Origin of the sequence: Vibrio sp. 2-2(8), assembly GCF_963888495.1 — a bacterium.
Lineage (GTDB): Bacteria > Pseudomonadota > Gammaproteobacteria > Enterobacterales > Vibrionaceae > Vibrio > Vibrio anguillarum.
On record NZ_CAWPJM010000004.1, the window covers coordinates 1 to 57,671 of the forward strand.

50 protein-coding genes and 1 tRNA gene are annotated in these 57,671 nt (G+C 47.0%); 26 read left to right on the top strand and 25 right to left on the bottom strand.

The genetic code is table 11. From position 1 onward, the window contains the following. Window positions 1-40 precede the first annotated feature (40 nt). Window positions 41-117 (top strand) — tRNA-Asp (locus AACV12_RS01515). A 198-nt stretch (window positions 118-315) separates the two neighbouring features. On the opposite strand, the gene add is transcribed toward AACV12_RS01515, so the two are convergent. The 6 genes from add to glnA all read right to left on the bottom strand — a co-directional run bounded on the left by add (window position 316) and on the right by glnA (window position 8,830). After that, complete coding sequence (add, locus tag AACV12_RS01520; RefSeq protein ID WP_170901337.1) at window positions 316-1,320, bottom strand: adenosine deaminase; 1,005 nt, start codon at window positions 1,318-1,320, stop codon at window positions 316-318. A 91-nt stretch (window positions 1,321-1,411) separates the two neighbouring features. Continuing rightward, window positions 1,412-3,961 (bottom strand): bifunctional diguanylate cyclase/phosphodiesterase, encoded by a 2,550-nt coding sequence (locus tag AACV12_RS01525; protein ID WP_439144734.1) that lies wholly within the window; start codon window positions 3,959-3,961, stop codon window positions 1,412-1,414. 105 nt (window positions 3,962-4,066) lie between these two features. Beyond that, on the bottom strand, window positions 4,067-5,470 hold the full coding sequence (gene glnG / locus AACV12_RS01530; protein ID WP_013855452.1) for a nitrogen regulation protein NR(I): 1,404 nt from the start codon (window positions 5,468-5,470) through the stop codon (window positions 4,067-4,069). A gap of 39 nt (window positions 5,471-5,509) precedes the next feature. After that, the gene (glnL, locus tag AACV12_RS01535) at window positions 5,510-6,556 is read right to left on the bottom strand and encodes a nitrogen regulation protein NR(II) (protein ID WP_170901339.1); all 1,047 of its coding nucleotides are present in this window, start codon (window positions 6,554-6,556) and stop codon (window positions 5,510-5,512) included. Between the two features lie 134 nt (window positions 6,557-6,690). Next, a complete protein-coding gene (locus tag AACV12_RS01540; RefSeq protein ID WP_170901341.1) occupies window positions 6,691-7,272 on the bottom strand; it encodes a DUF4124 domain-containing protein in 582 nt (193 codons plus the stop codon). A 148-nt stretch (window positions 7,273-7,420) separates the two neighbouring features. Next, complete coding sequence (glnA, locus tag AACV12_RS01545; protein WP_017043509.1) at window positions 7,421-8,830, bottom strand: glutamate--ammonia ligase; 1,410 nt, start codon at window positions 8,828-8,830, stop codon at window positions 7,421-7,423. 500 nt (window positions 8,831-9,330) lie between these two features. Between glnA and typA the strand changes: the two genes are divergently transcribed. From typA to AACV12_RS01565, 4 genes are all read left to right on the top strand, one after another. Beyond that, on the top strand, window positions 9,331-11,154 hold the full coding sequence (gene typA, locus AACV12_RS01550; protein WP_010319743.1) for a translational GTPase TypA: 1,824 nt from the start codon (window positions 9,331-9,333) through the stop codon (window positions 11,152-11,154). 133 nt (window positions 11,155-11,287) lie between these two features. Beyond that, a complete protein-coding gene (locus AACV12_RS01555) occupies window positions 11,288-12,202 on the top strand; it encodes a virulence factor BrkB family protein (RefSeq protein WP_170901343.1) in 915 nt (304 codons plus the stop codon). After that, window positions 12,174-12,608: a D-aminoacyl-tRNA deacylase gene (gene dtd, locus AACV12_RS01560; protein WP_013855445.1), complete on the top strand. Its 435-nt coding sequence runs from the start codon at window positions 12,174-12,176 to the stop codon at window positions 12,606-12,608. Before AACV12_RS01555 ends, dtd begins: the two co-directional genes overlap by 29 nt. Window positions 12,609-12,680: 72 nt before the next feature. After that, window positions 12,681-13,613 (top strand): bifunctional GNAT family N-acetyltransferase/hotdog fold thioesterase, encoded by a 933-nt coding sequence (locus AACV12_RS01565; RefSeq protein WP_017043511.1) that lies wholly within the window; start codon window positions 12,681-12,683, stop codon window positions 13,611-13,613. On the opposite strand, the gene AACV12_RS01570 is transcribed toward AACV12_RS01565, so the two are convergent. The 4 genes from AACV12_RS01570 to hslR form a co-directional block, all read right to left on the bottom strand. Beyond that, window positions 13,574-15,508 carry an AsmA family protein gene (locus AACV12_RS01570; RefSeq protein ID WP_170901345.1) on the bottom strand — a complete coding sequence of 645 codons (1,935 nt, stop codon included), beginning with the start codon at window positions 15,506-15,508 and terminating at the stop codon, window positions 13,574-13,576. The two genes, AACV12_RS01565 and AACV12_RS01570, sit on opposite strands and share 40 nt — an antisense overlap. 107 nt (window positions 15,509-15,615) lie before the next feature. After that, on the bottom strand, window positions 15,616-17,244 hold the full coding sequence (gene pckA, locus AACV12_RS01575; RefSeq protein WP_013855443.1) for a phosphoenolpyruvate carboxykinase (ATP): 1,629 nt from the start codon (window positions 17,242-17,244) through the stop codon (window positions 15,616-15,618). A 337-nt stretch (window positions 17,245-17,581) separates the two neighbouring features. Then, window positions 17,582-18,457, bottom strand: coding sequence for an Hsp33 family molecular chaperone HslO (gene hslO / locus AACV12_RS01580; RefSeq protein ID WP_013855441.1), 876 nt, complete (start codon window positions 18,455-18,457; stop codon window positions 17,582-17,584). 31 nt (window positions 18,458-18,488) lie between these two features. Continuing rightward, a complete protein-coding gene (gene hslR / locus AACV12_RS01585; RefSeq protein ID WP_026028320.1) occupies window positions 18,489-18,875 on the bottom strand; it encodes a ribosome-associated heat shock protein Hsp15 in 387 nt (128 codons plus the stop codon). A 337-nt stretch (window positions 18,876-19,212) separates the two neighbouring features. On the opposite strand from hslR, the gene gspC reads away from it, so the two are divergent. Genes gspC through AACV12_RS01645 form a run of 12 tightly spaced genes read left to right on the top strand, consistent with a single transcriptional unit; the run spans window position 19,213 to window position 30,439 of the window. Next, the gene (gene gspC / locus AACV12_RS01590) at window positions 19,213-20,109 is read left to right on the top strand and encodes a type II secretion system protein GspC (protein WP_231140402.1); all 897 of its coding nucleotides are present in this window, start codon (window positions 19,213-19,215) and stop codon (window positions 20,107-20,109) included. A gap of 38 nt (window positions 20,110-20,147) precedes the next feature. Further along, on the top strand, window positions 20,148-22,181 hold the full coding sequence (gene gspD, locus AACV12_RS01595) for a type II secretion system secretin GspD (RefSeq protein ID WP_170901347.1): 2,034 nt from the start codon (window positions 20,148-20,150) through the stop codon (window positions 22,179-22,181). After that, entirely contained in the window at window positions 22,178-23,677 is a 1,500-nt protein-coding gene (gspE, locus tag AACV12_RS01600) for a type II secretion system ATPase GspE (protein ID WP_019282846.1), read from the top strand. Before gspD ends, gspE begins: the two co-directional genes overlap by 4 nt. Continuing rightward, entirely contained in the window at window positions 23,677-24,897 is a 1,221-nt protein-coding gene (gene gspF, locus AACV12_RS01605; RefSeq protein ID WP_017045694.1) for a type II secretion system inner membrane protein GspF, read from the top strand. Before gspE ends, gspF begins: the two co-directional genes overlap by 1 nt. A 50-nt stretch (window positions 24,898-24,947) precedes the next feature. After that, window positions 24,948-25,391 carry a type II secretion system major pseudopilin GspG gene (gspG, locus tag AACV12_RS01610; protein WP_010319321.1) on the top strand — a complete coding sequence of 148 codons (444 nt, stop codon included), beginning with the start codon at window positions 24,948-24,950 and terminating at the stop codon, window positions 25,389-25,391. A gap of 34 nt (window positions 25,392-25,425) precedes the next feature. Beyond that, window positions 25,426-26,004 (top strand): type II secretion system minor pseudopilin GspH, encoded by a 579-nt coding sequence (gene gspH / locus AACV12_RS01615; protein ID WP_013855434.1) that lies wholly within the window; start codon window positions 25,426-25,428, stop codon window positions 26,002-26,004. Further along, the gene (gene gspI, locus AACV12_RS01620) at window positions 25,988-26,350 is read left to right on the top strand and encodes a type II secretion system minor pseudopilin GspI (RefSeq protein WP_013855433.1); all 363 of its coding nucleotides are present in this window, start codon (window positions 25,988-25,990) and stop codon (window positions 26,348-26,350) included. Before gspH ends, gspI begins: the two co-directional genes overlap by 17 nt. Next, the gene (gspJ, locus tag AACV12_RS01625; RefSeq protein ID WP_017043520.1) at window positions 26,337-26,990 is read left to right on the top strand and encodes a type II secretion system minor pseudopilin GspJ; all 654 of its coding nucleotides are present in this window, start codon (window positions 26,337-26,339) and stop codon (window positions 26,988-26,990) included. The genes gspI and gspJ overlap by 14 nt, the downstream gene beginning before the upstream one ends. After that, window positions 26,977-27,996, top strand: coding sequence for a type II secretion system minor pseudopilin GspK (gene gspK / locus AACV12_RS01630; protein ID WP_017048718.1), 1,020 nt, complete (start codon window positions 26,977-26,979; stop codon window positions 27,994-27,996). Before gspJ ends, gspK begins: the two co-directional genes overlap by 14 nt. Then, entirely contained in the window at window positions 27,965-29,176 is a 1,212-nt protein-coding gene (gene gspL / locus AACV12_RS01635) for a type II secretion system protein GspL (RefSeq protein ID WP_170901349.1), read from the top strand. Before gspK ends, gspL begins: the two co-directional genes overlap by 32 nt. A 10-nt stretch (window positions 29,177-29,186) precedes the next feature. Continuing rightward, window positions 29,187-29,684: a type II secretion system protein M gene (locus tag AACV12_RS01640; protein WP_013855429.1), complete on the top strand. Its 498-nt coding sequence runs from the start codon at window positions 29,187-29,189 to the stop codon at window positions 29,682-29,684. Then, window positions 29,681-30,439, top strand: a complete 759-nt coding sequence (locus AACV12_RS01645) for a type II secretion system protein N (protein WP_017043523.1) — start codon at window positions 29,681-29,683, stop codon at window positions 30,437-30,439. Before AACV12_RS01640 ends, AACV12_RS01645 begins: the two co-directional genes overlap by 4 nt. An 80-nt stretch (window positions 30,440-30,519) precedes the next feature. Here the strand turns inward: AACV12_RS01645 and cysQ are convergent, their stop codons facing one another. The 4 genes from cysQ to AACV12_RS01665 form a co-directional block, all read right to left on the bottom strand. Next, window positions 30,520-31,347, bottom strand: coding sequence for a 3'(2'),5'-bisphosphate nucleotidase CysQ (cysQ, locus tag AACV12_RS01650; protein WP_010319313.1), 828 nt, complete (start codon window positions 31,345-31,347; stop codon window positions 30,520-30,522). Between the two features lie 24 nt (window positions 31,348-31,371). Continuing rightward, on the bottom strand, window positions 31,372-31,917 hold the full coding sequence (nudE, locus tag AACV12_RS01655) for an ADP compounds hydrolase NudE (RefSeq protein WP_013855426.1): 546 nt from the start codon (window positions 31,915-31,917) through the stop codon (window positions 31,372-31,374). A gap of 155 nt (window positions 31,918-32,072) precedes the next feature. Continuing rightward, window positions 32,073-32,660 (bottom strand): Fe-S biogenesis protein NfuA, encoded by a 588-nt coding sequence (gene nfuA, locus AACV12_RS01660; RefSeq protein WP_013855425.1) that lies wholly within the window; start codon window positions 32,658-32,660, stop codon window positions 32,073-32,075. Window positions 32,661-32,759: 99 nt separating this feature from the next. Continuing rightward, on the bottom strand, window positions 32,760-33,461 hold the full coding sequence (locus AACV12_RS01665; RefSeq protein WP_088731488.1) for a phosphoribosyltransferase family protein: 702 nt from the start codon (window positions 33,459-33,461) through the stop codon (window positions 32,760-32,762). Window positions 33,462-33,607: 146 nt separating this feature from the next. Here AACV12_RS01665 and bioH point away from each other — a divergent pair, with 146 nt between their 5' ends. Further along, on the top strand, window positions 33,608-34,372 hold the full coding sequence (gene bioH / locus AACV12_RS01670) for a pimeloyl-ACP methyl ester esterase BioH (RefSeq protein WP_038148688.1): 765 nt from the start codon (window positions 33,608-33,610) through the stop codon (window positions 34,370-34,372). A gap of 265 nt (window positions 34,373-34,637) precedes the next feature. Next, window positions 34,638-35,108, top strand: a complete 471-nt coding sequence (locus AACV12_RS01675; RefSeq protein WP_026027513.1) for a hypothetical protein — start codon at window positions 34,638-34,640, stop codon at window positions 35,106-35,108. A 149-nt stretch (window positions 35,109-35,257) separates the two neighbouring features. Here AACV12_RS01675 and AACV12_RS01680 read toward each other — a convergent pair whose 3' ends face one another. Beyond that, window positions 35,258-37,588 carry a Tex family protein gene (locus AACV12_RS01680; protein ID WP_170901351.1) on the bottom strand — a complete coding sequence of 777 codons (2,331 nt, stop codon included), beginning with the start codon at window positions 37,586-37,588 and terminating at the stop codon, window positions 35,258-35,260. Between the two features lie 343 nt (window positions 37,589-37,931). On the opposite strand from AACV12_RS01680, the gene greB reads away from it, so the two are divergent. Further along, window positions 37,932-38,414 (top strand): transcription elongation factor GreB, encoded by a 483-nt coding sequence (greB, locus tag AACV12_RS01685; RefSeq protein ID WP_010319306.1) that lies wholly within the window; start codon window positions 37,932-37,934, stop codon window positions 38,412-38,414. A gap of 51 nt (window positions 38,415-38,465) precedes the next feature. Here the strand turns inward: greB and AACV12_RS01690 are convergent, their stop codons facing one another. From AACV12_RS01690 to AACV12_RS01695, 3 genes are read right to left on the bottom strand one after another with little or no spacing between them, the layout of a single operon-like run. Next, window positions 38,466-39,506, bottom strand: a complete 1,041-nt coding sequence (locus AACV12_RS01690; protein ID WP_170901353.1) for an AbrB family transcriptional regulator — start codon at window positions 39,504-39,506, stop codon at window positions 38,466-38,468. Window positions 39,507-39,517: 11 nt separating this feature from the next. Further along, window positions 39,518-39,637: an NUDIX domain-containing protein gene (locus AACV12_RS18080; protein ID WP_160117746.1), complete on the bottom strand. Its 120-nt coding sequence runs from the start codon at window positions 39,635-39,637 to the stop codon at window positions 39,518-39,520. Then, on the bottom strand, window positions 39,624-39,974 hold the full coding sequence (locus AACV12_RS01695; RefSeq protein ID WP_017048724.1) for a GlpM family protein: 351 nt from the start codon (window positions 39,972-39,974) through the stop codon (window positions 39,624-39,626). The genes AACV12_RS18080 and AACV12_RS01695 overlap by 14 nt, the downstream gene beginning before the upstream one ends. Before the next feature lie 181 nt (window positions 39,975-40,155). Between AACV12_RS01695 and AACV12_RS01700 the strand changes: the two genes are divergently transcribed. Continuing rightward, window positions 40,156-40,920, top strand: coding sequence for a tRNA (adenine(22)-N(1))-methyltransferase (locus AACV12_RS01700; RefSeq protein ID WP_170889730.1), 765 nt, complete (start codon window positions 40,156-40,158; stop codon window positions 40,918-40,920). Next, a complete protein-coding gene (locus AACV12_RS01705) occupies window positions 40,904-41,836 on the top strand; it encodes a LysR family transcriptional regulator (RefSeq protein ID WP_013855415.1) in 933 nt (310 codons plus the stop codon). The genes AACV12_RS01700 and AACV12_RS01705 overlap by 17 nt, the downstream gene beginning before the upstream one ends. Before the next feature lie 7 nt (window positions 41,837-41,843). Here the strand turns inward: AACV12_RS01705 and AACV12_RS01710 are convergent, their stop codons facing one another. Beyond that, window positions 41,844-42,134, bottom strand: a complete 291-nt coding sequence (locus AACV12_RS01710) for a putative quinol monooxygenase (RefSeq protein WP_013855414.1) — start codon at window positions 42,132-42,134, stop codon at window positions 41,844-41,846. Between the two features lie 3 nt (window positions 42,135-42,137). Next, on the bottom strand, window positions 42,138-42,791 hold the full coding sequence (nfsB, locus tag AACV12_RS01715) for an oxygen-insensitive NAD(P)H nitroreductase (RefSeq protein WP_088731492.1): 654 nt from the start codon (window positions 42,789-42,791) through the stop codon (window positions 42,138-42,140). Between the two features lie 282 nt (window positions 42,792-43,073). On the opposite strand from nfsB, the gene AACV12_RS01720 reads away from it, so the two are divergent. The 4 genes from AACV12_RS01720 (at window position 43,074) to envZ (ending at window position 50,398) form a co-directional block, all read left to right on the top strand. Then, window positions 43,074-44,060 (top strand): DUF3187 family protein, encoded by a 987-nt coding sequence (locus AACV12_RS01720; RefSeq protein ID WP_170901355.1) that lies wholly within the window; start codon window positions 43,074-43,076, stop codon window positions 44,058-44,060. 526 nt (window positions 44,061-44,586) lie between these two features. Next, window positions 44,587-47,919 (top strand): cellulose-binding domain-containing protein, encoded by a 3,333-nt coding sequence (locus AACV12_RS01725; RefSeq protein ID WP_170901358.1) that lies wholly within the window; start codon window positions 44,587-44,589, stop codon window positions 47,917-47,919. Between the two features lie 374 nt (window positions 47,920-48,293). Continuing rightward, window positions 48,294-49,013 carry an osmolarity response regulator transcription factor OmpR gene (gene ompR, locus AACV12_RS01730; RefSeq protein ID WP_010319303.1) on the top strand — a complete coding sequence of 240 codons (720 nt, stop codon included), beginning with the start codon at window positions 48,294-48,296 and terminating at the stop codon, window positions 49,011-49,013. Between the two features lie 80 nt (window positions 49,014-49,093). Continuing rightward, complete coding sequence (gene envZ / locus AACV12_RS01735) at window positions 49,094-50,398, top strand: two-component system sensor histidine kinase EnvZ (RefSeq protein WP_013855410.1); 1,305 nt, start codon at window positions 49,094-49,096, stop codon at window positions 50,396-50,398. Window positions 50,399-50,500: 102 nt separating this feature from the next. Here envZ and AACV12_RS01740 read toward each other — a convergent pair whose 3' ends face one another. The 5 genes from AACV12_RS01740 to gmk all read right to left on the bottom strand — a co-directional run bounded on the left by AACV12_RS01740 (window position 50,501) and on the right by gmk (window position 57,559). Continuing rightward, window positions 50,501-51,895 (bottom strand): uracil-xanthine permease family protein, encoded by a 1,395-nt coding sequence (locus AACV12_RS01740; RefSeq protein ID WP_047688004.1) that lies wholly within the window; start codon window positions 51,893-51,895, stop codon window positions 50,501-50,503. A gap of 218 nt (window positions 51,896-52,113) precedes the next feature. After that, entirely contained in the window at window positions 52,114-54,192 is a 2,079-nt protein-coding gene (recG, locus tag AACV12_RS01745; protein ID WP_170901360.1) for an ATP-dependent DNA helicase RecG, read from the bottom strand. Between the two features lie 207 nt (window positions 54,193-54,399). Continuing rightward, on the bottom strand, window positions 54,400-56,520 hold the full coding sequence (gene spoT / locus AACV12_RS01750; protein ID WP_017045712.1) for a bifunctional GTP diphosphokinase/guanosine-3',5'-bis pyrophosphate 3'-pyrophosphohydrolase: 2,121 nt from the start codon (window positions 56,518-56,520) through the stop codon (window positions 54,400-54,402). Window positions 56,521-56,559: 39 nt separating this feature from the next. Then, on the bottom strand, window positions 56,560-56,832 hold the full coding sequence (gene rpoZ / locus AACV12_RS01755; protein ID WP_013855406.1) for a DNA-directed RNA polymerase subunit omega: 273 nt from the start codon (window positions 56,830-56,832) through the stop codon (window positions 56,560-56,562). Between the two features lie 103 nt (window positions 56,833-56,935). Continuing rightward, window positions 56,936-57,559, bottom strand: a complete 624-nt coding sequence (gene gmk, locus AACV12_RS01760) for a guanylate kinase (RefSeq protein WP_017044367.1) — start codon at window positions 57,557-57,559, stop codon at window positions 56,936-56,938. Window positions 57,560-57,671 lie beyond the last annotated feature (112 nt).

Genomic DNA, 57,671 nt, shown 5'->3' on the forward strand with positions numbered 1-57,671 from the left:
CATCGCCAGGCTTTGAATATTGTCTAACCAGACACGCTGCGGAGCGGTAGTTCAGTTGGTTAGAATACCGGCCTGTCACGCCGGGGGTCGCGGGTTCGAGTCCCGTCCGCTCCGCCACTTATTAAGAAGCCCTGCTAGTAATAGCAGGGCTTTTTTCATTTGAGCAAAATAGCATTTTATTTTTTATCACTCTCAGGACAGTCGTGTGGTAGCTACACTTTGTTCAATCTATTCTTATTCTTTTCGGTCTCTATGTCTTAGGTATAAAAAAGCCGATGTATTAAACATCGGCTAGAGAGACATGGTTCAGGAGATTTAGCTACGCAAAGCGGCTTTGGCTGACAGTGCTTTTTTATCTGAGTCTGAAAGAAAGGCTAATTCTAATCCGTTAATTTGCGCTTGTCTGATCTGCTCTTGAGAAAGGCCTGCTTGAAGTGCTGCAACTTCATATTCATGTGGAAGTTCAATACCTTCAACCGCTGGGTCATCAGTATTTAAACAAGCAAGTATCCCATGCTCTAAAAACTGTTTTATAGGATGATGAGCAAGAGAGTTTACTGTGCTCGTTTGGAAGTTTGACGTTAGGCAAGACTCAATGCCAATACGATGTTTGGCAAGATAATCCATTAGCTTAGGGTCATGGACGGCTTTTACTCCGTGTCCAATGCGTTCTGCACCTAGCTCTTTAATTGCCTGCCACATACTTTCTGACCCCGCCGCCTCTCCAGCATGTACTGTAACTCTTAGTCCTGCATCTCGTACTTGTTTAAAGTGAGAAATAAATCGCTCGCCCGGCTGCCCAAGTTCATCGCCCGCTAAGTCGACTGCAACAATGTGCTGCTTTTGAGTCAAAATAGCGTCTAGCTCCTGCTGACAAGCATCGGTGCCAAAAGTGCGGCTCATAATTCCTATTAGGTTAGCCTGAATACCGAAGTCTCGAACGCCCGCTTGTACCCCATCAACTACAGCCTCAACAACGCCAGCGATAGGCAGTTGATGTTTCATAGCCATATAGTAAGGAGAGAACCTCAGCTCGGCATAATCAATTTGAGCATTTAAGGCATCTTCGACATTTTCGTAGGCGACTCTTCGGCAAGCATCGAGATCACCCAATACGGCAACTCCCCAATCAAGTTTTGATAGAAAGGCGACCAATGATGGTTCTGCTTCGACGATTTGTACATGAGGTGTGAGCTCTTCTATGTTGCCAGCTGGCAGCGTCACACCAAATCGTTGCCCTAGTTCTAAGATAGTTTTGGTTCGAATGTTGCCGTCAAGATGGCGATGCAAATCAGTAAGCGGTAGATTTTTAGTTATCATTATGTTTTTCCGAAAGTGTGTATGGCATCAAGTATAAAAATCAATGTGGCCAGTGTCAGCTAGCAAAGAGTATTAAATCATCCAATTCTGTTTATTTGGCTTTTATGTTTACCATATCTGTTGACCATTCGTTAAAAGGGATGGCTTTACTAAACAGAAAGCCTTGTCCCTGAGTGCAGTTAAGCATGGTTAGGAGATGGACTTGCTCTTTGGTTTCAATACCTTCTGCCACAATTTCGACATTAAACCCACGAGTCATGTTGATGATTGCCGCAACGACTGAGCTACTGAGATTTGTCTGTTCGAGCTGCGATACAAACGCCCTGTCTATTTTTAAACAATCGAATGGAAGTTGATGCAAATAAGAAAGGGAGCTGTATCCGGTACCAAAATCATCTATCGCGATATGGATGCCCAGCTCTTTGAGTTTGTTCATGTTTGCTAAAATAACTGGGTCGTTATCAACAATTCTTGATTCTGTGATCTCTAAAGCGAGATTATTGGGTTCAAGCCCCGTTCTTTCCAAAGTCGCTTTGAGTTCATGAACAAACTGAGGTTGAGATAGCTGGTTCACTGAGAGGTTGACGTGCATTTTAAACGTCGATCCCCATTTACCCATCTTGATGCCTTGCATCGTGTCAAAACACGCTTGATACAAGATTTGCTCACCAATCAGGCCAATAAAGCCGCTTTCTTCAGCGATAGGAATGAATTCCAAGGGGGGAATGATATCACCGCTTGGTGTCACCCAGCGTGCCAAGGCTTCAGCTCCGATGATATCTCCCGTTGATAAGTTTACAATTGGTTGATAATACGGAATATATTCTTTGTTCTCTATGGCAAGCTTAATTTGAGTGAGCATTTGCGTACGTTTACGAGAAACATCGTCCATCTCTGGAGAGTAATAGCAGATCCTTGAGCGCTCTTGCTTGGCGTGGCTGAGTGCGATGCTACCATTACGTAACCATAGCGCCATAGTATGGAGTGTGTCATTAGGAAGCACGATGCCAATGGAGGCATTGACGACCACTTTTTCATTATGCATTGAGAATGGGACAGCAAACATTTGTAATATGCTGTTAGCCGCGGATTGGGCTTCATTCTTTTGTTGTAAAGAGGGGATGTAAATAGCGAATTCATCACCACCTGTACGAGCAATACATGAGGTGCTTGCAAATAGTGTGCGTAATTTTTCAGCAATAATTTGTAATAGTAAGTCACCTTGCTGATGTCCCAAGCTGTCATTAATATCTCTGAATTTATCGATGCCGATAAGCAATAGGCTGCCATTAATTTGATTTAATTGACTAAAGTTATCAATTAAACCTTCACGGCTATAGAGCTTGGTTAGGGAATCGTAGATCAATTGGGAATGCAATGCCTTAAATGAGGCTTTTAGGTTGTTGGCCATTTCATTGAATGAATAAACAAGCAAACTCGTTTCATAAATATTGCCAGCTTTCGGCATGTTACTTTCCCAATCCCCTTTTGCTAGATGCTGAGCAGCAGCCGCGGTAGCGGTAATTGGAGTGGTGATTCGATTAAAGGCAATGAGCCCTATACCAATGCCGATAAGGCTGACAATGCCGCCAATAATCCAACTGTTTTGTTGGTTTTCTGGCAATCGACCAAGTAGATCGGTTTCTGAAATCGAGACACCAATAAACCATTCGATGCCATGTTTATCTTTAAAGGGAGTGAGATGATTAAAATAGCGGGTGCCATCAACTACCGTTTCGAATTTGTTGAGTGTTGCTGACAGCATTTTGTCATGGTTATCAATATAATGTGCACTGGCTTGGATCACTGGGTTGGCATTTTCGATAGCCAGTAGTCGCTCTCCTTTTGCCGACAGTTCGGTCCCCCAAGAGACAACGGTGCTGGTATTGGAGTGAGCTACCAATCTTTTTTCTGGATCAATAATATACACGTTGGCATGAGTTTTCTGTTGCAGTGAGGCCAGAAACGCATTGAACGTATCGATTTTCACATCAGTCACCAAAACACCGATGAACTTGTTCATAGAGAAAACGGGTGCTAAAGCAGAGAGCGTGATCTCTTGGCGTTCATCAACATTAGTGTAGATTGGCGACCAACTTGGGCTTAAACTTTGTGCAACTGGAGTATACCAGGGGCGAGTTCTTGGATCATAATCGGCAATGGTGGAGCGAATATCTTGATTGATGGTTTTTCCTGAGTAGATTACCAAGTTTTGCTGAGTTCGATTATCTTTCACCATCAAGGTAAAACTATCACCAATCTCTTTGCGAAAGCCCACGTACTCCGCCTGTTCGCCACCAAATCCGATCACATCAATTTGTTCTAGCGGTCGATAAAGCGTTTCAAAACTGGCAAGCAGATATCCTTCTACTTTACTGACATCGTCCGCAGAATAGAACTGACTAAAGCCGATCGTGTGGCTTAAAGCGAGGCTGGCTTGAAAAGGTTCATCGAGAAAACTGATCAGCCGCTGCTCTACATTGGCATTTAATGATGAAAGCTGTTTGCTGCTAATGTCATCAACCATCTCTTCATAACTGTATTTTTGTACACCCACAATCACTCCAATCGTTATGAGGAAAATCATAACAAATGGTAGAACAACGGCTGTTTTCAACGTTATTTGATTCGTAAATGACATGTCGTGTCTTCTGCATCCATACAAATTATCGGTAAAACACGCAAGGTGGTGGGTGATTGCATTGTGCCAGAAAGTGAATCACTGCACCTGATCATTAAAAAATTATCAGTAAAGTTCTTTTAACTTCCTTGTCAACGTATTGCGCCCCCACCCAAGCACCTTAGCTGCGTCTTGTTTGTGACCATTGGTGTGATGAAGTGCTGCTTCCAAAAGTATACGTTCAAATTCAGGAAGTGCATAAGAAAGCAGCTCTGTTTCTCCTGAAGCTAATGAAGATTTAGCCCAACTTGCGAGTTGTTGTTGCCAACTTATAGCACTATCAAAGTCACTATTTTTCTTTTCCGACAATAATTCGGAAGGAAGATCACTGGGTAGCACCTCGCTGCCACTGGCCATTACAGTTAACCAGCGACACATATTTTCAAGTTGTCGTACGTTTCCCGGCCATTCAAGACGATTCAAAATTTCAATGCTCTTAGGATGCAGCGTTTTCATTTCTACGCCTAATTCTTTTGCTGCAGAGGCGAGAAAGTGCTTGGTCAGTTTTTCTATATCTTGGCTTCGTTCACGCAGTGCTGGGATATGAATACGAATGACATTGAGACGGTGAAAAAGGTCGTCACGAAACTTTCCTTGATGAACGAGTTTTTCTAAGTTTTGGTGAGTGGCGGCGACAATGCGTACATCAACTTTGATTGCTGAATGCCCTCCTACACGGTAAAACTGACCATCGGCTAAAACACGCAGTAGCCGAGTTTGAATGTCGAGCGGCATATCGCCAATTTCATCTAAGAACAGAGTGCCCCCATTGGCCTGCTCAAAACGCCCTTGGCGGACACTGTTTGCACCAGTGAATGCTCCTTTCTCATGACCAAACAGTTCTGACTCGATGAGATCTTTTGGAATTGCGGCCATATTGAGGGCAATAAACGGTTTTTGGGCGCGTGGGCTATGGCGATGAAGCGCGTGAGCGACTAACTCTTTCCCGGTTCCTGATTCACCATTGATCAAGACTGAGATTGAGGAACGTGATAAACGGCCAATCGCCCGAAATACCTCTTGCATTGAAGGGGCTTCTCCAATGATTTCCGGTGTACTATCAACGCCAATCTGTTGATTGGATTGTTCTTTGCGCTGCTCCTGACTATGCGCAATGGCACGTTCAACCAAGGTGAGGGTTTCATCGACATCAAAAGGTTTAGGCAGGTACTCAAAGGCACCTTTTTGATAGGCATTCACCGCGGCATCAAGATCTGAGTGGGCAGTCATGATGATGACGGGCAACTCAGGAGATCGTGAATGAACTTGGTTTAGCAGCTCAATACCATTCATGCCCGGCATGCGAATATCGGAAACGAGCACATCGGGCGTTTCTCTTTCTAGCGCCAGTAACACACTTTCGGCATCGGAAAACGTTTCGCATTTTATGTTGGCTGATGAGAGCGTTTTTTCCATCACCCAGCGGATCGAACTATCATCGTCCACCACCCAAACGTATCCTTTACTCATAATGTTCATTCCTTAGCAGCAAACCCAATCTGACAGCGGTCAAATGGGTAAATAAATAGTAAATGTGGTTCGACCTGGCCAGCTTTCAACATCGATTTTTCCATTGTGCTGATCGATCAGGTTTTGTGAGATAGAAAGACCCAGCCCCGTTCCACCTTCACGGCCGCTGACCATGGGGTAAAACAGTGTGTCTTGTAATTCGGTAGGAATGCCTGGGCCGTTATCGCTGATTTCTATGCGTGCCACTAACTTATGGCGCTGTCCGTGAATATTGGCTTGGTGCACTGTTCTGGTGCGAAGTGTGATTTTACCATGCGGATCATGAGATAAAATCTGTGCCGCATTGCTGACGATATTCAGTAATGCCTGCTCGATTTGATCGGTATCCATCAAAATATCGGGCAAGCTGGGGTCATAATCTCGTTCAACCACCAAGTGTGTGCTGGCTTCTAGCTCAACCAATTGGCGGACTTTTTCCAAAATTACATGGAGATTTTCAGAGCACTTCTTGCCCGGTTTTTGTGGGCCGAGCAAACGATCAACGAGCGCGCGCAGTCGATCGGCTTGTTCAATAATAATTTGGGTGTACTCAGTGAGACTGTGGTCCGGCAACATCTTTTCTAGCAGTTGCGCCGCTCCGCGTAGCCCACCCAATGGGTTTTTAATTTCATGCGCCAGCCCGCGAACTAAGAGTTTTGCCGCTTGCTGTTGGGCGTGCTGATTGAGCTCTTGTGTTAACCGTCGTTGTTGACCAATTTTGCGCATTTCGACCAAAAGCATCAGCTCGCGTTGCCAAGATATAGGGCTCACGGTCACTTCCAGCATCAGTGGCTTACCATCGACCACAAACGTAACATCGCTATCAGTAATACTTTGGCCACTTTGCAACGGCTGAGAAAGCAGCGCTAAGTCTAGAGAAGCGTGCTGGATGAGTTTTGACAGTGGTTGGTTAATAATTCGCTTAGCACTTTGGGAGAAGAGTTGTTCAGCCGCTGGATTGGCATAACGGATACAAAGAGACTCATCGAGCATCAAGGTGGCGGTAACGATATTATTTAAAATCGTTTGGCTTAGCTCACAATTCACGTTTTCATCCTTGTCCGTGTTCCCAAATGATGCAATGCACAACTTTGGTGCATTGCATGACTAAGTATGGCGCATCGGTGTCAGAAGAAAAAGTGAAACCTGTTGTTATATCGAGCTTATTGGCGAAGAGTTCATCACTTGATGCTGGCTCGATGTAAATGCACCGTCACAGGGTTAGACGATGCAATAATCTTGCCGTTTACAACTACTTGAATTAAAAAGCGATGCGTTCCTCTATCTAGATTTTTCAGCGTCCAAGTAGGTTGAGTGGTGGGAGCGCCATAGGCCTTGTCATTCATGACTAATTGCAACTGTTCACTGACGGTTAAGTTGCGATTGAGTTCGGCGTTGATTGAAATAACGCCCGCATTGCTGCGTAAGGTTTCATCGTCAGCCGGAGAGCGAATTGCAATGGTCAGCGGTTCTATTTTGTTGACATGGGTTGCGGATTTTTCCTGTGGCAGATTTTTGGTGAGGTCAGTGATGGGGTGAGAGGTTTCAAAGGTTGGCTCAGGCGCATCGGCCTGAAAATCAGGAATCGAAATTTGCTTTGCTCCCTTATCTTGTGGGACATCGCTAAGATGCAACACGCCGTTCGCATCCACCCACGTATAGACGTTTTGTGCAATTGAAGTCGCGGAATAAAGCATGATGAGTGTTAGGAGTAAAGTTCGGATCAAATTCACAGTCATCCCCCTATATAGAGATGTTTTCACGTCAAGGGTATCGGCTTTTGAGTGCCGTTATTGTTGTAACGCTAATGTTACGACGTCCGGAATTAACCCCAAATATGAAAAAGGCTCACCTGCGAGGCGAGCCTAATAAATCCGTAACCTAAGTTACATTTTGTACTAAAGCTAAGAATTATACCGAGTAGTACAATTCAAATTCTAGTGGGTGAACGGCCATGTTGACGCGTTCTACATCTTTTGCTTTTAGCGTGATGTATGAGTTGATGAAATCATCAGAGAATACGCCGCCAGCGGTCAGGAATTCGCGATCTTCATCCAGTGCTTTCAGTGCCACTTCAAGTGACTCGGCTACTTTTGGAATCTCAGCGGCTTCTTCTGCTGGTAAGTCGTACAAATCTTTATCCATCGCCTCTCCTGGATGGATTTTGTTCTTGATACCATCAAGACCAGCCATAAGAAGAGCGGCAAACGCTAGGTATGGGTTCGCTGCTGGATCTGGGAAACGAGCTTCGATACGACGTGCTTTCGGGCTTGGTACCACTGGAATACGGATAGACGCAGAACGGTTACGAGCCGAGTAAGCTAGCATTACCGGTGCTTCAAACCCAGGGACAAGGCGCTTGTACGAGTTTGTTGATGGGTTAGCAAATGCGTTGATGGCACGCGCGTGCTTGATGATACCGCCAATGTAGTAAAGCGCTAAGTCAGATAGACCGCCGTACTTGTCACCAGCAAATAGGTTTACACCATCTTTTGCAAGAGATTGGTGAACGTGCATACCTGAACCGTTGTCGCCAACCAGAGGCTTAGGCATGAAGGTCGCTGTTTTACCAAAGGCGTGCGCAACGTTGTGCACCACGTATTTGTAGATTTGGATCTCATCGGCTTTCGTGGTTAGCGTATTAAAGCGAGTGGCGATTTCGTTTTGACCTGCGGTCGCTACTTCATGGTGGTGAGCTTCAACGACGAGGCCCATCTCTTCCATGATCAAACACATGGCTGAACGGATGTCTTGTGATGAGTCAACCGGTGCAACAGGGAAATAACCACCTTTCACACCAGGGCGGTGACCTTTGTTACCACCTTCAATTTCAGCGCCAGTGTTCCAAGCCGCTTCGATATCATCAATTTTGAATGAGGCACCAGACATATTGTTGGTGTATTTCACGTCATCAAAAAGGAAGAACTCTGGCTCTGGACCGACAAGAACTGTGTCGGCGATACCTGTTGAACGCATGTAATCTTCTGCGCGTTTAGCGATAGAGCGTGGGTCACGATCGTAGCCTTGCATCGTTGCAGGCTCTAGAATGTCACAACGAATGTTAAGTGTTGCGTCTTCTGTGAACGGGTCAAGAACTGCACTTGATGCATCAGGCATCATCACCATGTCAGACTCATTGATTCCTTTCCAGCCAGCAACGGATGAACCATCGAACATCTTACCTTCTTCGAAGAAGTCTGCGTCGACTTGATGAGCAGGAATAGAGATATGTTGCTCTTTGCCTTTCGTGTCGGTAAAGCGCAGGTCAACAAACTTAACTTCGTTTTCTTGGATCAGCGATAGAACGTTTTCTACTGACATCTTGGATAACCTCCAGTGTTATTAAAGCGGTAATGGCCCGAATCGAATTGAAACTAGCATTGATTAATTTCATTCTAAACTTATTAATCGATGCTGTTTCTAACAAAGCTAAATTCGTGCCAATTAAATTAATCCTTTAATTTCAAGTGCTTTGGTTGTTCTTTGTCGAATTTAAATGCTTCTCTGCACCAAAAAGATCCTTATTTGCACTATTTTGGTGCCTTGAGTTTTATGTTGCACCATTAACTACCAAAGCGCACACTATTCAGCCTAGGTTTACTAGGCTTGTCAATGCTGATTTAGTTCATTTTGATGCAATTTGTTTTAAAGCAAGTAGCGGACTAAGCTTGTGGTGAGCGAAAATCAGCGCGATAGATCACATATTTCTAGGTTTTTCGCCAAAATCTGGTACATTATTGACCGTTTTTTTAATCAAGTTCTATGCTCGTTGCGGCCTCATGCCGAAGCGAGTTACTCCCTTAATAAGTGAAGCAAAATCCATGGCTACTCCACAGATTGATAAATTAAGAAATATCGCGATCATCGCACACGTTGACCACGGTAAAACAACGTTGGTTGATAAACTGCTGCAACAGTCAGGTACGTTAGAGTCTCGCGGTAATACGGAAGAGCGGGTCATGGACTCGAACGATATCGAGAAAGAGCGCGGTATCACTATCCTTGCAAAAAATACAGCCATTAACTGGAATGATTTCCGTATCAACATCGTAGATACTCCAGGACACGCCGACTTCGGTGGTGAAGTTGAGCGTATCATGTCAATGGTTGACTCTGTTTTGCTGATTGTTGATGCGGTTGATGGCCCAATGCCACAAACTCGCTTCGTAACACAAAAAGCCTTTGCTCACGGTTTGAAACCAATCGTTGTTATTAACAAAATTGACCGTCCTGGTGCTCGCCCTGATTGGGTTATGGATCAAGTGTTCGACCTGTTCGATAACCTTGGTGCAACGGATGAGCAGCTTGACTTTAAAGTGGTTTATGCCTCTGCACTGAACGGTTGGGCGACACTTAACGAAGGTGAAGTTGGCGAAAATATGGAACCTTTGTTCCAAGCGATCGTTGACAATGTAGAGTCACCACAAGTTGACCTTGATGGCCCACTACAAATGCAAGTTTCTCAACTTGATTACAGCTCTTACGTTGGTGTTATCGGTGTTTGTCGTGTGACTCGTGGTAGCGTAAAAGCGAACCAACAAGTAACAGTTGTCGGCGCTGATGGTAAGAAACGTAACGGTAAAGTTGGTACAGTTCTGGGCTATCTTGGCCTTGAGCGTAACGAAGTTGAACAAGCTAACGCTGGCGACATCATTGCGGTAACAGGTTTAGGTGAACTGAAAATTTCAGACACCATTTGTGACCAAAACTGTGTTGAAGCTATGGTGCCGCTATCCGTTGATGAACCGACAGTGACCATGACTTTCCAAGTCAATACTTCACCGTTTGCAGGTAAAGAAGGTAAATACGTGACTTCACGTAATATCCTTGAGCGTCTGCAAAAAGAGCTTGTTCATAACGTAGCATTGCGTGTTGAAGAAACCGACAACCCAGATCGCTTCCGCGTTTCAGGTCGTGGTGAACTTCACTTATCAATCCTGATTGAGAACATGCGTCGTGAAGGCTTTGAGCTTGCAGTTTCTCGTCCTGAAGTTATTTTGAAGGAAGAAGACGGCCAGAAAATGGAACCGTTCGAAACCGTAACAATCGATGTGATGGAAGAGAGCCAAGGCGGCGTGATGGAGAAAATCGGCCTACGTAAAGGTGAGCTGACGAATATGACTCCAGACGGCAAAGGCCGTGTACGTCTTGATTTCATGATGCCTTCTCGCGGTTTGATTGGTTTCCAAACAGAATTCATGACCTTAACCTCAGGTTCAGGTTTGCTTTATCATACGTTTGATCATTACGGCCTACACAAAGGCGGTAACATTGGTCAACGTAACAACGGCGTGTTGATTTCTAACGCGACAGGTAAAGCGTTGACTTACGCTCTGTTCAACCTACAAGAGCGCGGTCGCCTATTTACTGAGCACGCAGATGAAGTGTACGAAGGCCAAGTGATCGGTATCCACAACCGTTCTAACGACCTAACAGTGAACTGCTTGAAAGGCAAGCAGCTGACAAACGTTCGTGCTTCTGGTACTGATGAAGCGCAAGTATTGTCACCTGCAATCAAGTTTACACTTGAGCAAGCACTTGAGTTTATTGACGACGATGAACTAGTGGAAGTGACCCCACAGAGCATTCGTATCCGTAAACGTCATTTGACTGAAAATGATCGTAAACGTGCAAGCCGTGGCTAATACCGTCATGGTATAAGTTAACGAGTTAATCTAAGGGCGAGGAGTGTACTTCTCGCCTTTTGCTTATCTGCAATATAGTCAGTTTTAGGTATAGAATGGTGATTGATGATAAAAATAAGCAGGGAGAAGGCATTTGAAAATCAAAAAGCTTGGCAAACAATGTTTACTGTTTACGCGTTATTTACTCAGCCGGATGGATCATGACCGCGTCAATGTTAATGCGGGCTATTTGGCTTATATCACGTTGTTGTCGATCGTACCTATGCTTACCGTGCTGTTATCAATTCTCTCCTCATTTTCTATTTTTGCCAATGTCGGTATGGTTATTCAAGATTTTGTGATCACCCATTTTGTGCCTGCCGCAGGCGATGTAGTGCGAGAGGCGTTGCTCGAATTTATCGCGAATACAGGTAAGATGACGGCCGTGGGCGGGGCATTTTTATTCGTTGCAGCTTTAATGCTGATTTCCAATATTGACAAGAATTTGAACTACATTTGGCGAGTTAAAAATAAACGGCGCATGGTGCTCTCTTTTTCAATGTATTGGATGGTTCTTACGCTCGGGCCAATTTTAGTCGGCGCAAGTATTGCGGCAACCTCGTATATTACCTCACTCAAGATTATTGACAGCGAAGCACTCTCTGGTGCTTATAATTTGTTGCTGCGCTGGCTACCTTTTATTTTGTCATTCTCTGCTTTTGTCGGTTTGTACCTGCTGGTGCCGAATAAAAAAGTGCATCTTTCACACGCCTTGGTCGGGGCAATGGTGGCGGCTATTTTATTTGAGTTCAGTAAAAAAGGGTTTGCTGCTTATATTACTCAGTTTCCCTCCTATCAACTGATTTACGGCGCACTGGCGGCGATCCCTATTCTGTTTGTGTGGGTCTACTTATGCTGGATGATTGTGCTTGTTGGGGCGGAGGTGACGGCGACTTTGGGTGAAAAAGAGCACTGGAGCAATGAGCAAGAAATGCTAAACTCATTGCCTATCTCCGAGCAAATGATAAAGGGAAATCAGAGTGATAGCGTTGATCCAGAGAGTGAGTGAAGCGGCGGTACGTGTTGATGGGGAAGTTGTTGGCGAAATCAATCAAGGCTTACTGGTGCTACTTGGGGTCGAAAGAGATGACGATGAGGCAAAGGCCAAACGTCTAGTCGAACGTGTGACTCAGTACCGCGTGTTTGAAGATGAAGAGGGAAAAATGAACTTGAACGTGCAACAAGTGAACGGTCAGGTTTTAGTGGTGTCTCAATTTACATTGCCAGCCGATACCAAAAAGGGGACGCGTGCCGGATTTTCAAAAGGTGCACACCCTGCTGATGCTGAGCGTCTGTATGATTACTTTTCGGATTTGTGTGAGCACATTTTGCCAACTCAGCGTGGCCGCTTTGCACAAGATATGAAAGTCTCGCTGATTAATGATGGCCCAGTGACATTCTGGCTTCAGGTTTAATAAAGAAATGGATAGAGCCTCCTTCGTTGGGATCATGCGGAGTATGAGAGGCTGTGATTTAGGGATAACCAAATGTTTAAACTGATTACGCCAAGTACCGACAACCAACTGAATAAATACTACCATTTTCGCTGGCAAATGCTGCGTGAGCCATGGCATCTACCGATCGGCTCGGAGCGTGATGAGTATGATGGCATGAGCCACCACAGGATGATTGTCGATGGTCGTAACCGACCGATTGCTATTGGTCGCTTGTACATTACGCCAGATTGCGAAGGGCAAATTCGCTATATGGCGGTTAAAAGTAGCCGTCGCAATAAAGGTATGGGCTCTTTGGTGCTGGTGGCGCTAGAGTCGCTGGCTCGTCAAGAAGGTGCAAAGCGCCTAGTCTGTAGCGCCCGTGAAGATGCGATTGCATTTTATGAAAAAAATGGCTTTGAACGCAGGGGCTCGCTCAATGATGAACGCGGTCCGGTTCGACATCAACAAATGGTCAAACCGCTTGATCCCATGGCCAATGTGATTCGCAAACCTGAATGGTGTACTGAACTGCAAGAACGCTGGGCCACGCACATTCCTATCAGCGAAAAAATGGGCATTAAGGTGACTCAATATACGGGCTACCAATTTGAGTGCAGCGCTCAGCTCAATCCGAATTTGAACCCACACAACACCTTATTTGCAGGCTCGGCATTTACCCTTGCCACCTTGACCGGATGGGGAATGGCATGGTTGCTGATGCGTGAGCGAAGCCTGAATGGCGATATTGTTTTGGTTGATAGCCGCATCCGCTATCGTCACCCTGTGGTGCATAACCCTTTAGCCTTCACTTCATTGGATGGCATCAGTGGCGATTTAGATCGTTTAGCCAGTGGACGTAAAGCGCGTATCGTCGTCAATGTCACTATCACCAGTGGCGGTAAACCCGCCGTTGAATTTACGGGAACCTATATGTTGATCCCCAATTACAAGGCATTGTTAGCCGCCGCATCATCGGCTGAGTAAGTGTCGGTTTCTGGATCACACGAATAGATGGTGTGCTGTGTGTTGTGGAGCAGTTCGAAGTGCATCTCACGGCACATCTGTTGGAGGTTAAGGTTAAGTTGTCCTTTCTCCAACTTGACCAAATCCACGTAACCATCAAGGTTTGCCTTGAGCGTCTTTCCAACCAGCGGCGTTGTATTAATCATCATCCGCCCTCTGTCTGAGTGAATGACTAAACCTTCGAGCGTAAACGGCTCATGGCTGAGGTTTTGCTCAGGATCGCTTAGCGTTAATATGCCCTGTCGAATATTGAGCGTTGCTTCACCTGTGAGGGTGTGGGCGAAGGTGGCGTAGTCTCCGGCGAGGCCGTTGACCTGCGCTTCCAATTCACTGAGACCCTCTATGGTAAAGGGAAGCTGGGTGACTTTATTGAGCACCGCTAGCGGTAGCCCATCGGCATGAATGTTGGCTTGCCAAGGCTGACTTAACGTTTGGAAATTCCAACGCGCAGTGGCATCGATATAGCCGTTTTCTAACGGCATGAATAAACGATCTAGGTACCATTGGCCTTGCTCGCTGCGCATCTCAACGATGCTTTGCGTGCTCAATAGTGAATCGTAGCTGGCGCTGTTTGCGCTGATATTGAGCGTGCCTTGCCACAATCCCAAGCGTTTCTCTTTTACGAGAGTTAACTGCTTTCCTTTGGCATGGACACCAGACAATTGCCAATAAGGTGGCGCAAACAATTGAATGAGTTGGCTATTGGCGATGGTGAGTTGCTCGATGGTGAGGTTATCAACCCCCGGCCAATGCTGGCTCAGCGACGTAAAATCATCTTTGCTTTCGCTCACCCATTTTACACCGCGAATAGTGAGTTGTTGCAGCGATGCTGAGGTTGGGGTGATAACACCCGCCCATTGAATATCACCTTGCTTAAATTCACTACTAAAATCCTCAATAATCAGTTTACCCGGCTCGGTGCGCAGGCTAAAGGTCGGCTCCACCCACTGCTGACCTAGCCAAGTTGTATCGTCGGCTCGCAGCGATAATTTACCTTGTTGCTGCTGCCAAATATTGCTGTGTGGATAAATGTTCTCCAGCGAAATATCGACGTTACGCAAGCTGATATCCGCAAGCTCGATCTGACTGTTTAAAATATCTAAGCTATTGATATGGTCTATTTTGTCAAAGAGCTGAAACCAACCCGATTGGCGTAAGGAATGACTCATATCTCGGCTAAGATTGAGTTTTTCCAGTGTCACATTGATCAGCGACCAACCTTGAGGATACTGCTCGGCTTGACCTGAAATAGCCGTGCCGCGCCATGACAACGAGAGCCCATAGACGGTGCTGTTGGCAGGTTTGTAATCCATATCGAGCAGTAGGTTATTCAGCGCTTCTCCTTGCCAATAAAATTGTTCAGCTGAGAGTTGTATCTCGCCGAAAGGCAGAGCTGTTGGAGCATCCGGCCAATGTGGATTTTTAATCTGTAGGTTAACACCGCGCGCTAGCCAGCCTTGTTGGGCGATGTCGGCGTGATTGAGCGCGATTTGGCTCACCGAAATGGGCCATGATCGCAAATCGGTAGGAAGGCCATTTTGTAGACTGATACCACTAAGTAGCACGCTATCAACGGCGATTTTTTGGTCGCGAATGAGCTGTGGGCTGAGCCAAATATCGGCTTGCTCTATCGGGATGTACTGCTTATTTTGCCGCAGTGTTAATTGGTTGAACTGAAAATGCAAAGGATACTGGTATTGAAGAGATTGAAACGTCACGTTGCCTTTCAAAAGTCGTTCAACGAGAGTTTGAGCAACGGGAGTAGCATAAGAGGTATGTAGCAGTGCAAACATACCCAGCATGAAAGTGAGAAATAGCGCGATGATCGCAATCAGCAATGCCAAAGCCTTGTTCATGGTGTCCTTACTCGTAAATCGTTACCTGCGACAGAGTGAAACAAATTACCTCACGCAGCAACAAAAAAAGCCCCTTATTAAAGGGGCTTGCTACTGACTTATCAGTTTTAGTCGAGTTGTGGGCCTGCGGCCACTAATGCTTTACCTTCTGCGTTATCAGTATACTTGGCAAAGTTATTGATAAAGCGCGAGGCGAGATCTTCAGCTTTGCTTGTCCATTGTAGAGGATCCACGTAAGTATCGCGTGGGTCGAGAATGGTTGGGTTTACACCAGGTAGTGAGGTTGGCACTTCAAGATTGAAGATTGGAATATGCTTGGTTGCTGCCTTCTCAATCGAACCATCTAAGATAGCGTCAATGATGGCGCGGGTATCTTGAATCGAGATGCGTTTACCGCTGCCGTTCCAACCAGTGTTGACTAGATAAGCTTCAGCACCAGCTGCTTCCATACGTTTTACCAGCACTTCGGCATATTGTGTTGGGTGGAGCGTTAAAAACGCTGCGCCAAAACAGGCTGAGAAGGTTGGTGTTGGTTCGGTGATGCCACGTTCAGTACCCGCTAGTTTTGCCGTAAAGCCAGACAAGAAGTGATACTTGGTTTGTTCTGGAGTCAATTTAGAGACTGGTGGAAGCACACCAAATGCATCTGCGGATAGGAAGATCACTTTATTGGCGTGACCACCTTTCGATACAGGCTTAACGATGTTTTCGATGTGGTAGATAGGATAAGAAACACGAGTATTCTCGGTTTTAGAACCATCATCAAAGTCAATCGAACCATCGCTACGTACTGTGACGTTTTCCAGTAGCGCATCACGGCGGATCGCGTTGTAGATGTCAGGCTCGGCTTCTTTGGAGAGCTTGATGGTTTTCGCGTAGCAACCTCCTTCAAAGTTAAACACGCCATCATCATCCCAGCCGTGCTCGTCATCGCCGATTAACGCGCGTTTTGGATCGGTAGAGAGTGTGGTTTTTCCTGTGCCAGATAGGCCAAAGAAAATCGCCACATCGCCATCTTTAGCCATGTTGGCTGAGCAGTGCATTGAAGCAATACCTTGCAGTGGAAGGAAGTAGTTCATCATTGCGAACATCCCTTTCTTCATTTCACCGCCGTACCAAGTACCGCCGATCAACTGCATTTTTTCTGTTAAGTTAAACACAGTGAAGTTTTCTGAGTTCAGGCCTTGCTCTTGCCATTTGTCATTGGTGCATTTGGCACCATTCATGACCACAAAATCAGGTTCGAAGTTAGCTAGCTCTTCTTCTGTTGGGCGAATGAACATGTTTTTGACGAAGTGCGCTTGCCACGCCACTTCAGTAATGAAGCGCACGCAAAGGCGCGTATCTGCGTTGGCACCACAGTAACCGTCAAGAACGAATAGACGTTTAGCGGATAGTTGACGACCCACTAGTGCTTTTAGATCATTCCATACTTCTTGGTTAATCGGCTTGTTATCGTTTTTCGCTTGTTCAGATGTCCACCATAGGGTATCGCGTGTGGTGTCATCTTTGACAATGAATTTATCTTTTGGTGAGCGGCCTGTAAAAATGCCAGTATCAACGGCAACAGCGCCAAGTTCAGTGACGACGCCTTTTTCGTAGCCTTCAAGGTCTGGGCGAGTTTCCTCGGCAAATAACAGTTCATAGCTTGGGTTGCGAACCACTTCGACTACGTTGGTTATTCCGTATTTGGTCAGGTCTAGTTGTGCAGCCTTTGTATGTTCCATAACGGTCATAGGTGCTCCTTGTAAGAGATTTTGTAGGGATTTTGTAATAATGTTTGTAATTGTTATCTGCTCACCATGCTAGCAACGGGTGGGGGATAAAACAGGGACACAGTTCAAAAATTGCCCATGACACTCCTGTGGTTTTAGGTGTCCCGTCACATATTGGCGCAACTATTTTATCGCGTACGCAAACCTTTGCGCTAGATCAATAAGATTAATACTTTTAAAAAAATAAGTACGCCATTCTGTTTGTTTAAGGCTTGATTTTGCTGGGTTTTGATCACAAAAAAAGCCAGCATAAAGCTGGCTCTGATACGTTTTCTTCGTGCTTGTTAATTCATGCAAATTAATGAATTGTGTCGCTTCCTGAGGAGGCTTGTGCGTAGAGTGTTGCGATCTCAGCCTCTTCAAATGAGTAGTTGGTGCCACAGTAATCACAATGTAAAGAAACGGATCCTTCAGACGATAAAATGTCGTAAATTTCCTCTTTGCCTATTGTGATGATGGCCGCCCCACTGCGTTCACGTGAACAACCACAATGGAATTCCACGGGTTGTGGGGTGAACAACTGAACTTTCTCTTGGTTATACAGGCGATACAACAGATCAGTGGCTTCTAAGGTGAACAGCTCTTCGTTTTTTACGGTGTTAGTTAACTGCTCTAAGTGCTCAAAATCATCGGGCGTACCCGTTCCGTCCGGAATGGTTTGTAGCAACATGCCAGCGGCACAGGCTTTTCCATCTTGCGTACCAATGCGTATCCAAAGGCGTGTTTTCAACTGTTCAGAGCGGATGAAGTAACCTTCCAGCACTTCCACTAAGTTATCACCCTCTAAACCGACCACACCTTGGTAGCGCTCGCCTTTCTTGGGTTCGATAGTGATAACTAAATGACCTTTACCCATCAAAGTGTGTAGGTCGGCATCATCGGCAATATCGCCTTTCCAGCGTGCGACACCACGCACTTTCTGTTCATTATCACCATTGATAACGACTAAGGAAACTGGGCCATTGCCTTGCAATTGCATGGTAATTGAGCCTTCAAACTTCAGCGTTGCGGTTAGCAAGGTCGTTGCGACGAGCAGTTCGCCCAAAAGTTTTTGTACTGGGGCTGGATATTCCTGGCTCGAAAGGATGTGTTGATACGCGTCGTCTAATTGTACCAACTCGCCACGTACGGATAGATCTTCAAATAAGTAGCGATTTAAAATGTTATTTGCCATTTAGCTATTTCCTCGGAACATGGTCCAGCTTTTATTGATGTTTAAATTTAATGATGTCACGACGCTCTTTTTTGTCTGGTCTGCGTTCGGGGCTTGGGTTGTGTGCGTTGAGCTTACGTTGCTCGGCATGATGGGCACGTTTGGCTATGCTTGCTGCGGTTTCCGAATACAGGGTTTGTGCTTCTGGCGCGCTGCGCCTTTGCCCTAACAGATTGATCACAGTGACGATTTTCTCTTCTTGGCCTTGGCGCAAGGTAATCGTTGCCCCAAGCTCGACAATTTTACTTGGCTTGGTGCGTTGGCCATTATAATGGACTTTACCACCATCGACCATACTGCGTGCGATCGACCGCGTTTTATAAAATCGTGCTGCCCATAGCCATTTATCCAATCTTATTTGCTCTGTCGCAGAACTCATACTACAAATGTGCCTCAAAGGGAGTTAGTCTTGTACGTTTTATGGCCTTTACAATGGTGTTTTGGTTCCAGATTTTCAAGCTACCCGACAAAATAATGTCAGTAAAAATGACGAGAATGTCTCCTATGATATATTAATGTGTTTTTGTAGCGCGATCTTCGCGGTCTTATGTATCTGTTCCATTTAAATGGAAGCATAGTTTAAATGAAATGGAAGTATAGTTTGAGGCCAATCCGCCGGTTTTCGTCTGGCTAACGGCTCATGAATGTGAAATATCATGGTTGAAGTAAGAAAATATCAGTAAGGACATCTTTTGAGGCGAATCGATTTTAGCAGTATGACCTCATCTCGCTTATGGCAAGCAGGTTTGCTACAAAAAATACCGCAATGGCAGAAACAAATCAGCCAATTTCTTACCTTAGTATTGCTGGTCACGTCGGCTTGGATTCTAGGAAAAATGGTGTGGCTGATTCAGCAAAACGCGGTTGATATAACGCCTTGGTCTCCAAGAGCAATCGCATCAACGCCGAATGCGGCGCGTTCGCTTGATCTCTCTTCTTTACAACAAGGAAGTTTATTTGGTCGCTATAGCGAGCAGAAGGTCGAAGCCGCACAGCCTGTGGTCAAAGATGCACCTAAAACCAGCCTTAGCTTATTATTGGTTGGAGTGGTGGCGAGCAATGAACCGAGTAAGAGTCTAGCGGTAATCGCAAATCGCGGTAGCCAAGCGACCTATGGTGTTAACGAAGTCATTGAAGGAACCCGTGTCAAATTGAAAGCGGTGTTCAATGATCGCGTCATTATTGACAACTCAGGGCGCGATGAAACCTTGATGTTGGATGGAATTGACTATCATAAACCGAGTGTAGCAACGCCTGAGCGCGTTGTTGCGTCGAATGTGCGTGGTAATAACCCAGCGTCTGCAGAAGAAAAGTTGGATGACATTCGCGCCGCTATTGCCAGCAATCCGCAAGAAATCTTTAAATATGTACGCCTGTCGCAAGTGAAACGTGATGACAAAGTGCTTGGATACCGAGTGAGCCCTGGGCAATCTCCTGAGTTGTTTGAGTCGGTAGGGCTACAAGATGGCGATGTCGCAATCGCGTTAAACGGTCAGGATTTAACGGACCCGGACGCCATGAATAAGATTTTTCAGTCAGTCTCTGAGTTAACCGAAATGAACTTAACAGTCGAAAGAGACGGGCAATCCCATGACATTTATATCCAATTTTAGACAGACTGATGCATGAGCATGAGTTTAGGGAGTAAGACGTGAAGCATTGGTTAAACAAAACGACGTGGTTATTGATGGGTGGCTTGTTGTCATCGCCGTTAGCCATGGCAAACGATTTTAGTGCCAGCTTTAAAGGCACCGATATTCAAGAATTCATCAATATCGTGGGCCGTAATCTTGAAAAAACAATCATTGTTGATCCTTCAGTTCGGGGGAAAGTCGATGTCCGCAGCTATGACACGCTTAATGAAGAGCAATACTACAGCTTCTTTTTGAATGTATTGGAAGTGTATGGTTTTGCCGTGGTGGAGATGGACAACGGCGTGCTCAAAGTGATCAAGTCGAAAGATGCCAAAACGTCTGCGATTCCTGTCGTTGGCGATGAAGGAAAAGAGAACGGTGATAGCGTGATCACGCGCGTTGTTGCGGTGCGGAATGTTTCGGTACGAGAGCTTTCACCTTTGCTGCGCCAGTTGATCGATAACGCAGGAGCGGGCAACGTAGTGCATTATGATCCGGCGAACATCATTTTGATTACAGGTCGTGCTGCGGTCGTCAACCGTTTAGCCGATATCATCAAACGAGTTGACCAAGCCGGTGACAAAGACATCGAAGTGGTGGAACTAAGTAATGCATCTGCCGCTGAAATGGTGCGTATTGTGGAGGCATTAAACAAAACTACGGATGCTAAAAATACCCCAGAGTTTTTGCAGCCTAAGCTGGTGGCCGATGATCGTACCAATTCGATTTTGATCTCAGGTGATCCTAAAGTCCGTGAACGCCTAAAGCGATTGATCACTCAGCTTGATGTCGAGATGGCGACCAGAGGCAATAACCGCGTCATTTATCTTAAGAATGCGAAAGCGGAAGATTTGGTTGATGTGCTGAAAGGGGTGTCTGACAACTTGCAGGCTGAAAAACAGTCTGGGCAAAAAACAGGGCAAAGTTCACAACGCACCGAAGTGATGATTTCAGCACATGCACCGACCAATTCCTTAATTGTTACCGCTCCACAAGACATCATGAAAGAACTAGAAGATGTGGTTGCGCAGTTGGATATTCGTCGCGCTCAGGTATTGATTGAAGCGCTGATTGTTGAAATGGCCGAAGGGGATGGCATCAACTTAGGCGTGCAATGGGGCTCACTCGATAACGGCTCTGTGATTCAGTATGGCAACGCGGGCGCGCCAATCGGTAAAGTAATGATTGGTTTAGAAGAAGCCAAAGATAGCGTTGAGAAAAAACCGATTCGAGATAGCTCAACAGGCGAAATAAAATACTACGAAGAAACAACGAAGAAAGGGGATTACTCTACTTTGGCGTCAGCGCTCGGTGCGGTCAATGGTGCAGCCATGAGTTTAGTGATGGGCGACTGGACCGCGCTGATCAGCGCCGTGTCGAGTGACTCCAACTCGAACATCTTGTCATCACCGAGTATTACGGTGATGGATAATGAAGAAGCCTCCTTCATCGTGGGCGAAGAGGTACCTGTTTTGACAGGTTCGAGCGCGGGCGCAAATAACGATAATCCTTTCCAAACCGTAGAACGCAAAGAGGTCGGTATCAAGCTGAAAGTGGTACCACAAATCAACGAAGGCGACTCAGTTCAACTGAAAATTGAACAGGAGGTCTCCAACGTATTAGGAGCGAATGGTGCCGTCGATGTGCGTTTTGCAAAGCGTCAATTAAATACATCGGTCATCATTCAAGACGGGCAAATGTTAGTTCTGGGGGGGTTGATTGATGAGCGCGCGGTCGAAAGTGAATCCAAAGTCCCACTATTAGGCGATATACCGGTTTTAGGCTATTTGTTCAAATCGACCAGTACCCAAGTTGAGAAGAAAAACCTGATGGTCTTTATTAAGCCGACCATCATTCGTGATGGCATGACGGCCGATGGCATCACTCAGCGTAAGTACAACTACATTCGTGCAGAGCAGCTCTATAACGCTGATCGCGGTTTGAAGTTGATGGCGAACGACAATATTCCTGTGCTGCCTAAGTTTGGTGATGACCGTACTCATTCTGCGGAAGTACAAGCCTTTATCGAACAAATGGAAAAACAGCAATGACCGAAGTTTTGTCGCAACCTCACTACCGTCGTTTACCGTTTAGCTTTGCCAATCGTTTTAAATTGGTATTAGAGCTGGTAGAAGACAACGAGCTGCCGACGTTATTTTATGTCGCACCGCTGGCTATCGAATCATTAGTCGAAGTGAAACGAGTCGTGAAACAGCCGCTCAACTTGGTTGAAATTTCACTGGCCGAGTTTGAAAGTAAGTTAACCCAAGCTTACCAACGAGACTCGTCAGAAGCGCGACAATTAATGGAAGATATCGGTGCTGACAGTGATGATTTCTTCTCATTAGCCGAAGAGCTGCCGCAAAATGAAGATTTGTTAGAGTCAGAAAACGATGCGCCCATCATCAAATTGATCAACGCCATGCTTGGCGAAGCGATCAAAGAGGGCGCGTCGGATATTCACATTGAGACCTTTGAGAAAATCTTGTCGATTCGTTTTCGTGTCGATGGGGTACTGCGTGAAGTGTTAGCGCCGAGTCGTAAATTAGCGCCGTTGCTGGTTTCACGCGTCAAAGTAATGGCTAAGCTTGATATCGCTGAAAAACGTGTACCACAAGATGGACGCATTTCATTGCGCATTGGCGGCCGAGCGGTCGATGTTCGCGTGTCAACCATGCCTTCATCTCACGGTGAGCGTGTGGTGATGCGTTTGCTAGATAAAAACGCTACGCGCTTAGATCTGCACAGTCTAGGAATGACGGCCGCTAACCACGAAAGCTTCCGTCAATTAATCAAACGACCGCATGGCATTATTTTGGTGACGGGCCCAACCGGTTCAGGAAAATCCACCACCTTGTACGCTGGCCTGCAAGAGCTCAACAGCAACGAGCGTAATATTTTAACCGTTGAAGACCCGATTGAGTTCGATATTGATGGTATCGGTCAAACTCAAGTCAATCCTAAAGTGGACATGACTTTTGCACGAGGATTACGTGCTATTTTGCGTCAAGACCCGGATGTGGTCATGGTTGGGGAAATTCGTGATTTAGAAACCGCGCAGATTGCGGTGCAAGCGTCTTTAACCGGACACTTGGTGATGTCGACGTTGCACACCAATACCGCCATCGGTGCGATAACACGTTTGCGCGATATGGGAATTGAACCCTTTTTGATCTCATCATCGCTGCTTGGCGTATTGGCACAACGCTTAGTGCGTACCTTATGTCCAGATTGCAAAGAGGCCTACCAAGCAGACAATGAGCAGAAAAAACTGTTCAATTGTAAGAAAAAAGAGTCGCTGACACTGTATCGTCCGAAGGGCTGTGACAAATGCAATCACAAAGGGTATCGAGGCCGAACGGGTATACATGAATTGTTGCTGATTGATGATGAGGTACAAGCCTTAATTCATAGCGAAGCCGGAGAGCAAGCGATTGAAAAAGCGGTGCGGGCGAAAACACCGAGCATTCGTGATGACGGGCTTGATAAAGTGCTGAAAGGCATTACCTCACTTGAAGAAGTGATGCGAGTGACGAAGGAAGCATAATGGCGGCATTTGAATATAAAGCGCTCGACGCCAAAGGCAAACAAAAAAAAGGTGTTATTGAGGGGGACCATGCTCGGCAGGTTCGCCAGCGCTTAAAAGAGCAAGGGCTTATACCGATTGAACTCATTGAGACGCAAGCGAAAGCGGCTCAGCGTGAGCAATCGCCTTTGAGTTTTAAGCGAGGTATCAGTACACCGGATTTAGCGCTCATTACTCGCCAGTTATCCACTTTAGTGCAGTCAGGCATGCCACTGGAAGAGTGTTTGAAAGCGGTATCTGAACAATCGGAAAAGCCGCGTATTCGCACCATGTTGGCCGCTGTTCGTTCCAAAGTGACTGAGGGGTATACCTTGTCAGACAGCTTAGGTGATTACCCACATATCTTTGATGACCTGTTTCGTTCGATGGTTGAAGCGGGCGAAAAATCTGGTCATTTGGATTCGGTGCTTGAGCGTTTAGCGGACTATGCTGAGAATCGCCAAAAAATGCGTTCCAAGTTACAACAAGCGATGATTTATCCAGTGGTGTTGGTGGTGTTCGCGGTGTGTATTGTGGCTTTTTTGCTGGCGGCTGTGGTGCCTAAAATCGTCGGACAATTTGTCCAAATGGGGCAAGAATTACCGAAGTCGACTCAATTTTTACTCTCCTCAAGTGATTTTATCCAGCATTGGGGTGTCCAATTGCTGGTGCTATTGGTGATCTTGATTTATCTCGTCCGATGGTTGCTAAGCAAGCCGAACTTGCGGTTGAAGTGGGATAAAAAAATCATCGGCATGCCGTTGATTGGCAAAATCACTCGCGGTCTCAATACTGCGCGTTTTGCGCGAACTTTGTCTATTTGTACCTCCAGTGCGATTCCTATTTTGGATGGGATGCGTGTGGCGGTGGATGTGATGTCCAATAAATACGTCAAGCAACAAGTGTTGTTGGCGGCTGACAATGTTCGCGAAGGGTCGAGCTTGCGTAAAGCGCTTGAGCAAACCAAGTTATTTCCACCGATGATGCTGCATATGATCGCCAGTGGTGAACAAAGTGGTGAGCTCGAAAGTATGCTGACGCGCTCGGCCGATAACCAAGACGCGAGTTTTGAATCGACGGTCAACATCGCATTAGGTATTTTTACCCCGGCATTGATTGCATTGATGGCTGGGTTGGTACTGTTTATCGTGATGGCGACCTTGATGCCGATTTTAGAAATGAATAATTTAATGAGTCGTTGATCATGACTGAATTCTGCAATGATAACGACCAAACTATGTTGGAGGTTGGAATGAGAACAAAAACAAATAAACAGTCGGGCTTTACTTTGCTTGAAGTGATGGTGGTTGTGGTTATTTTGGGTATTTTGGCGAGTTTTGTGGTGCCTAATTTGCTCGGTAATAAAGAAAAAGCTGACCAACAAAAAGCGATTACCGATATTGTCGCACTCGAAAATGCGTTGGATATGTATAAATTAGACAACAGCGTGTACCCAACGACAGATCAAGGCTTAGAAGCGCTAGTGACCAAGCCGTCGAATCCTGAGCCACGCAACTACCGCGATAACGGTTATATTCGCCGTTTGCCAAATGACCCTTGGGGCAACCCTTATCAATACTTAAGCCCTGGTGATAACGGTACGATTGATATCTTCACGCTAGGTGCTGATGGTCAAGAAGGTGGCGAAGGCGCCAGTGCCGACATAGGCAACTGGAACATGCAAGATTTCCAATAAGAGAGAGGGCGGCCTTAGCCGCCCCATTTATCTGATGCTATCTCAACGCGGTTTTACCCTACTCGAAATACTGCTGGTGCTCGTGCTGCTCTCGCTCAGTGCTGTGGCCGTTATATCGACGCTACCTAGCACGAACAACGATGATGCGAAACAGTACGCGATGAGCCTTTATCAGCGTCTACAACTGAGTAATGAAGAAGCCATTCTCAGTGGCAAAGATTTTGGTTTGCGGGTCGATGAAAAAAAATCGCATCTGGTTTTCCTATCGATGGAGGACAAGGGATGGCAGCCGCTAGAGAGCAAGAAAATGGCTTCACAGCTCCAACTGCCTGAGGGGTTATCTCTCCAGTTTGAGCTGGGAGGAAGTGCATGGAAAAACGACGATCGACTCTTCAAACCGGGCAGTCTGTTTGATGACGATAAGTTTGCTGATGAAAACGAACAGAAAAAGCAGCTACCACCACAAGTGTTTATTTTATCGAGTGGTGAGCTGACCCCTTTTGTCCTGAGCATCCATCTTAATCAGCAAGATGCAGAGCAAGGCTGGCGAGTGGTAGTGAAAGAAAACGGGGAAATCACGCTGTTCGCTCCGGGAGATGCGATCGATGGGTAAACAAAAAGCGATGACGCTGTTAGAAGTCTTGGTGGCGCTGGCTATTTTTGCCACCGCTTCCATCAGTGTGATCCGTTCGGTCAGCCAACACATCAATACCGTGAGTTATTTGGAAGAAAAAGCGTTTGCCGCCATGGTGGTCGATAACCAGATGGCGCAAGTGATGCTTACTCCTAAAAACGTACAAGCGAAAAATGGCAGTGAAGTATTGGCGGGTCGAACCTGGTATTGGAAAGTCACTTTAGTACCCACTGCGGATAATTTATTGAAAGCTTTTGATGTTAGCGTGGCTAGTGAAAAAGAAGGATCACCTTTGGTGACAGTGAGAAGTTATGTCGCCAAATAAACAAAGCAAAGGCTTTACCCTGATTGAAGTGCTGGTGGCGATTGCGATTTTCGCTAGTTTGAGCGTTGGTGCTTACCAAGTATTGAACCAAGTCCAGCGCAGTAATGAGATTTCAGCCCAACGTAGCCAACGTTTGAACGAATTGCAGCGCGCCATGGTGTTAATGGATGGCGATTTTCGGCAGATGGCAACGCGTCAATTTCGCACCAATGGTGAAGAGCCAAGTCAACAGATGCTGATTTGGAAAGAGTACTTGCTCGACTCCGATCAAAAAGGAGTGCTGTTTGCACGATTAGGTTGGCATAACCCACAGCAGCAATTTCCACGCGGGGAAGTCACTAAGGTCGGCTACCGAATTAAAGAGGGCGTGTTAGAGCGTATATGGTGGCGTTATCCTGATACTCCTGCAGGGCAAGAAGGGATCATCACGCCGTTGTTACATGATGTTGAGTCACTATCGCTGCGCTTTTATAACCAAGATAAATGGAGTGAAGAGTGGAGTGATGCCTTGAAAATCCCACAGGCGGTGGCCGTGAAATTGGCGCTGAAAGATTATGGCGAGATTGAGCGTATCTACCTTACTGCTGGTGGTGGCATCAATTCGACCAATAAAGAGGCTGATAATAATGGCGCACCCTAATCGAGCCCAACGCGGTGTAGCGTTAATCGTTATCTTGCTGTTGTTGGCGATTATGGTGTCGATTGCCGCAACCATGTCCGAGCGTTTATTCACACAGTTTCAAAGAGCGAATAATCAAATTAGTTACCAGCAAGCCTATTGGTATAGTGTGGGTAGTGAAGCTTTAGCCAAAGTCGCTATCGAGCAGAGCTACAAAGACAATGAAACGATTAACTTAAGTCAACCTTGGGCGATGAAAGAGCAAACGTATCCATTGGATTACGGCACTCTGAAAGGACGCATCCTTGATAAACAGGCTTGTTTTAACCTGAATGTACTCTCGAGAGCCAGACCTGCGGCAGGGAGTGTCGAAAAACCCTATTTAGTGCAAGTGTTGCAACGGTTATTGGAAGAGCTTGAGGTCGACAGCTATCAAGCCGAAGTGATTGCCGATTCGGCTTGGGAGTATATTGATGGCGATTCAGATGTGCAGTCCTCTTATGGCGTAGAAGACAGCCAGTATGAATCAATGTCTCCTGCTTATCTGGCGGCGAATAGTTTACTTGCGGATAACAGTGAGTTGCGCGCGGTTCAGCAGGTGAGCGGTGATGTAATGAATAAAATAGCGCCTTATATCTGTACTCTCCCCACTGATGATTGGCGTTTGAATATCAATACCTTGGAACCCGATCATGCCAAGTTATTGGTGGCGATGTTCAGCCCGCACTTAAGTGAAGGGGATGCAAAAAACTTACTCGAGAGCCGACCATTTGATGGTTGGGCTTCGGTAGACAATTTTCTCGCAGAGGCCGCATTGGCTGCTGTGGAGAGCAAAGTGAAAGAAGAAGCGAAACAGTACCTAGCTGTCGATAGTGCTTATTTTGAACTGGATGCTCAAATCTTGGTTGATGACTCGCGAGTTCGTATTCGCAGTTTATTGTTTAGTGATAATAGAGAAACCGCAACGGTCATACGCCGTCGCTTTGGAGGGATCAGTGAGCGAGTTTCTGACCGTTCGGCTGAGTAGTCAACAAGACGCTGAAATACCTTGGCTGGTGTGGTCAACACAGCAGCAAGAAGTGATTGCCAGCGGTGAAATATCCGGATGGGAGCAGCTATCTCAGCTCTCTAGCTATGCGGCTGAACGCGCCACGATTGTGCTGCTCGCTGCCAGTGATTTAGTTCTGACTGAGGTCGCGATTCCATCAGGGGTGGCTCGTCGCTTAGAGTCAATGTTGCCTTATCTAATCGAAGATGAGATCGCACAAGATGTGGATGAGCTGCATTTTTCAATTTTGCATAAAACCGCTTCCACTGCTTACGTTGTCGGGGTGGATCGTGCTTGGTTGCGTACCCGCTTAGATGAGCTCAAAGCCGCGGGTTTTGACGTGAAAAAGGTATTACCGGATGTGTTGGCTATCCCTGCATCAGAGGGGTTGTCGGCACTGCAGATCGGCCAAGAATGGTTAATCCGTAAAGGTGAGTATTTAGGGGTGAGCATTGAACCGCAGTGGTTAACGCTGTTTAGTGCTTCAGAATGGGTCAAGCAAGAGGGGCACTATTTACCGCTAGAGGCGTATACCCCGCTCCCTGAGCTGACATTGGCTGAAGGGCAACATTGGCAACAGGCCGAGCCTCATTTAGTCATGGCGTTGCTGACTCAGCAAGCGATAGCGAGCAAAGTGACTTTACTGACGGGAAGTTTTAAAACCAAGTCCTCGTTTTTGAAGCATTGGCAAGTATGGCAAAAATGCGCATTAGCGGCCGCGGTGTTGATTGTAATTTCAACCAGCCACCATCTTTTGCAAGCTGGGCACTACGAAGCGCAAGCCGATGCTTATCGAGCGGAGAGTGAACGTGTTTTTCGCGCGGTTTTCCCTGATAAACAGAAAATACCCACCATCAGTTACCTGAAAAGACTGATGAATGATGAAGCGGCTCGGCTCTCTGGCGGCGAAGCCAATGGTTCGATGTTGGAGTGGTTGTCGAAGTTGCCCAGCAGTGTCGGCAGCGTACCGAACATGCAGTTGCAAAGTGTTAAATATGATGGCAATCGGGGTGAAATTCGCCTTGAAGTTCAAAGTAATGATTTTGAAAGCTTTGAACAAGCGCGCCTTAAATTGGAAAAACAGTTTGTGGTTGAGCAAGGGCAGTTAAACCGCTCGGGTTCTGTAGTCAATGGTACCTTCATACTGAAAAGCCAGTGAGGTGAGTGACATGAAAAATAGCCTGAGTGCACTTCAACAACGATGGGCGGCCTTTTCCCCTCGTGAACAGAAATTACTGTTAGGTGGTGTATCGTTGTGTGTGGTTGCGATCATTTATTGGGGCATTTTAGCGCCACTTAATCAGAAAACCGAGCTTGCGCAAGCCCGGATTATCAGTGAAAGACAATTGCTTAATTGGGTGACGGATAAGGCCGATGCCATTACTCAATTGCGCGCACAAGGTGGTGGGGTGGCAACGACGCAACCGCTCAATCAAGTCATCTCATCAAGTGTGCAGCGTTTTCAAATTGAGCTTATTCGTATTCAACCGCGTGATGAAATGATGCAGGTTTGGATACAACCACTTCCTTTCTCTAAATTGGTGGATTGGCTTGCCTTTCTAAAAGAGCAGCAAGGTGTCGATGTCGAGTTTATGGACATCAACCGTGCTCAGCAAAGTGGCGTTGTCGAAGTAAAACGCTTACAACTGAAGCGAGGTGGTGAGTGAAAAAGAAATTGCTCTATAGCGGGTTCCTTGTAATGGTTTTTCTCATCAGTGTGGTCGCGCATATTCCGGCTTCCTTGGTGATGAATCAACTCTCCTCTTCCGAAGTCATGCGTGTCACTGGTGTTGACGGTACGGTGTGGTCTGGTAGTGCTCAGCAACTCTTTTGGCAAGGGCAAAATGTCGGCGATCTCAACTGGGACATCCAAGTATCACAACTGCTGATGGCCAAGTTTGAAGTGGCGGTACGCTTTGGACGCGGTAGTGATATGGGAGTTCGTGGCAAAGGCAATCTTGGTCTGGGGTTTTCTGGCCCTTATGCGGACAAGGTTGTGGTTTCTGTCGCGGCTAATAAATTAGCGACGCTGTTTCCGCTGCCTGTACCAGTGACTTTTCAGGGGCAAGTCGAGTTGTCCCTGAACCATTACCGCTATGATAGCCCGTGGTGTGAATCTGCCGAAGGCTCACTTGCGTGGACTCATGGCCGAGTTGACTCACCTTTAGGAGAGCTCTCGCTTGGTCCGGTAGTGGCAGATCTGCAATGTCAAAGCAATCAGATGACATTGAACGGTCAGCAAAACAGTGAGCAAATGAGCAGTGAATTTGCCCTGCAGCTGCAACCAGATATGAGTTACAGTGCGAAAGCGTGGTTTAAACCTGAAGCGCAATTCCCACCCGAAATGGCGGAGCAATTACAGTGGATTGGAGCGCCAGACAACCAAGGTAAATATCAGTTTAATTATCAAGGCCAGCTTTGATTGGTTTTTTAACCGTAATCATTTCATACCCCAATAAAAATGCTGAGTCTATTGATCGGCATTTTTATTGGTAATGGCCGTTATGGTTTGACTTGTAAAATGGTATTCCAAGGCAAATCGGCATCCCCTAACACAATAAAGTTGGGGTTTTCTAACGTTTCACGCTCATTGTAGGACAGCGGTTGCAGTTGCGTGTTAAGGATGCGTCCGCCCGCCTCTTCTACGATGCATTGCGTGGCTGCGGTATCCCATTCACCCGTTGGGCCGAGGCGCAAATAGCAGTCGACAGCACCTTCTGCGACTAAACACGCTTTCAGCGCTGCCGAGCCCAGCGGCACTAACTCATAATTCCATGCGCTGCTCATGCAACTTGTAATACGGTTAATATCTTGGCGGCGACTGATCGCAATCGCGATGGATTGCCCAACGGTTTCGTGCTTGTGTGTTTCAATACGCAAGCTTTCAGACATGTCGGGGATCTTCCATGCGCCTTTGCCTGCGTAGGCGTAGTAAGTCACGCCAGAAACGGGCCCATAGACGACGCCCATCACTGGTTGGTTTTCTTCGATCAGTGCGATAATGGTGGCAAAGTCACCACTGCGCGCAATAAACTCTTGCGTACCATCAAGCGGGTCAACCAACCAGTATCGCTGCCATTGGCTGCGTTTTTCTAGGCTAATGTCCGCCGCCTCTTCCGACAAAACAGGAATATCTGGCGTGAGTTCACTCAGTCGTTCGCAGATCAGTTTATGCGCAGCAAGGTCGGCACTGGTGACAGGGGTGTGGTCACTTTTGGTGAACGCTTCGTAGTTTTTCTTTTCGTAGATATCGAGAATCAATTGCCCGGCAGAGCGAGCGATTTCAATTACGTCAGGCAGTAAGTAAGATAAATTATTGGCTGTTGGCATCATCAATCCTATAGCTCTACTTTGTTATTTTAGGCTGCGCAGAGCAAGCAGTAGTGCGGTAATGCTTCGGGCTTCACAGAAATCGAGGTGAGTCAGTAGCTCTTCTGCTTGGGCCAGAGGCCAGCGAATGACCTCTAAAGGTTCGGGTTCATCGCCTTCCATTACTTCTGAGTATAGATCTTGTGCTAAGAAGAGTGTCATTTTGCTCGAAAAGTAAGAGGGGGCAAGTACCACTTCTTTTAAGGGGGTTAAGGTGCTTGCGCCAAAACCAATTTCTTCTTTGAGTTCACGATTTGCTGCTTGTTGCGGGCTTTCTCCTTGGTCAATCAAACCCTTAGGGAATCCGAGCTCATAGCGTTCAGTGCCAGCGGCATACTCTCGAACCAGCAGTAAATCTCCTTGTGCCGTTACTGGCACCATCATAACTGCATGCCGGCCGCTCGGTTTCATTCGTTCATAGGTGCGCTGTTCGCCGTTAGAAAAGCGTAAATCTAATGATTCGATGGTAAACAGGGTCGATTGAGCTGCCGTTCTTTGGGCTAAAATTTCGGGCAGTTTTCTGGTTGGCATACACTAATTCCCGTAAGGCAAATGACTTTTCTAACTATATGAGAAAATGACCTTAATTGAAAAGGACTTGAGCGCGGCAAATGATTTTAAGTATAAAAAAGCCGAGAATCTCATCTCGGCTTCGTTTTTCTGTAATCCATGTATTTAGCGAGTCACTAGTAGTAAGAGTGCTCACCACGATCGTGTTCAGTAGCATCGCGCACCGCGGTTAATTCGCCTTCAAATTGTTGAAGCAGTTCTTTTTCAATGCCTTCTTTGAGGGTGACATCGACCATTGAACAACCGTTACAGCCGCCACCAAAGGCGACAATCGCAATACCATCTTCGGTGATTTCAACCAAGCTGACATGGCCACCATGGCCAGCTAACTGCGGGTTGACTTGAGTTTGAATCGCATATTCCACACGTTCAATCAGGCTTGCGTCATCAGACACTTTACGCATCTTCGCATTCGGAGCTTTAAGTGTCAGTTGTGAACCCATTTTATCAGTGACGAAATCGATCTCTGCGTCTTCTAAAAACGGCAAGCTCAGTTCATCGACATACGCAGAAAAACCTTCAAAGGCAATTTCAGTATCAGTCGCTTCCACTGCCTCGGGTGGGCAGTAAGAGACGCCACACTCTGCATTTTGAGTGCCTGGATTGACTACAAAAACTCGGATGTTAGTACCATCAGGCTGTTGCCCAAGCAACTTGCCGAAATGGGTTTGGGCTGTTTCGGTAATAATAATAGAATTTGACACGACGAATACCTGAGTAAATTTATAGGTTATTACTTGCCATTCTACTCCTGAAACACGGCGGATCCAGTCCTTTTTACGCGCTAAATAAAACCGTGTTGGTTAATCTTTAGGTTCAGGAGTGCGGCATATGCAGTAAATATCAATCCTTTCGACACCGACTTCAAGCAGTAATTGACAGATTTGCTGCACGGTGCTGCCCGTGGTCACTACATCGTCAACAAGTGCAATGTGCTTGTGCGTGGGACGGTGCCGTAGTGTGAATGCATGTTTGAGATTTTGTTTGCGCTGTAATTTAGAAAGCCCTTGCTGCTGGGGCGTTGCGCGATTGCGTTTGATCAACTGGTTATCGCAGCTAGCCCCCAGTTGTTGACTTAATTGAGAGGCAAGTAGTGCACTTTGATTGAATCCGCGTTTTAAGCGCCGTTGCCAGTGCAACGGAACGCTAGTGATGAGCGGGGCGGGAGTGTCGATACGTGGCGTCAGTAAGGCACTCAAATGGCGAGATTGCCAAAATTGACCTTCATATTTGAGTTGATGAATGGTGTGACTGAGCGGAAAAATATAGTCGCCGACACAGTATAGGCGTTGCCAAGGCGGAGGATTCGCTAAACATTGCCCGCATTGAGGCACGGTAATAAGCGTTGGCAGGCCGCACTGTTGGCAGCGAGGTTGCGGTGAAAAATAGGTTAGGCAGGTCTTACACCAAGCCCCAGTTTGGTGAGTTTCAATCGGTAAACGACACAGTAGACACTGACGGCTTACCAAGCGCGTGATGGTTTTTTGAACCCAATGCGATAACATAACTCAACCAAAGCTGTGAAACGAAGTATGGTTATACTCTTGCAACTTGAATCAGTCTTTGTGTTGACCGTGATTTCAAGTCAGTGAGTGTATGATCGGTATTTTTTCAGCGAAGAAGTGTGAATTTAGTGGGAGAATTTGTGAGCATGGCCACAGCGTTATATTGGCAAGCCTCAGGCGAGGGCGATGATCTTGTCTTGGTGCACGGTTGGGGGATGAATGGTGCAGTATGGCAGCAAGCGGTCGATGTGCTTAAAGGACATTTTCGTGTGCACGTGGTTGATTTGCCTGGTTATGGTCACAGCGCCGCTAGCCACGCCGCTGATCTAGAAGAGATCGCGCAAGCGCTAATCATGCAAGCGCCTAAACAAGCCATTTGGGTCGGTTGGTCTTTGGGTGGGTTAGTGGCGACTCATATGGCACTGCATCACCCAAGTTATGTGAGCAAATTGGTCACTGTGGCGAGTTCTCCCAAATTTGCGGCACAGAAACCGTGGCGTGGCATTCTCCCTCAAGTGCTCAGTGCCTTTACTGAACAGTTAATGGACGATTTTCAGGCTACTGTTGAGCGCTTTATGGCGTTGCAAGCGATGGGCAGCCCTCAGGCAAAGCAAGATGTCAAATACCTAAAACAAGCGGTGTTATCACGGCCAGCGCCGAACCCACAATCATTGTTAGCGGGTTTGGTCATGTTGGCGGAGGTGGATTTGCGCCAGCCTTTGACAGCACTCTCGATTCCCATGCTTCGTCTATATGGTCGGCTTGATGGTTTGGTGCCGGTTAAGGTGGCGCAAGAGTTGCAAAAAACCTTGCCCAATAGCGAGCAGTACATTTTTGGCAATTCCTCCCACGCACCGTTCATCACTGAACTGGACGATTTTTGCCAGCAGCTCATCGCCTTTGCACGTTAAGGCATTGATACCCATGCAATGTCTTTCTACTTAAAGCTACAGCTGTGTTGGCTCACCTCAATCACATCGTTGCTCTCTCATGGGGATTCGCCCGTTTGCTGTCTTTATCTGTAGCGTCCTGAAACGTCAAGCCGTTGGGTGCAAATGTTAAATTAAAAATAAATTTGCTAAAAGTTTGAGCAATCTGGTCGATATAAAGTCTAACCCAGTAGTGCTGAGCGAAAGCAGGTCTATCGGGGCGGGCGATACTGAGGAGGTTTCGGCTATGATGGTGTCACCAACGAACGTAAGTGTGCCACTTATCGCCCCATCGGTTAATGTGCAAACGGAACAGGCCGCGCGTGACAATCGGATCCGCGCCCCTGTGATGCCAACCGTCGAACTGGCTAAAACCAACGCTGAGCGTAAGGTAAAGGCGGATGATAAAAGACGAAAACAGTCGTCATGGGACCCTTCAGAGCATCCAAGCTATGAGGTTGGCACCGAATACGAAACATCGACTTCTTATCAAGAGGAGCAGAAAAGCGAGCTCGAAAGGCTGTTTGACTTGCTCGCTCTCGCCACCTACAGCAAGGATCAAGGTAAAAGCTATACGATGCGGTTTAGGTTACCTAAACACATTATTGATGCTGCGATAACCGAAGGCAAAATGGCGCGCCGGCGAACTGTAATTAAGTACTATTATGGTCACGCGGTTGCACCCAATACGCCTTCTGAAGTGATTGCGGTGTTGTAGGTCGATGAATGCGACTTATCGCGATAAATAAAATCCCCACTTAGGCGTTGGCCGCAGTGGGGATTTGTGTTTTTTGCGGCTCTGATATGAGCGACGCGGTTAGGTGCTTTTCACTGTGATTCGTTTATCCAGTAAGTTACGCATCGCCGCTATTTTTTCGCTTTAGCAAAGGCGGCGGCGAAAGCTCCACCCATTGCCGCGTTTTGTTGTGGCTCTTCACGACGGCGTTGCGGTTGGCCACTGTTTTGATACGAACGCGTGTTGCCACTTGTTGCGCCAGAGCGTTGGCTGCGGTTATCTTGACCCGGCTCATCGTTTAAGCGCATCGAGAGTGCAATGCGTTTTCGCTGCACATCGACTTCCATCACTTTGACTTTGACGATGTCGCCTGCTTTCACCACTTCACGCGGGTCGGCAATGAAACGATCAGTCAGCGCAGAGATATGCACTAAGCCATCTTGGTGAACGCCAATATCAACAAAAGCACCAAAGTTGGCCACGTTCGATACCACGCCTTCCAAAATCATCCCAATTTCCAGATCTTTCATTTCAGTCACGCCATCAGCAAAGGTCGCGGTCTTAAATTCGGGGCGTGGATCGCGGCCCGGTTTATCGAGCTCTTTGATGATGTCAGTGACAGTCGGTAGGCCAAAATGCTCGTCGGTATAATCGACGGCGTGTAAATTGCGCAAAAACTCACTATTGCCGATCAATGCTTTGATCTCTTTGCTATTTTTTTCGGCGATGGCTTTCACCACTGGATACGCTTCTGGGTGAACCGAAGAGGCATCGAGTGGATTTTTACCATCCATAATGCGTAAGAAGCCCGCACATTGCTCAAATGCTTTTGGCCCTAAGCGCGCGACTTTTTTCAGTGTGGCGCGTGAGGCGAAGCGTCCATTTTCATCCCGATAATCAACGATGTTTTGCGCCAGTGCGTTAGACAAGCCAGCCACGCGTGTTAACAGCGCGGCAGAGGCAGTATTCACATCCACGCCCACTGCGTTGACGCAGTCTTCAACAATCGCATCTAAGCGTTTGGCGAGCATCGACTGGCTGACATCGTGTTGGTATTGGCCCACACCGATCGATTTCGGATCGATTTTCACCAGCTCGGCAAGTGGATCTTGCAGGCGGCGAGCAATCGACACCGCGCCGCGTAGCGACACATCCATATTGGGGAATTCTTTGGCTGCCAGTTCAGAGGCTGAATAGACCGATGCCCCCGCTTCGCTGACAATGATTTTCTGCACTTTCAGGTTGCCGCGCTTAATGACATCGGCGACAAAAGTATCGGTTTCGCGCGATGCGGTACCGTTGCCAATCGCAATCAAATCGACGTTAAATTGGCGTACCAACTGCTCAACAATTTTCGCTGATTTGTCATGTTGGTTATGCGGTTGATGCGGATAAATCGTCTCGGTCGCCAGTACTTTACCCGTGGCGTCCACTACCGCAATTTTCGAACCCGTTCGCAAACCAGGATCCAAGCCGAGAGTGGCGCGTGGGCCAGCCGGTGCGGCCATCAACAAATCTTTTAAGTTGGTGGCAAACACTTCAATCGCTTCGATTTCGGCACGCTCTTTCATTGCGCCCATCAGTTCGGTTTCCATGTGCATTGACACTTTAATGCGCCACGCCCAACTGATCACTTGTTTGCGCCACCCATCGGCAGGGGCGCTGCTTAAGTGAATGCCATAGTGTTGTGCAATCAGCGTTTCGCAATACGATTGGCGCACGCCCTCTTCTTGCTCTGGGTCGGCATTCATGCTCAAACTTAAAAAGCCTTCATTGCGGCCGCGAAGCATGGCCAATGCTCGGTGTGAAGGCACTTTACTGAGCGTTTCATTATGCGCGAAGTAATCTTTAAATTTCTCCCCTGCTTGCTCTTTGCCTTCGACCACGCGAGAGACCAATTCGGCACTGCGCGTCAAATGGCGGCGCACTTTGTCCAGCAGGTTGGCATCTTCAGCAATGCGTTCCATGATAATGGCGCGTGCACCGTCCAGTGCTGCTTTGATATCACTGATCCCTTTCTCGGTGTTCACATAGTGTGCGGCCTCGGTTTCAGGGTCGGTTTGCGCTTCATTCCACAGCTTGTCTGCCAGGGGTTCAAGCCCTGCTTCAATCGCAATTTGTCCTTTAGTGCGACGCTTAGGTTTGTAGGGTAAATAGAGATCTTCAAGGCGAGTTTTACTATCCGCTTGGTTGATCTCTTGTGCTAGCTCGGCGGTGAGCTTGCCTTGTTCTTGAATCGATTTCAGAATGGTTTGGCGGCGATCATCGAGCTCGCGCAGATAGGATAAACGGCTGTCTAAGGTACGCAGTTGGGTGTCGTCTAGCCCACCCGTGACCTCTTTACGGTAACGGGCGATAAAAGGAACGGTGTTTCCGTCATCAATAAGTGTGACAGTCGCTGTCACTTGCTCAAGACGCACATTTAGCTCTTGTGCGATCAATTTGCAGATAGCTTGGCTCATCCGTGGTTTCTCTTTTGTAGTTCAGTAGCACCACCACTCAGGGTGGTTTGAATAGGGTAACTATTGGGGCACGTTAGACTTATTTCTAGTCTAACGGCGCGCTGTTATGAGATTAGTGAGATAACCTTCTACCCGATTGTGCCGAAGAGGTCACGTAACACGTGTGATTTTGATGTCATTTTTCAGCGTTGGCAGCGCTAAAACTGAAGATGAGTTTGGTGGCTAAAGATAAGTTCAGTCAGTTGGTGCCGAGCGAAAATGACAGTATAGTAGCAAGCCATCGTGATGAATGTATAACCCGCGGCTACCTTGAATGTGCGGCGGTGTGTAATGGGAAAAGATCTTGAAGACCAAACTGATTACCCGTGAGGGCTACAATAAATTAAAGGCAGAGCATGACCATCTTTGGCATGAAAAACGGCCAGAAATTACCAAAATAGTCACTTGGGCTGCTGGCCTCGGGGATCGCTCTGAAAACGCAGACTACACCTTTAATAAGCGTTTACTGCGCCAAATTGATCGCCGAATTCGTTTTTTGAGAAAATTTTTACCGGAAGTGACGATAGTTGATTATTCGCCTCAACAAGAGGGGAAAGTGTTTTTCGGTGCTTGGGTGGAAATTGAAAATGAAGCGGGTGATGTAAAGCGCTTTCGCATTGTGGGCCCAGAAGAGATTTACGGTGACGCGAAAGATTACATCTCCATCGATTCACCGATGGCGCGTGCTCTGCTGAAAAAAGAGGTTGATGACGAGGTGCAAGTGCCCACACCCACCGGTATCAAAGAGTGGTTTATTAACTCGATTGAGTATGAAAAAGGGCAGTGAACGGAGTATTCGGTTATCCAAAATATTCCTCGGTCGCTCATTTTTCTCATCTCACTTGCTTCGCAACGCCTCTAACGGCTTTTTCAACACGGCGGGTAGCGAGTAGAGCAGCAGTAGCCGTAGGGCGTGGTTGATCATCACAAACGCGGGTTCCATGCCCAGAAGTAGGGCGACGGCGGTCATCGCTTCTACGCTGCCGGGGACCCAAGCTAAAAGTAATACCACCCAAGATTTATCCAGCAGTAACGCAAACAAACCAGACACGGCGACGGCGACCAGCAGACCAATCAGTGTAACCATCACACCTGCGCGCGAATAAGCCATGGCTTCGCGCAATGTGGTATCGGCAAGGCGTGCGCCAATCAAAATACCCAGCAGTGCGGTGGCGAATACCACCATCCATGTTGGAAGTTGTAGCGCAATGCCTGTCGAAAAACTATTGAAACTGGCCGTGACCAGCAGTGCCGCCAACATATAGGGCGCGGGAATGCCGAGCAAGGTCGAGCCTTTGCCCAGCAGTAGACTAAGCAGCGCAAGCGCAAAGAAAATCAACCACGCGTAAATCGTTAAACTGCTCTCAACGGGGGCAGCGTCGGGCGTGCTATTGGAGATAAAAAGAGCCAGTAAAGTGAGGATCATCAAGCGCACCGAGTGCGAATAAACCACTTTGGTTGAAGGAGTCTGGCTTGATTCGCTGATCACCAAAATCGCTGCCATCGCGCCCGGTACCGCACCGAGTAGAGATTCAAACGGTGACCAACCTTCTCTTTTGCGGAGCCAAAGAAAGCTGCTGGCGATCTGCAAGCTTAAGCAGCAAACCAAACCGATAATCACCGGTAGGGTTAAGGTTTCGCCCAATTGACTTAAACTGATGGTCGCCCCAACGCTGATGCCGAGCACAATTTGCACCGTCAACAATAACCCGTTAGGAACGCGAATGGATAAGAGGCGTTTTTTATGCAGCACAATGACTAAAGCTGCGGCAATAAACATTTCAGAAAGCGGAATGGCGAGCAGGCTTCCCACACTCGCCGCAACAGCTGCGATCACCACAATGTGAATAAACAGAGTAAAAGAAGCTCTTCCGAACATTATGTCTTTCCTTAATAAATTGTGCAGCGTAAATGCCATCGTTCCTCTAGCACTTCACGTTGTAGTGCTTGCGTTTGGCTTTCTCCCGTATCGATATGACCGTCGGGGGATGATGATTTAGGCCATCGCAGGGTTTAAACGTGTCCAGCTTACTAACAATAATGCAGCGAATGCCAACCACACCAAAGTGGCACATACCAGTGTGCTGGTGAGAGGTAGCCAATAACTGAAGTAGTATACTGCCAACAGATATGCCGCATACGGGATAAGCGAGTAAAGGCCAAACAACGCGGTGGTGCGCAGGTCTTCCATCGTGCGTTCGGTGCCTACAATGTAATGCGCAATCAGAGCGAAGGTAGGAAACAGCGGTACAAGACCAGCAATAAAAAAGCTTTTGCTTTTGGAGAGCAGGGCGATGATCAACACGGCAAGCGCACCAAGCAGGCACTTGAAAAACAGAGCTGCCATGACATTTCCTTTTGTCAGAATAGATTAAGTGTTGCTCACTATAAATCACTGACAGGTTAACTAGAAATGTTCATTGATGGGTTTGTTATTTTCTATGCAACATTTCTTCAAATCCAAGTAAAATGGCCGCCACTCTTTTTATTCGGCGGCGTGTTGTATCATGCGGCTTGGTTGGGCAAAGATGAAATTAGGAAAACGGCTCACGCAGTTAGTACAGCAGATCAACCGCCACTACGATCATATTTGGGATTGCTGCTGCGATCACGGTTTGCTTGGCGCGGCATTACTGAAGCGCTGTCCAAATAGTGTGGTGCATTTTGTTGATATTGTGCCAGCGTTGATTGAAAAGGTGACGCTCGATTTAACGCGCTATTTCCCTGCAACGGCGGCGTTACCGCGCTGGCGTACACATTGCCTGGATGTGCGCGATTTGCCGCTTGATAGCCATTCTGGCTCGCATCTACTGATCATCGCTGGGGTTGGCGGTGATTTAATGAGTGAATTCATTGCCGCGCTGGTTGAGCGTTATCCGCATCGCTCGTTCGATTTTCTACTTTGTCCTGTGCATCACGGCTACACCTTACGTGAACAGTTGATGACACTGGGCGCGAGATTACAACAGGAACAACTGGTGGAAGAGAATCGGCGTATCTACGAGCTGCTGAACGTGCAGATTAATCCGCTTGCAGTACGAGGCAAAGAACCAAAATTACCCCCCCTTAGTTTGGTCGGTGAATCGATCTGGCAAGTGGCCAATGATGAGCAAAAAATGATTGCCCAGCGTTATCTGACGCAATTGCAACAGCATTATCAGCGTAAAGCGCAAGGCGGTGATGTTAGCGCGCAAAAGTGTTGGCAAGCCTATCAGCCGATTAATATCACTTGTCGTGGAAATTTTAGCGATGGAAATAGCCCAATAGGCGGAGAATATGAAAGCACTCAATGATCTGAACTTGTTTGTCGAAACCGCACGCCAAGGCAGTTTTTCTAAGGCGGCCAACAGCGTATCGCTGACCACGGCCGCGGTCAGTGCCGCCATTCGCCGCTTAGAAGAGCAGGTGCAGTTTCCGCTCTTTGTCCGCTCGACACGTCATATGCGCTTAACCCAAGAGGGGGAGATTTTCCTCGCCAAAACTCAGACAGCCCTTGCCACGTTACAAGAAGGGCTCGATCAGATAGCATGCGCGCGCGGTCAACTGGCGGGGAAGCTGCACCTCAGTGCCCCTTCGGATTTGGGGCGCAATTTACTGCTGGATTGGATCGATGAATTTATTGCCTTGCACCCGAACGTCATTGTTAAACTGGATCTCTCCGATCGCTTAGCGGATATGTATGCTCACCCGATGGATATTGCGATTCGTTATGGCCATCCTGCTGATTCCAATTTGGTTGCAATGCCGCTGTGTGAATCAAACGAGCGCGTGTTGTGCGCCTCGCCAGAATATTTGGCAACGCATCCACCTATCCTCCATCCTGACGATCTGCAACATCACAATTGTCTTTGTTATATGCTGGCCGACACGCTGCATAACAAGTGGGTTTTGAGCCGAGAGGGCGAAACGCAGAGTGTGGTAGTGCAAGGAAACCCCGCATGCAACGATGGTGACGTGGTACATCGATTGGCTGTTAAAGGCAAAGGCATTGCCAATAAGTCATTAATGGATATCAGTCAGGATATTATTGATGGGCGCTTAGTACGCATTTTACCGCAATGGGAAAGTGGGCCAGTGCCAATTTATATCGTGTGCGCAGATCGACGTTTGATCACTCCAACCATTCGCGCTTTTCAGGAATTTATTCGTGGAAAAGGCTGCCAGCAACGACAAGCGGTACTGACAGCCATCAAACAGCGTGAGAGTTAATCCCGCATTAGCCAACAAACGTTAGCGGGCGGATTTGTAGGTATTCCAATGCCTCTTGCTCGCTAAGCTGTTGTTGAAAGTGCTGAAAATGTGCACTCTGTTGGTGTTGTTGCAAGCTCTCCTCTGAGCACCAAATCTCCTGCATCAAGAATAAGCCGTCAATCGAGTTATCACGATAGAGCTCATATTGGCAGCAGCCTGTTTCGTTGCGGCTCGGTTCAAGCAGCGCTTCAAGCATAGCTTGCACTCGCTCTATTGAGTCGGGAAGGGCTTTGATTTCGGCTAATAAGTGGATCATGGCTTATAACTCAGTAAAGACGGTTTGCTCTGGCCAGCGAGATTTCGGCAGCTTGGCGTTAAAATCTTCTTCGCTGTGGTAACCGAGCGGTACAATCACTAAGCTGGTGAACCCTTTTTCAGTCAGGCCAAACTCTTGGTTGAGCACCTCGGCATCAAACCCTTCAATGGGGACAGCATCAATGCCCATCGCAGCCGCTCCGAGCAGCAGTGTTCCAACATTTAAATAAACTTGTTTTTGCATCCAGTGTTCGGCGTCATTGAGCGTTTCTCGATGCAAGTTAACAAAATAGCTGCGTCCGCCGTGCATGCCTGTTTTGGCTTCTTCATTGGCAAAGCGGCCATCTTTCTCTTCGTTTTCCAGCAGCGTCAATAAGTAGTTATCATCAATATCGGTTTTGGCGCAAAACACCATCACGTGAGACGCATCCAAAATTTTGCGTTCGTTAAAGGAAAATTGACCTTGCGCCGCTTTGGCGATACGCGTTTTGCCTTCCTCGCTAGCCGCCAAAATAAAATGCCAAGGCTGCGAATTGACGCTAGAGGCGCTCATGCGTACCAGTTCTTTAATATCAGCGACTTGCTGTTCAGTCAGTTTACGGTTGGTGTCAAACGCTTTGGTGGAATAGCGCGCTTGCGATGCTTGAACAATATTCATTTTTCCCTCCTAGGGAAGATAACATTCGAGATGGCGCTAAGATAACGGACTGAGTCCAAACAAGAAACCGCCTCTTGCTTAATTCATTTTCAAAAAAAATTTGATAATCCGAATTTGAAAACGCCCTAGCTTGCGGAAAAAGTTAGCACTATCTCATGATATTTCTGAATTAGCGCATACACTTAATGTGTACGGTAGATCATCATTAAGGGATATGGTCACTCACTAAGCGTTAATGATTGTCTAATATATTCAAAAGGTTGCTTTGGCCGGAGAGTATGCATGACGGAGTGTAAGTGCATTTGTTGGTTTATTCTCTTTTCTCTTTCCATCCCCTCGGCGTGGGCGGACATTGACTACGGGCCTGCGCAAAGCTATGTGCAATCGCCACTGCATACCAATAGCCTTTCTGCACAACTTCGCTCCGGCTTTTCGATGCAAGAGGAAGAAGTGGAGCTCTACACCAGCGCGACTATCGCCAGCATTTGGGCGATCACTCCCCACTATAGTTTGGATTATTACCAGAATCAGCTTGCAATGGGCGGTAAATGGCAGCTCACTTCGAAGTGGCAGGTTGAGTTTAATTATCGTTGGAACTTTGCTGCCAATAATCATTTAGATGGCTTAACACTTGCTTTTCATGACTGGTTTGGCATTGATCAAAATGGGCGTGAGGATGTCGATAACGATCGCTTCATCATTCAAATGCCAGAGTACGGCATTGATCAGGAAGCGTTCCGAGGCGAGACATTGAGCCGTGCGTTGACCAGCTATTTACAGTACCAGCTGGTGGATAAGCCTCATCACGGTTTGTCATTGGGAGTTTCACTCTATTACAACGATCCACAACATGGAATATTCAACCTGTCTGAGTTTGAACAAGCGGTGCAGCTTAATTATGGCTACCGAAGAGGTAAGCATGCACTTGATACGCTGTTGGCTATCACCTTTCGCAACCCGACCAATGTACCAGGCCAAACCCAGTATCATTCGAGCACTTGGTCGATGGGTACCAGTTATCGATATCAGTGGTTAGAACGCCATTATCTGATTGGGCAGGTCTCATTCTATCAAGGCCTTTCAACGGGGGAGGATGACTTTTCTAAACCATCGACCGAGTTTATTTTTGGGTATCGTTATCAAATGAGCCATTCAGCGATTGAAATTACTGTGGTCGAAAATATGTTTAATGCCAACAACAGCACCGATATTGCCTTTGGTTTAGGCTATCGCTATCGTTTTGGCCGCTTTGATAAAGAGCCGAACTGACAAACGATGTCAGCCGTGAAAGTTGCCACCTAATGTGCTCGAAACTGTGCACAGTTACTTAGGAATAAGTGTAGAACATTGCAATAAATAGAATTTAGTTGAGTACTTTACCGATTCTCAAACTCAAACAGTAAAATATTGAATGAGAAATATTTTACTGTTTGTCCATCTTATTTATAAAGCTAGTATTATTGACTAGCTTTTCCGTAATTTAAGTTGCTCGCTCTTTTAACCGTTGGCGATATATGGTGAAGTTTGTTATTACTCACCATTATCTTCTTTGATTATCATTTTTAAGGTATTGATGCATTAGTGTTATGATAATAATGTAGTTATCCTTTGTATTTTAGTTACTGAATCTATTCATTATTATTATGCCCGGTGTTATTCAATTTTTTTCATTTCGAGTAATAAGTATCTCGTGCTAAATATAGGCATAAATCGAATGCCCTTATTGTGGTTGTGCCGTTGCCGTATCTGTTACGTGCGCCTTACTTAAATCATCTTTATCCCAAAGGATAAATAAATGAAAAAAATAAATAAAATAACTGCCGTTCTGGCAAGTGTGATGTTCAGCGGATATTTGTATGCTGCTGACAGCAATTCAATAGTTACTTTTATACCAGGTGAAACTAAGGTTCAGAATGGAGATCTGGTTTCTTATAATGGAGAATGTTTTATTGCCAAAAATAATCCTGGTGTGTGGGAAACTCCCAATGCTAGCTCTTGGTTTTGGGATAGTGCTGCCTGTTCAGGAGAACCAGAACCTGAACCAGAACCTGAACCAGAACCTGATTTAGGCGATATCATTCCTTTTATTCCGGGTGAAACTCAAGTTGAAAATGGTCAAGTTGTTTCTTATAACGATCAGTGCTTTATTGCAGAAAATAGCCCTGGTGTATGGGAAACTCCGAATGAGGACTCTTGGTTTTGGCAGGTGACTGAGTGTTCTGATCAGCCAGCCATCCCTGACGAAACCGAATTATCGATTCTTACCCCTGTATCAGGCCAACTGGTAACGGCGGGTGACGAGACGGCCATTCAAGTTAGTATTGAAGGCGAATTAGCCGCAAAAGTGGAATTTTGGGTGAACAGTCAGAACCTAGGTCTGCAAAACATCGATCAAAGTCAAACAAACTACTCTCAGAGTTGGACACCCGATGCTGCTGGTAGTGCGACGATTAAGGTGTTGGTGCTTGATAAAAGTAATCAGGTCATTAAACAGCAATCGGTGTCTGTTACAATCGAAGCCAATGTGACAGAAGATTTTACAGCTCCAGCGGTGAGTTTCATCACCCCCGTAAACGGGGCGATGGTTCAGCCTACCGAGAAGGTTTCGGTTTCTGTTCGTGCAACAGACGTGGATAATGACTTATCCACGCTGGTTGTGCAGGCTAATGGCCAACCCATTTGTACTTTTAATGCCGACGAGGCCAATGAGGTGGATAGTTTTGATTGTGATTGGTCGCCAATTCAAGCTGGTGACGTCACTTTAAATGCGATCGCCACCGATGCTCAGAATCTTTTTTCTAGCGCGAGTGTTCGTCTTACGGTTGCAGAGGATCCAGTTGATCCGCCTGTCACTCCACCAGATGAACTCTGTGCGGAGTTTAATGTTTATCCAAATTGGACAAGCGGTGATCATGCCAATCAGGGCGACATTATGGTGCATAACAATATTGCTTATTCTGCAGCGCATTGGACACAAACCTTGCCAGGTAGCGACGGCTCATGGTCTTTGCATCTTAATTGTGATGGTTCAGAGCCTGGTACTGCGCCACTGCTTTCACTACCAAACCCAATGGATCCTGTGCGTTTAGAAGTGGCAGGCTGGCCAAATACGTTTGTGGTTGCCAGCCCATCAACTAATGCACCGAAGACACTGATAATTGAAGCGAGCAATCGTGAGGAATTAGCGGATGTTGAGCAATTAACGCAAGCGTTTGTCTCTATCATCAATCAAGCTGAGCAGGCAGACACAGCATCAATCATCATCACCAGCGATGTGTTGGACCTTGCAACACAAGATCAAGGCGAGTTCTTTGGCTCCGTTGCGGTTAAAGAAGCCCTCACGAGTGCGGTCAATTCCACTGGAACGGACAACCGAATCGATATGGATGCGATTCAAGCCTTGAGCGATGATGTCAAAGGTTGGGCTCAAGCTCACCATCTTATTCTCTCAACATTAGCACCAAACGCCCCTTTTGGCTGGACTCTTAGCATTGGTGATTTTGCCTACGATAGTCATTCAGGTCGACAGTCAGTTTGGGATAGTGCATCAGGCGATACAGCAGAATTACTCGATAAGTTTGAGCTGTACAACGCTGAAGTGGCGACGAAAGCAGACTTTGTTGCGTTTACTAAATCCAGCGTAACAGAGGCCTTATCAGCTCAGCAGTGGCACAATGCGTTAGAGTACGTGAAGCAGGTGACAGACTACATTAAGACGCCAGCAATGTTGACGAACATGCCAACAGAGCAAACAGCTAACTACTTCATGGGCCAAGGTGAAAGTAAACCTCAACTGCGGAAAGCGGCATTTAGTAACGTGTTTGCACTGCAATTTGATAAAGACAGTGAAGCGCTAACGGCAAAAATTGAGCGTTACCAAGAGGCGAAGGTACCCCTGTACTACGTTGGTGAAGAGCTAGAAAACGGTTCTTTGACTCGTATCGAAGCATTGAACCAACAGTTAGCTGACGCTGAAAATGCGATGGATAACGAAGCGTTCCTATATGAAACGCCAAGTAATGGTTGGGTGCCATCAACGGTGTACAAATGGAATGACTTCCTAGACGGTCTGAATGCGATGCACAACATTGGCGTTGCAGGCAACAAGTTCTGGTTGATGGATGAGAATGTTGATGATGCAACCAACATCACATACGCCAAAGTCGCGATTGCCGCATTCCTTGCACAAAGTATGCAGGAAACTATCCGTTATAACGCCTGTGACGAAAATAATTGGTCTGAAACCAAATATGGTGCGCCTGCAGACTATCCCATGTCGGCCAGTTGTGGCCAGCTTGGTCAGAAATACGCAGACTACGGTGTCAACCCAGCATCGGGCTTAGACCATGCGTATTCCTGCCCGCGTGATAATAAAATGGAAATGAGTGCGCTAACACATGCGAAATGGTACGGTGCACCAGCGCCAGTTTTTGCCGCCCCTGATGCGGTACTAGAAGAGCGCGGTCTCTTGGTCAACGGGGCGGTAGGACGTTGGACTAACAACGGCCACTGTAACGATGTTCCAGAAAACGTAGATACGTCTAAGCAAGTTTGGGAGCGTGACGAGTGTAAGACTTACGTTGGTCAAAAAGCAGGTAAGTTCATTTGGGACGGCAGCAGCCAAGAAAGCGTAGAGGGCTGTGGCTGGTGGGGGCGCGGTGTTATCCAAACCACCGGGCGTCAAAACTTTGGTACGCTCAACCACTACTTAGGTCGTTCACATGTTGACCCTGAAACGATTGGCCAAACCATTGATGGTATAACCGTTGAAGCGCCGCCCGAAAATCCACTATATGCTGAAATGGATTTTTGCTCCAACCCCGGTCTGATTTGTAGCTCTGAAGAGAACAAAGAAATTAAATGGATTGCTGGTTTGTTCTACTGGGTAACCTCAGTGCAGGCGTATTCGAATGAAGGTGGGCAATACGCAGATTGGAATTACTACAACGAGCTGAAAAAGTACGTTGAGAGTGGTCTAAAAGGGTCAGCGTTTATTGATGACGTGTCAGGTATTGTTAACCGTGGTTGCCCAGATTCAACCTGCTCTACGGGCGAGGTACATAACTTGGCGGAGCGTAGAGCGAACTTTAAGTTAGTATTAGAAAAGTTGGGTCTTAATCCACAATAACTATTGTAGCCTCAATGGTGACAAATATCGGAGGTTTTTAATCTCCGTAGATAAACTAAAACTGCCCCAGAATGATTTCTGGGGCTTCATTATATTTAAGAGCGGTTCAGTGCGTAAGCCTCTAACTCATCCATTGAAGCGCGTGCGAAATGTAGTAACTCACTCACTCCCCTTCGTTACACCATCGACTCAACTTATGATACCAACGTTGTGACAAAGGGCATGGCCGCGTTTTCTGTTATCGATTAGATTGTTAGTGATCGACTAAGAAAGTAATAAAGCGTAACAATTCTTTAGCTCACGGTAGGGGAATCAGTGCTACATTTTGCCAAAGCCAGTTTACTGGTAAGGTTAGATCATCGGTGGACGAATAAATGCAAGAAAACTATAAAATTTTAGTGGTGGATGATGATGCGCGTTTACGTGCATTGCTTGAGCGTTACTTGTCAGAGCAAGGTTTTCTGGTGCGTAGTGTCGCCAATAGCGAACAGATGGATCGCCTGCTCACTCGTGAAAACTTCCACTTAATGGTGCTGGATTTGATGTTGCCGGGTGAAGATGGTTTGTCTATTTGCCGCCGCTTGCGTAACGCCAATAATATGTTGCCGATTTTAATGCTGACCGCCAAAGGCGACGAAGTGGATCGTATTGTTGGCTTGGAGGTGGGTGCGGATGATTACCTGCCCAAACCGTTTAACCCGCGTGAACTACTGGCGCGAATCAAAGCCGTGCTACGCCGCCAAGTGATTGAAGCCCCCGGCGCGCCAAGTGCTGAAGAATCGGTGGTTGAATTTGGTGAGTTTCGCCTGAATTTAGGTACCCGCGAAATGTTCCGTGGCGATGAGCCGATGCCGCTCACTTCCGGTGAATTTGCCGTATTGAAGACCTTAGTCACCAATGCGCGTGAGCCGATGTCGCGCGATAAGTTGATGAATATGGCAAGAGGGCGTGAATACTCCGCAATGGAGCGCTCGATTGATGTGCAAATCTCGCGTTTACGTCGCATGCTTGAAGTGGATCCAAGCAAACCACGCTACATACAAACGGTGTGGGGCTTAGGTTACGTCTTCGTTCCAGATGGTAAAGAGTCTTAAATTTCAATCAGCTCCTGTCGGTTAACCCACAGGAGCTTTTTTGTCGCCTTTTTGATAGTACGTTCATAGCGGGTTTTCCTATGCGCATTCGCAGTTCCTTTACTCAATCGATTTTGCTCTTCTTTTCATTGCTGATCGCCAGCCAAGTGTATTCTTATTACGCCGTATTTAACTATGCTTTGATGCCCAGTTTGCAGCAGTTCAATAAGATTTTGGGCCATGAGATCAACCTAATGCTGGACGATGCGGCGAACAATACATCGAAGCTGGGAATGGACGCCTTACAGCGCCGCCGAGTGTTAGAACAGTTGGGCGTCACCATTCATAGTGAAGAGAGTGAGATGGCCCAAGAGTATCACGATGCCATCAGCATTGATTTGATGAGCGAGGAGATGAGCAATGAGCTCGGCTCGCCGACCGATGTGCGGATGATTTTGGGTAAAGAGAGTTATATTTTATGGATGAAAGTGGACTCTTTTCCGGGGTCATTAATACGCATCCCTCTTTCTGAGCTACAAAAAGAGGATTTTGCGCCACTATTTCACAATAGTTTGGTGATGGCGTTACTGATCGTCTTAGGGGGATGGCTGTTTATTCGTCTACAAAATCGTCCCTTAATTGCCTTAGAAAAAGCCGCCAAAGCCGTTGGCCGAGGTGAGAACCCGCCACCATTGCCGCTCAAAGGCGCTTCTGAAATTCGCGCGGTGACGTTGGCGTTTAATCAAATGTCGAAAGGGATCCAAGCGCTTGAAGAGGATCGCTCATTATTGATGGCGGGGATCAGCCACGACTTACGTACGCCGCTAACTCGTATTCGCTTAGCCACGGAAATGATGTCTCCAGAAGAGAGTTATCTCGCCGAAGGGATCATCAGTGATACGGAAGAGTGTAACGAGATCATCAGTCAGTTTATGGACTACCTTAAACCGGTCAATAAACAGACCTTTACCGCCGTTGATCTCAATGAGATCGCCAATGATGTCGCCACTGCCGAAGGGGGCTACGAGATCAAAATCGATGTCGCGCTGCATTTACCAATGCAGCCAGCCTTTGGCAATGCGATCGCCATTAAACGCGCGGTGAGCAACTTAGTGGTGAACGCCATTCGTTATGGCAATGGTTGGGTTAAGGTGAGCACGGGCAGTACCGCAGATAACAAAATGGCTTGGGTTTGTGTGGAGGATAATGGCCCGGGTATTGATCCTAGCCAAGTGAGTAAAGTGTTTGAACCTTTTACGCGTGGTGATACCGCGCGCGGCAGTGAAGGCACAGGGCTTGGTTTGGCGATAGTGAAACGGATTGTTAGCCAGCATCATGGCAGCGTTGTGGTGAGTAACCGCAGTGAAGGTGGACTCAAAGCGCAACTGAGCTTCCCGACCAAATAGGGCTTATTCACTAAATAACACAATGGGCTCAGTTGAGCCCATTGTGTTTGCGGTTGATACCCTTTCGGCTGCTGACCGAAGTTTTTGGACACATCCATGCAATCAGTTGGTTTTGAGCTCTTCGAGTTCTTCTTCTTCGCGTGGCAATTTTTCTGGCAGTAGCAAGTTGAGCAAAATGGCGGTGATACCGCCAGCCGCTACGCCGGATGAAAAAATGCTCTTAATGAACTCAGGCATAAATTGCAGAATCTCTGGCTTTTGCGCAATGCCTAACCCCATCGAAAACGACAGTGCCATGATTAAAATCGCGCGGCGGTCGAGATCCACACGGGAAATAATACGCACACCCGCGGCTGCAATGGTGCCGAACATGACGATGGTTGCACCGCCAAGTACCGGTTCAGGAATCAATTGTACAAAGCTTGCCACGCCTGGGAACAGGCCGAGCAACACCAGCATGGCGGAAATAAAGTAACCCACATAACGGCTGGCAACCCCGGTGAGCATAATTACGCCATTGTTTTGGCTAAAGGTCGAGTTGGGAAAACTGTTAAAGACCGCCGCCAGCGCAGAGTTCAAACCATCAGCCAGCACACCACCTTTAATACGCTTCATGTAAATCGGCCCTTTGACAGGCTCGCCCGACACTTCAGAAGTGGCGGTGATATCACCAATCGCTTCCAATGCGGTGATCAAGAAAATCAGTACCAGAGGAATAAAGAGTGACCAATCAAAACCCAAACCAAACTGCATAGGTATTGGTAGTGCAATCAGGGCAGTTTCACTCAGTGAATCAGTGTTCACCATCCCCATCAAGTAAGCCATGATATAACCGACGAACATCGCAATCACAATCGATGCTACGCGAATGTATGGGTTACTTGAGCGGTTGAGCAACACGATAAGCCCAAGCACGGTTCCCGCCAATGCCAGTTTGTCTAAGCTGCCAAAAGTGCCATCGCTGAGCGCAGCATAGCCGCCACCCATAGAAACTAAACCAACTTGTACCAGTGTTAAGCCTATCAGGGTGACCACAATGCCCGACACCAGCGGCGTGATCACGCGGCGCGCGTATTGCAGCACTCGTGATAATAGGATTTCAGCAAAAGAAGCGACTAAAATGGTGCCAAAGATCGCCGCCATCATAGTGCTGATATCTGCACCACCCGCTTTTAATGACAAGCCTGCGCCAATAATTGGCCCAAGAAAGTTAAAACTGGTGCCTTGGATAGAAAGTAAACCGGAGCCAATCGGGCCAATGGTGCGGATCTGGATAAAGGAGGATAAGCCAGATGCAAACAGCGACATGCTGATGATGGTGTTAGTCTGTTCGGCAGAAACACCAAGTGTTTGGCAAATAATGAGCGAAGGGGTGATGACCGCAACAAACATGGCTAGCAAATGTTGTAAAGCGGCGAAAATGGTTTGGGGTAGCGGTGGCCTATCGTTGAGTTGATAAACCAAATCAGACTTACGCGAAGCGTTGTGGATAGTCATACTGTTTTCCTAATGGTGCGTTGTTGTCTTAGCGTTCGCTGAGTGGGAGCACTAAGTGGAGCAGACACGTCATCTGTGATTGCTGTTAATCAGAATCTGCTCGGACTGGATAAGTGAGTAGTTCACTAAAAAAATTGGCGAAATTATAGAGGGTTTACGCAAGAAAGCAAACGTTTGCTTTGCTGTGTAAGGGAGAGGGGAATACAGAACGAACAATCTTATGCTTTGGCGTAGATGTCCTTCTCTCCTAACCAGCGATCGATAATGGCGGTCGCGTGGCTTGGATAATGGTCGTGTAAGTAGCGAGCAATGCGCTGTACTTCAGGAATTAAACGTTGGTCACGGACTAAATCCGCAATTTTGAAATCCGCGAGGCCGGTCTGTTTGGTACCAAGCAGCTCACCCGGACCGCGAATTTCTAAGTCTCGTTGGGCAATCACAAAACCGTCATTGCTCTCACGCAGTACACCCAAGCGTTTTTGCGCGGTTTTCGATAGTGGTGCATGGTAAAGCAATACGCAATGACTGGCGACAGAGCCTCGCCCTACGCGGCCGCGTAATTGGTGCAACTGTGCTAAGCCCAAACGCTCAGGGTTTTCGATGATCATCAAGCTCGCATTCGGCACGTCAACGCCAACCTCAATCACCGTTGTGGCAACCAGCAAGTGCAGTTCATTGTTTTTAAAGGCTTGCATCACCGCTTGTTTTTCGCTCGGCTTCATTCGGCCATGCACCAAACCGATTTTGACATCGGGCAGAGTGCGTTGTAGTTCTTGCGCTGTGTCGGCGGCGGCTTGCGCTTCTAGCACCTCAGACTCATCAATCAAAGTACAGACCCAATAAGCCTGTTTTCCTTCACTCAAACAGGCATGACGTACGCGCTCGACGATATCATCACGCTTTGTATCTGGGATTGCGACAGTTTGAATGGGCGTTCGTCCCGGTGGCAGTTCATCAATAACGGAGGTTTCTAAATCAGCGTAAGCAGTCATCGCTAAAGTTCGTGGGATCGGCGTTGCGGTCATGATCAATTGGTGCGGATACGCGCCTTGCTTCGCCCCTTTCTCACGCAGTTCTAAACGCTGGTGGACGCCAAAGCGGTGTTGTTCATCAATGATGACGAGCGCAAGGTGATGAAATTCAACTTGTTCTTGGAAAAGAGCGTGAGTACCCACTATCATTTTTGCCTCACCGCTGGCAATGCGAGCCAGTTCTGTTTCTTTCGCTTTGCCTTTTAATTTACCCGCCAGCCAGCCGACTTGGATGCCCATTGCTTCAAACCAGTTGGCAAAGTTAATCGCGTGCTGCTCGGCCAGCAATTCCGTCGGTGCCATTAATGCTACTTGATAGCCATGTTCGATAGCATGTGCGGCGGCCAATGCTGCGACCAAGGTTTTCCCTGAGCCCACATCACCTTGTACTAAACGCATCATGGGGTGAGCTTGTGCCAGATCGACTTCGATCTCTGTCACAACACGTGTTTGTGCTTTAGTGGGAGAGAAAGGCAGTTGTGAAAGCAGTTGTTGTTTGAGTTTGCCAGACCCAGCCAGTGGCAATGCGATATCTTGCTGGCCTTGATGGCGTACAGCCAGCATGGAGAGGTTTTGTGCCAACAGCTCTTCCATAATTAAGCGAACCTGCGCCGGGTGTTTCCCTTCATCAAACAGTTGCAGGTTAATGCCCGGCGGCGGCCGGTGAATGATGTGCAGCGCTTCAGAGAGCGTAATTTGGTGATCATATAACCCGGCAGGTAGCAATTCTTGTACGGCGGCTTTGTCGAGTAAACTTAATGCTTGATCAGTGAGTGTGCGTAGCGTGAGTTGGCGCAGGCCATCGGTTGTTGGGTAAACGGGTGTTAAGTTAGCTTCGACATCTGGCTGTTGCTGAGGAGCATAAAATTTATAATCAGGATGAACAATTTCAAGGCCGAATCCACCACGCTTAATTTCACCGTAAGCGTGCACTAACTTACCTTCAGCAAAATTGTTTTTCATCCCAGCCGTAAAGTTAAAAAAACGCAGCGTAATGGTGCCGTTACCATCGCTTATTTTTACTGTGAGCATTTTGCGTTTGCCAAAAACCGTATCCACCGCCATGACTTTACCTTGCACAGCGGCCCAAAGCCCGGGATGCAATTTAGCGATAGGGTAGATCCGTGTTCGGTCTTCATAACGTAAAGGGAGATGGAACAGCAGATCTTGCACACTGATTAAGCCAACCTTTTCCAGTTTTTCAGCCACTTTAGCGCCCACGCCAGAGAGTGAGGTGAGAGGAATCGCGGACAGTAGCTGTGACATAACAGGGCTCATTAACAGTATCGTTATCTATTATTCAACCATCGAACTGTTTTTTTGTACAGCATAAAATCATGTAATGGTCGATAAGCGGCAGGCCATCGGCTAATTTGAATAGTGACGCCTAAAATGCAAGATGGAGGTAGGGTGTCGGAAAATAAAAAACCCCATGAGTGGTTAGCCGCAAGGGGTTTTATTTATTTGGATAGTTTAATTTTTCCGGCGTCGCACTTTCAGTGCATGAGGCATCACACGAATTTTTTTCATGATGTTTGCTAAGTGAATGCGATCTTTGGTGGTCAGCAGCACAGTGACAGTATACAAACGTCCATCACGCTCCTCGGTGGAGAGGCCATGAATGTTGGAACCTGTTTTCGAGATTACATTCGTCAGTTCCGCTAACGCACCTTGGTGGTTTTGCATGTCCACTTTCAGTTCGGTGATGAACTCTTGGTCGTAATCTTTAGACCACTCAACCGCCATGTAACGATCCGGCTCTTTTTGGTAGCCACGAACATTAGGGCAGGTTTCACGATGCACCACTAAACCACGACCCGGAGATACATGCGCAATGATGTGATCGTCTGGGATGGGGTGGCAGCAGTTAGCAAACGTGAGCAAAATACCTTCAGCGCCGCGGATCGGCAGTTTCTTTTTCGGTTTGCCATCATTGCTTTCCACTTCGGTCAGCTCATCAGCATCGCCAAGCAGACGACGCGCAATGACAATACTCATCAGTTCGCCTAAACCAATTGCGGCCAGCAGATCATCGACCGTGGCCATTTTAAGCTCACCAATCACATGCTTAATGTTCTCGTCACTGATGTCACTGAGTGAAAGATCACCCAGCGCGTGATTGAGCAAACGTCTACCAAGTGTGATCGATTCCTCACGGCGCATGGTTTTGAGCACTTGACGTATCTTAGTACGAGCGCGAGATGTGACCACATAGTTGAGCCAAGCGGCATTAGGGCGAGCCCCAGGTGCGCTGATGATTTCAATCGTTTGGCCGTTTTTCAGTGATTTACTTAACGGATAAGGGTTTCGATCAACACGAGCTCCAACACAGGTATTACCGACATCGGTGTGTACCGCGTAGGCAAAATCAACCGCAGTTGCCCCGACAGGCAGCTCAACGATGCGGCCTTTGGGGGTGAAGACGTAGATTTCATCAGGGAAAAGATCCGACTTAACGTTCTCAATAAACTCAAACGAGTTGCCAGCGCTTTGTTGTAGTTCAAGTAGGCTTTGCATCCAGCGCTGTGCTTTAATTTGCGCGGTGGTGCCAGTGCGTTCGCCATTACCTTTGTAAGACCAATGAGCAGCAACACCTTTGTCGGCCATCTGTTCCATGTCTTCAGTGCGGATCTGCACTTCAACTGGGACGCCGTGTGGGCCGACCATCGAGGTATGCAAAGATTGGTAGCCGTTCGCTTTGGGCACGGCGATGTAATCTTTCATGCGCCCCGGGCGAGGTTTGTACAAGCTATGAACTTGGCCTAATGCACGATAACAAGTATCTGCAGTGTCGACCACGACTCGAAAAGCGTAGATGTCCATAATGGTATGAAAGCGCTGCTCTTTGGTTTTCATCTTGTTATAGATGGAGAACAGGTTCTTTTCACGGCCGACCACGCGTGCTTTCAAACCGAAATCTTGCAAGCGGCCTTCAATTTCACTGTGGATGCGTTGGATCATCTCTTTGCGGTTACCGCGAGCGGATCTTACCACTTCTTTCAATACGCGATAACGATTTGGGTACAATGCTTCAAAGCCAAGCTCTTCTAGCTCAGTCTTGATGTTATGAATCCCTAAGCGGTGAGCAAGAGGCGCGTAAATCTCTAACGTTTCACGGGCAATACGACGCTTTTTATCCGGGCGCAATGCGCCAAGGGTACGCATATTGTGTGTGCGGTCAGCAAGTTTGATGAGAATAACGCGAATGTCTTGCACCATTGCCAGCACCATCTTACGAAAGTTCTCGGCTTGAGCTTCTTTACGATCACGAAATTTCAACTTGTCGAGTTTAGAAACCCCGTCTACCAATTCCGCCACGGCGTGACCAAATTGCGCTTCAAGATCGTCTTTAGTGACATCGCAATCTTCGATGACATCATGTAATAACGCTGCTTGTAGCGTTTCCAAATCAAGGCGCATATCAGCCAAAATTCGAGAAACCGCAACAGGGTGAATGATGTAAGGTTCGCCGCTAGAACGGGTTTGCCCTTCATGGGCTTCACGTGCGACCACATAAGATTGACGCAGAGCCTCAATTTGAGGCTCTGTTAGGTATTCTTGGACAACGTCTTTAAGGCTATCAAATAGATACAAATTATAGGCCCGGAAGGTTGTTGAATTTGAATGGCAGAATTAACGGTTGTGAGCGATGCTGCTTACGGCGGCCAATTCTGCGGCTTCTTGCTCTTTCTGCTCTTGGCGCTCACGAGCATCAAGCACATCTTTCGTGATAAGACCTTCTTCGATTTCGCGCAGAGCGATAACGGTTGGCTTATCGTTCTCTTCTGGCACCAATGAATCTTTACCGCCAGTTTGCATTTGACGAGCGCGGCGAGCCGCAATCAGAACTAGGTCGAAACGATTGCCCACTTTTTCAACAGCGTCTTGAACAGTTACGCGTGCCATGAGAACTCCAAATAGTTAACTAAAAATTTTTAAATGACGAGAAAGTATACAGTCTAATCTTTGTTTATACTAGCGATAGACTTTGCCTTGTTTGAGCGGGTGATTATTCCGCCAGTAGCGCGTTGAGCATGCTGTTATATTTAGCAGCTTGCTTGTCTTGCTTCAATCGTTCAGCACGTAAAATAGCTCTGAAATCCATTAATGCCACATCGAAATCATCATTTATGATGACATAGTCGTATTCGGTGTAATGCGAGATTTCAGCTTGAGCTTCATTCATACGTTTAGCAATGACGGCTTCACTGTCTTGACCACGAGCATTCAAGCGGCGTTCCAATTCTTCTTTTGAAGGAGGAAGGATAAACACACTTTTTGCATCCGGCATTTTGTCGCGTATTTGACGCGCGCCTTGCCAGTCAATATCAAGAAAAACGTCAATGCCTTTGTTAAGGTTATTTTCAATCCATACCTTAGAGGTGCCGTAGTAGTTGCCAAATACTTCAGCATGTTCGAGAAATTCACCTTTAGTAATCAACTCTTCAAACAGCTCTTTTTGTACAAAATGGTAATGAACACCATCTTGTTCGCCCGGGCGCATGCCGCGTGTGGTATGTGAAACAGAGACTTTCATCGCATAGGTTGGGTTGGTTTCCAACATCGCAGAGATCAAGCTTGATTTGCCTGCACCACTGGGTGCAGAGACGATATAAAGAGTACCTTTGCCCATCTGTTCTGTTCCACGTTAGGTTAGGATTGAATGCTGATATTTGCGTCTATCAGCATGTTAAAAGATAGCACTGACCCAGAGAGTTTCATCCTAGAAAATGAAAATAAGGCCA

Excerpts from the sequence above, each read along its gene's own strand:
- add (WP_170901337.1), bottom strand. The coding sequence starts at position 1,320 with ATGATAACTAAAAATCTACCGCTTACTGATTTGCATCGCCATCTTGAC.
- AACV12_RS01525 (WP_439144734.1), bottom strand. The coding sequence starts at position 3,961 with ATGTCATTTACGAATCAAATAACGTTGAAAACAGCCGTTGTTCTACCA.
- glnG (WP_013855452.1), bottom strand. The coding sequence starts at position 5,470 with ATGAGTAAAGGATACGTTTGGGTGGTGGACGATGATAGTTCGATCCGC.
- glnA (WP_017043509.1), bottom strand. The coding sequence starts at position 8,830 with ATGTCAGTAGAAAACGTTCTATCGCTGATCCAAGAAAACGAAGTTAAG.
- typA (WP_010319743.1), top strand. The coding sequence starts at position 9,331 with ATGGCTACTCCACAGATTGATAAATTAAGAAATATCGCGATCATCGCA.
- AACV12_RS01565 (WP_017043511.1), top strand. The coding sequence starts at position 12,681 with ATGTTTAAACTGATTACGCCAAGTACCGACAACCAACTGAATAAATAC.
- AACV12_RS01570 (WP_170901345.1), bottom strand. The coding sequence starts at position 15,508 with ATGAACAAGGCTTTGGCATTGCTGATTGCGATCATCGCGCTATTTCTC.
- pckA (WP_013855443.1), bottom strand. The coding sequence starts at position 17,244 with ATGACCGTTATGGAACATACAAAGGCTGCACAACTAGACCTGACCAAA.
- hslO (WP_013855441.1), bottom strand. The coding sequence starts at position 18,457 with ATGGCAAATAACATTTTAAATCGCTACTTATTTGAAGATCTATCCGTA.
- hslR (WP_026028320.1), bottom strand. The coding sequence starts at position 18,875 with ATGAGTTCTGCGACAGAGCAAATAAGATTGGATAAATGGCTATGGGCA.
- gspC (WP_231140402.1), top strand. The coding sequence starts at position 19,213 with ATGACCTCATCTCGCTTATGGCAAGCAGGTTTGCTACAAAAAATACCG.
- gspE (WP_019282846.1), top strand. The coding sequence starts at position 22,178 with ATGACCGAAGTTTTGTCGCAACCTCACTACCGTCGTTTACCGTTTAGC.
- gspF (WP_017045694.1), top strand. The coding sequence starts at position 23,677 with ATGGCGGCATTTGAATATAAAGCGCTCGACGCCAAAGGCAAACAAAAA.
- gspG (WP_010319321.1), top strand. The coding sequence starts at position 24,948 with ATGAGAACAAAAACAAATAAACAGTCGGGCTTTACTTTGCTTGAAGTG.
- gspH (WP_013855434.1), top strand. The coding sequence starts at position 25,426 with ATGCTATCTCAACGCGGTTTTACCCTACTCGAAATACTGCTGGTGCTC.
- gspI (WP_013855433.1), top strand. The coding sequence starts at position 25,988 with ATGCGATCGATGGGTAAACAAAAAGCGATGACGCTGTTAGAAGTCTTG.
- gspJ (WP_017043520.1), top strand. The coding sequence starts at position 26,337 with ATGTCGCCAAATAAACAAAGCAAAGGCTTTACCCTGATTGAAGTGCTG.
- gspK (WP_017048718.1), top strand. The coding sequence starts at position 26,977 with ATGGCGCACCCTAATCGAGCCCAACGCGGTGTAGCGTTAATCGTTATC.
- AACV12_RS01640 (WP_013855429.1), top strand. The coding sequence starts at position 29,187 with ATGAAAAATAGCCTGAGTGCACTTCAACAACGATGGGCGGCCTTTTCC.
- cysQ (WP_010319313.1), bottom strand. The coding sequence starts at position 31,347 with ATGCCAACAGCCAATAATTTATCTTACTTACTGCCTGACGTAATTGAA.
- nudE (WP_013855426.1), bottom strand. The coding sequence starts at position 31,917 with ATGCCAACCAGAAAACTGCCCGAAATTTTAGCCCAAAGAACGGCAGCT.
- AACV12_RS01665 (WP_088731488.1), bottom strand. The coding sequence starts at position 33,461 with ATGTTATCGCATTGGGTTCAAAAAACCATCACGCGCTTGGTAAGCCGT.
- bioH (WP_038148688.1), top strand. The coding sequence starts at position 33,608 with ATGGCCACAGCGTTATATTGGCAAGCCTCAGGCGAGGGCGATGATCTT.
- AACV12_RS01675 (WP_026027513.1), top strand. The coding sequence starts at position 34,638 with ATGATGGTGTCACCAACGAACGTAAGTGTGCCACTTATCGCCCCATCG.
- AACV12_RS01680 (WP_170901351.1), bottom strand. The coding sequence starts at position 37,588 with ATGAGCCAAGCTATCTGCAAATTGATCGCACAAGAGCTAAATGTGCGT.
- AACV12_RS01690 (WP_170901353.1), bottom strand. The coding sequence starts at position 39,506 with ATGTTCGGAAGAGCTTCTTTTACTCTGTTTATTCACATTGTGGTGATC.
- AACV12_RS01695 (WP_017048724.1), bottom strand. The coding sequence starts at position 39,974 with ATGGCAGCTCTGTTTTTCAAGTGCCTGCTTGGTGCGCTTGCCGTGTTG.
- AACV12_RS01700 (WP_170889730.1), top strand. The coding sequence starts at position 40,156 with ATGAAATTAGGAAAACGGCTCACGCAGTTAGTACAGCAGATCAACCGC.
- AACV12_RS01705 (WP_013855415.1), top strand. The coding sequence starts at position 40,904 with ATGAAAGCACTCAATGATCTGAACTTGTTTGTCGAAACCGCACGCCAA.
- AACV12_RS01710 (WP_013855414.1), bottom strand. The coding sequence starts at position 42,134 with ATGATCCACTTATTAGCCGAAATCAAAGCCCTTCCCGACTCAATAGAG.
- nfsB (WP_088731492.1), bottom strand. The coding sequence starts at position 42,791 with ATGAATATTGTTCAAGCATCGCAAGCGCGCTATTCCACCAAAGCGTTT.
- AACV12_RS01720 (WP_170901355.1), top strand. The coding sequence starts at position 43,074 with ATGACGGAGTGTAAGTGCATTTGTTGGTTTATTCTCTTTTCTCTTTCC.
- AACV12_RS01725 (WP_170901358.1), top strand. The coding sequence starts at position 44,587 with ATGAAAAAAATAAATAAAATAACTGCCGTTCTGGCAAGTGTGATGTTC.
- ompR (WP_010319303.1), top strand. The coding sequence starts at position 48,294 with ATGCAAGAAAACTATAAAATTTTAGTGGTGGATGATGATGCGCGTTTA.
- envZ (WP_013855410.1), top strand. The coding sequence starts at position 49,094 with ATGCGCATTCGCAGTTCCTTTACTCAATCGATTTTGCTCTTCTTTTCA.
- AACV12_RS01740 (WP_047688004.1), bottom strand. The coding sequence starts at position 51,895 with ATGACTATCCACAACGCTTCGCGTAAGTCTGATTTGGTTTATCAACTC.
- recG (WP_170901360.1), bottom strand. The coding sequence starts at position 54,192 with ATGTCACAGCTACTGTCCGCGATTCCTCTCACCTCACTCTCTGGCGTG.
- rpoZ (WP_013855406.1), bottom strand. The coding sequence starts at position 56,832 with ATGGCACGCGTAACTGTTCAAGACGCTGTTGAAAAAGTGGGCAATCGT.
- gmk (WP_017044367.1), bottom strand. The coding sequence starts at position 57,559 with ATGGGCAAAGGTACTCTTTATATCGTCTCTGCACCCAGTGGTGCAGGC.